The organism is Kribbella monticola (assembly GCF_003261635.1).
GTDB classification, from domain to species: domain Bacteria; phylum Actinomycetota; class Actinomycetes; order Propionibacteriales; family Kribbellaceae; genus Kribbella; species Kribbella monticola.
The window spans coordinates 225,925-283,595 of record NZ_QFXK01000010.1 but is presented as its reverse complement, the minus strand read 5'-3'; the positions used below and the strand labels follow the sequence as shown (position 1 = coordinate 283,595).

47 protein-coding genes, 1 tRNA gene and 1 pseudogene (2 of these 49 only partly in view) are annotated in these 57,671 nt (G+C 66.1%); 16 read left to right on the top strand and 33 right to left on the bottom strand.

Annotation, left to right across the window (positions count from 1 at the left end):
* From DIZ26_RS07315 to DIZ26_RS07285, 7 genes are all read right to left on the bottom strand, one after another.
* A protein-coding gene (locus DIZ26_RS07315; RefSeq protein ID WP_232828175.1) for an ABC transporter ATP-binding protein crosses the window boundary here: on the bottom strand, positions 1–407 show its beginning. The gene continues 739 nt to the left of window position 1, outside the view; only the first 407 of its 1,146 coding nucleotides appear in the window; its start codon is at positions 405–407; its stop codon lies beyond the left edge, outside the window.
* Between the two features lie 76 nt (positions 408–483).
* On the bottom strand, positions 484–1,515 hold the full coding sequence (locus tag DIZ26_RS07310; protein ID WP_112238918.1) for an ABC transporter ATP-binding protein: 1,032 nt from the start codon (positions 1,513–1,515) through the stop codon (positions 484–486).
* Positions 1,512–2,525 carry an ABC transporter permease gene (locus DIZ26_RS07305; RefSeq protein WP_112238917.1) on the bottom strand — a complete coding sequence of 338 codons (1,014 nt, stop codon included), beginning with the start codon at positions 2,523–2,525 and terminating at the stop codon, positions 1,512–1,514. Before DIZ26_RS07305 ends, DIZ26_RS07310 begins: the two co-directional genes overlap by 4 nt.
* An 89-nt stretch (positions 2,526–2,614) precedes the next feature.
* On the bottom strand, positions 2,615–4,375 hold the full coding sequence (locus DIZ26_RS07300) for an ABC transporter substrate-binding protein (protein ID WP_112238916.1): 1,761 nt from the start codon (positions 4,373–4,375) through the stop codon (positions 2,615–2,617).
* A gap of 59 nt (positions 4,376–4,434) precedes the next feature.
* Positions 4,435–5,433: an ABC transporter permease gene (locus DIZ26_RS07295; RefSeq protein WP_232828174.1), complete on the bottom strand. Its 999-nt coding sequence runs from the start codon at positions 5,431–5,433 to the stop codon at positions 4,435–4,437.
* 214 nt (positions 5,434–5,647) lie between these two features.
* Complete coding sequence (locus tag DIZ26_RS07290; RefSeq protein WP_232828173.1) at positions 5,648–7,219, bottom strand: ABC transporter substrate-binding protein; 1,572 nt, start codon at positions 7,217–7,219, stop codon at positions 5,648–5,650.
* 158 nt (positions 7,220–7,377) lie between these two features.
* Complete coding sequence (locus DIZ26_RS07285) at positions 7,378–8,028, bottom strand: HAD family hydrolase (protein ID WP_112238914.1); 651 nt, start codon at positions 8,026–8,028, stop codon at positions 7,378–7,380.
* Between the two features lie 226 nt (positions 8,029–8,254).
* Between DIZ26_RS07285 and DIZ26_RS07280 the strand changes: the two genes are divergently transcribed.
* Positions 8,255–9,100 (top strand): PAC2 family protein, encoded by an 846-nt coding sequence (locus DIZ26_RS07280; protein ID WP_112238913.1) that lies wholly within the window; start codon positions 8,255–8,257, stop codon positions 9,098–9,100.
* A 287-nt stretch (positions 9,101–9,387) separates the two neighbouring features.
* On the opposite strand, the gene mshC is transcribed toward DIZ26_RS07280, so the two are convergent.
* On the bottom strand, positions 9,388–10,608 hold the full coding sequence (gene mshC, locus DIZ26_RS07275) for a cysteine--1-D-myo-inosityl 2-amino-2-deoxy-alpha-D-glucopyranoside ligase (protein ID WP_112238912.1): 1,221 nt from the start codon (positions 10,606–10,608) through the stop codon (positions 9,388–9,390).
* 100 nt (positions 10,609–10,708) lie between these two features.
* Between mshC and DIZ26_RS07270 the strand changes: the two genes are divergently transcribed.
* Complete coding sequence (locus DIZ26_RS07270; RefSeq protein ID WP_157979633.1) at positions 10,709–11,428, top strand: DUF6882 domain-containing protein; 720 nt, start codon at positions 10,709–10,711, stop codon at positions 11,426–11,428.
* Positions 11,429–11,470: 42 nt separating this feature from the next.
* Here DIZ26_RS07270 and DIZ26_RS07265 read toward each other — a convergent pair whose 3' ends face one another.
* The 3 genes from DIZ26_RS07265 to DIZ26_RS07255 are packed head-to-tail and all read right to left on the bottom strand — an operon-like array spanning position 11,471 to position 13,573.
* Entirely contained in the window at positions 11,471–12,262 is a 792-nt protein-coding gene (locus DIZ26_RS07265; protein ID WP_112238910.1) for an SCO1664 family protein, read from the bottom strand.
* A complete protein-coding gene (locus DIZ26_RS07260) occupies positions 12,259–12,831 on the bottom strand; it encodes a DUF3090 domain-containing protein (protein ID WP_112238909.1) in 573 nt (190 codons plus the stop codon). The genes DIZ26_RS07265 and DIZ26_RS07260 overlap by 4 nt, the downstream gene beginning before the upstream one ends.
* 13 nt (positions 12,832–12,844) lie before the next feature.
* A complete protein-coding gene (locus tag DIZ26_RS07255) occupies positions 12,845–13,573 on the bottom strand; it encodes a histidine phosphatase family protein (protein WP_112238908.1) in 729 nt (242 codons plus the stop codon).
* Between the two features lie 48 nt (positions 13,574–13,621).
* On the opposite strand from DIZ26_RS07255, the gene corA reads away from it, so the two are divergent.
* On the top strand, positions 13,622–14,596 hold the full coding sequence (gene corA / locus DIZ26_RS07250) for a magnesium/cobalt transporter CorA (RefSeq protein ID WP_112238907.1): 975 nt from the start codon (positions 13,622–13,624) through the stop codon (positions 14,594–14,596).
* A gap of 6 nt (positions 14,597–14,602) precedes the next feature.
* Here the strand turns inward: corA and DIZ26_RS07245 are convergent, their stop codons facing one another.
* Positions 14,603–15,430 (bottom strand): undecaprenyl-diphosphate phosphatase, encoded by an 828-nt coding sequence (locus DIZ26_RS07245; RefSeq protein WP_112238906.1) that lies wholly within the window; start codon positions 15,428–15,430, stop codon positions 14,603–14,605.
* A 6-nt stretch (positions 15,431–15,436) separates the two neighbouring features.
* Positions 15,437–16,495 (bottom strand): LLM class F420-dependent oxidoreductase, encoded by a 1,059-nt coding sequence (locus DIZ26_RS07240; protein ID WP_112238905.1) that lies wholly within the window; start codon positions 16,493–16,495, stop codon positions 15,437–15,439.
* Between the two features lie 51 nt (positions 16,496–16,546).
* On the opposite strand from DIZ26_RS07240, the gene DIZ26_RS07235 reads away from it, so the two are divergent.
* Positions 16,547–17,488, top strand: coding sequence for an aldo/keto reductase (locus tag DIZ26_RS07235; RefSeq protein ID WP_112238904.1), 942 nt, complete (start codon positions 16,547–16,549; stop codon positions 17,486–17,488).
* A gap of 28 nt (positions 17,489–17,516) precedes the next feature.
* Positions 17,517–17,702 carry a DUF5703 family protein gene (locus tag DIZ26_RS07230; protein WP_077014804.1) on the top strand — a complete coding sequence of 62 codons (186 nt, stop codon included), beginning with the start codon at positions 17,517–17,519 and terminating at the stop codon, positions 17,700–17,702.
* Here DIZ26_RS07230 and DIZ26_RS07225 read toward each other — a convergent pair.
* Genes DIZ26_RS07225 through DIZ26_RS07210 form a run of 4 tightly spaced genes read right to left on the bottom strand, consistent with a single transcriptional unit; the run spans position 17,699 to position 21,194 of the window.
* Positions 17,699–18,733 (bottom strand): LuxR C-terminal-related transcriptional regulator, encoded by a 1,035-nt coding sequence (locus DIZ26_RS07225; RefSeq protein WP_112238903.1) that lies wholly within the window; start codon positions 18,731–18,733, stop codon positions 17,699–17,701. The two genes, DIZ26_RS07230 and DIZ26_RS07225, sit on opposite strands and share 4 nt — an antisense overlap.
* Before the next feature lie 10 nt (positions 18,734–18,743).
* Positions 18,744–19,178, bottom strand: a complete 435-nt coding sequence (locus DIZ26_RS07220; RefSeq protein ID WP_198675964.1) for an ester cyclase — start codon at positions 19,176–19,178, stop codon at positions 18,744–18,746.
* A gap of 56 nt (positions 19,179–19,234) precedes the next feature.
* Entirely contained in the window at positions 19,235–19,969 is a 735-nt protein-coding gene (locus tag DIZ26_RS07215; protein ID WP_112238901.1) for an N-acetyltransferase, read from the bottom strand.
* Positions 19,935–21,194: an MFS transporter gene (locus DIZ26_RS07210; protein WP_232828172.1), complete on the bottom strand. Its 1,260-nt coding sequence runs from the start codon at positions 21,192–21,194 to the stop codon at positions 19,935–19,937. The genes DIZ26_RS07215 and DIZ26_RS07210 overlap by 35 nt, the downstream gene beginning before the upstream one ends.
* A 72-nt stretch (positions 21,195–21,266) precedes the next feature.
* On the opposite strand from DIZ26_RS07210, the gene DIZ26_RS07205 reads away from it, so the two are divergent.
* Both DIZ26_RS07205 and DIZ26_RS07200 read left to right on the top strand, forming a co-directional pair.
* The gene (locus DIZ26_RS07205) at positions 21,267–22,130 is read left to right on the top strand and encodes a LysR family transcriptional regulator (RefSeq protein WP_112238900.1); all 864 of its coding nucleotides are present in this window, start codon (positions 21,267–21,269) and stop codon (positions 22,128–22,130) included.
* Positions 22,131–22,148: 18 nt separating this feature from the next.
* Positions 22,149–22,733, top strand: coding sequence for a hypothetical protein (locus DIZ26_RS07200; protein ID WP_157979632.1), 585 nt, complete (start codon positions 22,149–22,151; stop codon positions 22,731–22,733).
* 84 nt (positions 22,734–22,817) lie between these two features.
* Here DIZ26_RS07200 and DIZ26_RS07195 read toward each other — a convergent pair whose 3' ends face one another.
* Both DIZ26_RS07195 and DIZ26_RS07190 read right to left on the bottom strand, forming a co-directional pair.
* Positions 22,818–24,146 carry a M20/M25/M40 family metallo-hydrolase gene (locus DIZ26_RS07195; RefSeq protein WP_112238898.1) on the bottom strand — a complete coding sequence of 443 codons (1,329 nt, stop codon included), beginning with the start codon at positions 24,144–24,146 and terminating at the stop codon, positions 22,818–22,820.
* A gap of 26 nt (positions 24,147–24,172) precedes the next feature.
* Positions 24,173–24,661: a VOC family protein gene (locus DIZ26_RS07190; RefSeq protein ID WP_112239118.1), complete on the bottom strand. Its 489-nt coding sequence runs from the start codon at positions 24,659–24,661 to the stop codon at positions 24,173–24,175.
* 163 nt (positions 24,662–24,824) lie between these two features.
* Here DIZ26_RS07190 and DIZ26_RS07185 point away from each other — a divergent pair.
* A tRNA-Leu gene (locus DIZ26_RS07185) sits at positions 24,825–24,913 on the top strand.
* Here DIZ26_RS07185 and DIZ26_RS07180 read toward each other — a convergent pair.
* The 3 genes from DIZ26_RS07180 to DIZ26_RS07170 form a co-directional block, all read right to left on the bottom strand.
* Complete coding sequence (locus tag DIZ26_RS07180; RefSeq protein WP_198675962.1) at positions 24,892–26,661, bottom strand: recombinase family protein; 1,770 nt, start codon at positions 26,659–26,661, stop codon at positions 24,892–24,894. The two genes, DIZ26_RS07185 and DIZ26_RS07180, sit on opposite strands and share 22 nt — an antisense overlap.
* Positions 26,662–27,334: 673 nt before the next feature.
* The gene (locus DIZ26_RS38570) at positions 27,335–27,463 is read right to left on the bottom strand and encodes a hypothetical protein (protein WP_269815375.1); all 129 of its coding nucleotides are present in this window, start codon (positions 27,461–27,463) and stop codon (positions 27,335–27,337) included.
* Positions 27,464–27,644: 181 nt separating this feature from the next.
* Complete coding sequence (locus DIZ26_RS07170; RefSeq protein ID WP_157979631.1) at positions 27,645–27,956, bottom strand: hypothetical protein; 312 nt, start codon at positions 27,954–27,956, stop codon at positions 27,645–27,647.
* A gap of 51 nt (positions 27,957–28,007) precedes the next feature.
* Here DIZ26_RS07170 and DIZ26_RS07165 point away from each other — a divergent pair, with 51 nt between their 5' ends.
* Positions 28,008–28,361, top strand: a complete 354-nt coding sequence (locus DIZ26_RS07165; protein ID WP_198675961.1) for an alpha/beta fold hydrolase — start codon at positions 28,008–28,010, stop codon at positions 28,359–28,361.
* A 404-nt stretch (positions 28,362–28,765) separates the two neighbouring features.
* Here the strand turns inward: DIZ26_RS07165 and DIZ26_RS07160 are convergent, their stop codons facing one another.
* Positions 28,766–30,097, bottom strand: a complete 1,332-nt coding sequence (locus tag DIZ26_RS07160; protein WP_112238895.1) for a hypothetical protein — start codon at positions 30,095–30,097, stop codon at positions 28,766–28,768.
* A 74-nt stretch (positions 30,098–30,171) separates the two neighbouring features.
* Positions 30,172–31,395: a ricin-type beta-trefoil lectin domain protein gene (locus DIZ26_RS07155; RefSeq protein WP_112238894.1), complete on the bottom strand. Its 1,224-nt coding sequence runs from the start codon at positions 31,393–31,395 to the stop codon at positions 30,172–30,174.
* 200 nt (positions 31,396–31,595) lie between these two features.
* Between DIZ26_RS07155 and DIZ26_RS38790 the strand changes: the two are divergent.
* Both DIZ26_RS38790 and DIZ26_RS07150 read left to right on the top strand, forming a co-directional pair.
* Positions 31,596–31,841 (top strand): annotated as a pseudogene (locus DIZ26_RS38790) (helix-turn-helix domain-containing protein); the annotation flags it as partial.
* A 246-nt stretch (positions 31,842–32,087) separates the two neighbouring features.
* Positions 32,088–32,468: a hypothetical protein gene (locus DIZ26_RS07150; RefSeq protein WP_112238893.1), complete on the top strand. Its 381-nt coding sequence runs from the start codon at positions 32,088–32,090 to the stop codon at positions 32,466–32,468.
* A gap of 381 nt (positions 32,469–32,849) precedes the next feature.
* On the opposite strand, the gene DIZ26_RS38785 is transcribed toward DIZ26_RS07150, so the two are convergent.
* Entirely contained in the window at positions 32,850–33,548 is a 699-nt protein-coding gene (locus DIZ26_RS38785) for a sigma factor-like helix-turn-helix DNA-binding protein (RefSeq protein ID WP_112238892.1), read from the bottom strand.
* A 152-nt stretch (positions 33,549–33,700) separates the two neighbouring features.
* Between DIZ26_RS38785 and DIZ26_RS07140 the strand changes: the two genes are divergently transcribed.
* Positions 33,701–34,480: a hypothetical protein gene (locus tag DIZ26_RS07140; RefSeq protein ID WP_157979629.1), complete on the top strand. Its 780-nt coding sequence runs from the start codon at positions 33,701–33,703 to the stop codon at positions 34,478–34,480.
* Here the strand turns inward: DIZ26_RS07140 and DIZ26_RS07135 are convergent.
* Complete coding sequence (locus DIZ26_RS07135; protein WP_112238890.1) at positions 34,477–35,529, bottom strand: zinc metalloprotease; 1,053 nt, start codon at positions 35,527–35,529, stop codon at positions 34,477–34,479. The two genes, DIZ26_RS07140 and DIZ26_RS07135, sit on opposite strands and share 4 nt — an antisense overlap.
* 83 nt (positions 35,530–35,612) lie before the next feature.
* Between DIZ26_RS07135 and DIZ26_RS07130 the strand changes: the two genes are divergently transcribed.
* The 3 genes from DIZ26_RS07130 to DIZ26_RS37795 all read left to right on the top strand — a co-directional run bounded on the left by DIZ26_RS07130 (position 35,613) and on the right by DIZ26_RS37795 (position 45,760).
* Positions 35,613–37,850 (top strand): CHAT domain-containing protein, encoded by a 2,238-nt coding sequence (locus DIZ26_RS07130; protein ID WP_112238889.1) that lies wholly within the window; start codon positions 35,613–35,615, stop codon positions 37,848–37,850.
* On the top strand, positions 37,847–44,380 hold the full coding sequence (locus DIZ26_RS07125; RefSeq protein WP_112238888.1) for an ATP-binding protein: 6,534 nt from the start codon (positions 37,847–37,849) through the stop codon (positions 44,378–44,380). Before DIZ26_RS07130 ends, DIZ26_RS07125 begins: the two co-directional genes overlap by 4 nt.
* A gap of 1,062 nt (positions 44,381–45,442) precedes the next feature.
* Positions 45,443–45,760 carry a hypothetical protein gene (locus DIZ26_RS37795; RefSeq protein WP_198675960.1) on the top strand — a complete coding sequence of 106 codons (318 nt, stop codon included), beginning with the start codon at positions 45,443–45,445 and terminating at the stop codon, positions 45,758–45,760.
* A 152-nt stretch (positions 45,761–45,912) separates the two neighbouring features.
* Here DIZ26_RS37795 and DIZ26_RS07110 read toward each other — a convergent pair whose 3' ends face one another.
* The 3 genes from DIZ26_RS07110 to DIZ26_RS07095 form a co-directional block, all read right to left on the bottom strand.
* Complete coding sequence (locus DIZ26_RS07110) at positions 45,913–49,653, bottom strand: hypothetical protein (protein ID WP_112238887.1); 3,741 nt, start codon at positions 49,651–49,653, stop codon at positions 45,913–45,915.
* Positions 49,654–51,582: 1,929 nt separating this feature from the next.
* Positions 51,583–52,146: an HAD-IIIA family hydrolase gene (locus tag DIZ26_RS07100; RefSeq protein WP_157979628.1), complete on the bottom strand. Its 564-nt coding sequence runs from the start codon at positions 52,144–52,146 to the stop codon at positions 51,583–51,585.
* Positions 52,147–52,199: 53 nt separating this feature from the next.
* Complete coding sequence (locus tag DIZ26_RS07095; RefSeq protein ID WP_198675959.1) at positions 52,200–52,793, bottom strand: SIS domain-containing protein; 594 nt, start codon at positions 52,791–52,793, stop codon at positions 52,200–52,202.
* Positions 52,794–52,880: 87 nt separating this feature from the next.
* Here DIZ26_RS07095 and DIZ26_RS07090 point away from each other — a divergent pair, with 87 nt between their 5' ends.
* Positions 52,881–53,999, top strand: a complete 1,119-nt coding sequence (locus DIZ26_RS07090) for a DegT/DnrJ/EryC1/StrS family aminotransferase (protein WP_112238883.1) — start codon at positions 52,881–52,883, stop codon at positions 53,997–53,999.
* A gap of 29 nt (positions 54,000–54,028) precedes the next feature.
* Here DIZ26_RS07090 and DIZ26_RS07085 read toward each other — a convergent pair whose 3' ends face one another.
* The 4 genes in view from DIZ26_RS07085 to DIZ26_RS07070 are tightly spaced (at most 10 nt apart) and all read right to left on the bottom strand, a layout consistent with a single transcriptional unit that may run on beyond the window.
* Positions 54,029–54,781, bottom strand: a complete 753-nt coding sequence (locus DIZ26_RS07085) for a nucleotidyltransferase family protein (RefSeq protein WP_112238882.1) — start codon at positions 54,779–54,781, stop codon at positions 54,029–54,031.
* On the bottom strand, positions 54,765–55,886 hold the full coding sequence (locus tag DIZ26_RS07080) for an NAD-dependent epimerase/dehydratase family protein (protein WP_112238881.1): 1,122 nt from the start codon (positions 55,884–55,886) through the stop codon (positions 54,765–54,767). The genes DIZ26_RS07085 and DIZ26_RS07080 overlap by 17 nt, the downstream gene beginning before the upstream one ends.
* A gap of 10 nt (positions 55,887–55,896) precedes the next feature.
* Complete coding sequence (locus DIZ26_RS07075; protein ID WP_157979627.1) at positions 55,897–57,051, bottom strand: glycosyltransferase; 1,155 nt, start codon at positions 57,049–57,051, stop codon at positions 55,897–55,899.
* A 3-nt stretch (positions 57,052–57,054) separates the two neighbouring features.
* Positions 57,055–57,671: the 3' portion of an NAD(P)/FAD-dependent oxidoreductase gene (locus DIZ26_RS07070; RefSeq protein WP_157979626.1), read on the bottom strand. 307 nt of this gene lie beyond the right edge of the window; the window shows 617 of its 924 coding nt (coding positions 308–924); its start codon lies off the right edge, out of view; the stop codon is at positions 57,055–57,057.

Here is a 57,671-nt window from a genome sequence, read left to right as displayed (position 1 = left end):
AGCTTGAACGGCGCACCGACGATCTTGCCGACCGTGTGCCGCGGGTTCAGCGAGCCGTACGGGTCCTGGAAGATCATCTGCACGTCTTTGCGCAGCGGTCGCATCCGGCCGTCGGAGAGGTGGCTGATGTCGCGACCCTCGAAGACGATCGTGCCGTCGGTCGGCTCCAGCAGCCGGGTCAGCAACCGGCCGGTGGTCGTCTTGCCACAGCCCGACTCCCCCACCAGCGACAATGTCTCGCCCCTGGTGACGGTGAAGTCCAGCCCGTCCACCGCCTGTACCGCGCCGGTCTGGCGCTGCAGCAGTCCCTGCCGGATCGGGAAGTGCTTCTTCAGACCCTTCACCGCGAGCAGCTCCTCGCCGAGCGGCGGGGTCGCGGTGCCCGATTCGATGTCAGTAGTGGTCACAGTTGCACTCCGTCGTTCCCGGATTCGGCGGTGATGGCTCGGGCCTGCCCAGCGGCGGCTTGCGGGGCGGCGGCCGTCACAGCTTCGGCTTGATGTCGGTCTCCCAAGCATGCTTCCGCTGCTCGGGCGACAGGTGGCAGGCAACCCGGTGACCGTCGCCGATATCCAGCAGCTGCGGCACCTCGGTCTCGCTGGCGCCGCCGTTCAGGCGCGCGTAGTTGCAGCGCGGGTGGAAGGCGCAGCCCGGCGGCACGTTGATGAGGCTCGGCGGCGTGCCCTTGATCGGCATCAGCCGCTCGGTCCGCTCCTGGTCGATCCGCGGCATCGAGCCGAGCAGGCCCCAGGTGTAGGGGTGCTGCGGGCGGTCGAAGATGTCCTCGGCCGAGCCGTACTCGATCGCGCGGCCGGCGTACATCACCTGGATGTCGTCGGCCAGTTCGGCGACCACGCCGAGGTCGTGGGTGATGATGATGACCGCGGAGTTGAACTCGTTCTGCAGGTCCCGGATCAGGTCCAGGATCTGCGCCTGCACGGTCACGTCGAGCGCGGTGGTCGGCTCGTCGGCGATCAGCAGGTCCGGGTCGCAGGACAGCGCCATCGCGATCATCGCGCGCTGCCGCATCCCGCCGGAGAACTCGTGCGGATAGGCGTCGACGCGCTTGTCCGGCTGCGGGATGCCGACCCGGTCGAGCATCTCGATCGCGTGCTTGCGGGCGACCGCCTTGGTCACCTTGTTGTGCACCCGGTAGGCCTCGATGATCTGGGTGCCCACCGTGTAGTACGGGTGCATCGCCGACAGCGGGTCCTGGAAGATCATCGCCATCCGCTTGCCGCGCAGCAGCCGGACCTCTTCGCGGCTCGAGCTGATCAGGTCCTGCCCGTCCAGCAGCACCTCGCCGCTGATCCGCGCCGTACCGGCTTTGTGCAGGCCCATGATCGACAGGCTGGTGACGCTCTTGCCGGAGCCGGACTCGCCCACGATCCCCAGCGTCTTGCCGCGGTCCAGGCTGAAGGTCAGGCCGTCGACGGACTTGACGATGCCGTCGTCGGTCGGGAAGTGCACCCGCAGGTCGCGGACCTGCAGGAAGGCGTCGTTGTTCTCGGTCACTGGAGCCGCACTCTCGGGTCGACGACGGCGTACAGCATGTCGACGACCAGGTTGGAGATCACGATGAAGAAGGCCGCGAGCAGGGTGACGCCCATGATCTTCGGCATGTCCTGGTCAGAGATGCCGGTGACCGCGTACTTGCCGAGGCCGTTCAGGCTGAACACCTTTTCGGTCAGGATCGCGCCGCCGAGCAGCAGGCCGAGGTCCAGACCGAAGATCGTCAGGATCGGCGTGAGCGCGGCCCGCAGGCCGTGCCGTACCACGACGACGTTCTCCTTCAGACCCTTCGCCCGGGCGGTCCGGATGTAGTCCTCGTTCATCGTCTCGAGCATGCCGGCCCGGGTCAGCCGCGCGTACTGCGCGGAGAACAGGAACGCGAGCGTGATCCACGGCAGCAGCAGCGACTGGGCCCACTCGAGCGGATTCTGGGTGATCGGCACATAGCTTCCGCCACCCTTGAACCAGCCGAGTTTGTAACTGAGATAGGTCAGCGACATCAGGCCGGTCCAGAAGATCGGCATCGAGACACCGGCGAGCGCCATCGTCATCGCTGCCCGGTCGAACAGCGATCCTCTGCGCAAGGCGGACAGCACGCCGATGGAGACACCGCCGATCAGCCAGAGAATCGATGCGCCGGCTGCCAGCGAGAGGGTGACCGGGGCTCTGTCGAGCAGATCCGGCCAGACCGGCTGCCGAGTGATGAACGAGTACCCCAGGCAGGGCGCCGGGCAGTGCTCGATCTCGGTGCCCATGTTGTAGCTCTCACCGACGAAGATGCCCTTCGCCCAGTGCCCGTACTGCACCACGATCGGGTCGTAGAAACCGAGGTTCTGCGCCGTCAGTTTGACGGTCTCCGCGGTCGCCGTCCGGCCGACGTACCTGGTCGCGAGAGTCTCCGGCGTCGCGCCGGCCAGTCTCGGAACCAGGTAGAAGATCGAGAACGTGATGGCGCTCACGACGAACAGCAGACCGACCGCAGCGATCAGCCGCCTGATGATGTATGTGATCACAGACCTCGGCGTCGGTGGCCGGTCCGGAAGAGACTCCCGGACCGGCCACCAAGTGCCTTCACCTACCTAATCTGAAGAAGACGGACGTGTTACGGCTTGCTCAGCGACAGGTAGTCGTACATACCGAACTGCGTGTTGACGAAGACGTTCGACAGGTTCTTGCCCCGGAGCAACAGGCTCTTGGCGTAGACGCCCGGGTAGATGACCGCCTGCTCCATCACCTTCTGGTCGATCTCGGCCCACATCGCCTCGCGCTTGGCGGTGTCGAGCTCACCCTGCGCCTGGTCGAGCAGCTTGTCGACCTCGGGGATCCGCACGCTGGTGTTCGACGAACCACCGGTCTCGCGGATGACCCGGGAGTCGGTGATCTGGGACAGGAAGCCGTAGCCGTCGTTCCAGTCCGCACCCCAGCCGTTGACGACCAGGCCGAGGCCGTTCTTCGCCACGTACGGCGGGTTGCCGGCGTAGGTGGAGAAGTAGTCCTTCTTCGGGAAGCCTTTCGGGGTGACCTTGATGCCGATCTTGGCCAGCTGCTGCTGGAACGCCTCGGCGGTCGCCTTCTCCTTCGGCCGCTCGTTGCGGTAGGAGATGTTGGTCGAGAAGCCGTTCGGCTGACCGCACTTGGTCAGCGACTCCTTGGCCTTGGTCAGGTCACCCTTGCCGTCCTGCGTCGGGTACAGGTCGAACTGCTTGTAGCCCGGGATGACCGGCGGCAGGATCGTCGTCGCCAGCGCGCCACCGGCGAACTCGCCGCCGTACGCGGTCTGGTACGACGTACGATCCATCGCGTACTCGATCGCCTTGCGGCACTCGATGTTGTCGAACGGCTTCACCGTCGGGTTGATCGAGGTGTACCAGAGCCGGGCCAGCGTCGGGTTGTCGGCACGGGCCTTCAGGGCCGGGTCGCCCAGCACCCGGCTCTGGGTCGCCGCGGTGACACCGGTACCTGCGAGGGCGACGTCCACGTCACCGGAGATCAGCCGGTTGTCGATGTCTTCGGCGTCGACGTTCATCTGCATGTCGTAGCCGTCGGCCAGCGCCTTGCGGTTCGGGTCCGTCGCCTGGTCCCAGTTCGGGTTGCGCTTGAGCACGTAGCTCTTGCCGTCGGCGTACGAGGCGAACATGTACGGGCCGGACGAGATGACGTGCTGCTTCTGCTTCGCGCCCTGGTCCTTCGCCTCCGGCACCGGCGCCGACTGCGGCGTCATGGCGAGGTAGTCGAAGCCCGCGAACGGCGCCTTCAGGTGGAACACGATGGTGTTGTCGTCCGGCGTCGAGATCGCCGAGTCCGTGTTCATGCCCTTCGACTTGTACGGGCCCTTCCAGCCGGCCGGCCAGTTCAGCATCGAGTCGAAGTACGCCGGGCCGTCGGGGAAGACGGTCTTGTCGGTCGACCGCGAGACGCCGTACTTGACGTCCTTGGAGGTGATCGGCGTGCCGTCCTCGAACTTCAGGCCCTTGCGGATCTTGTAGGTCCAGGTCTTGCCGCCGTCGCTCGGCGTGCCGAGACCCTCGGCCAGGTCACCCACCAGCTTGTTGCTGGCGTCGCCCGGCGCGACCGTGAACATGGTCAGCGAGCGGGCGTACAGGCGCACCATGTTCCACTGGGTGGCGTAGTAGGTGTCGCCGGTGTCCACCGAGTCGGGGGCGCTCTCGTCGGCGAACTTGACGATGCCGCCCTTCTTGTCGGAGGCGTTGAACACCTTCGTCATCGCTGCGTTGAACTCAGCCTTCGCGGTGTCACCGCCCGACGAGCCGCCGCTGTTGTTGCTGCTGCCCCCACAGGCAGACAGCGACAGAGCGAGCACCACGGTGGCGGCGACCGCTGTCTTGATTCGTCTGGTGTTCATCGTTTCCGATCCACCCCTTCTTCTCAGGAGCTAGGTCAAACGGGGACTTCTTGGTGAAACTAGTGGGCCTTCGGGTCCAGGGCGTCGCGCAGACCGTCACCGAACAGGTTGAAGGCCAGAACCGTGATGAAGATGGCCAGGCCGGGCCACAACATGAAGTGCGGCATCGTGTAGAAGTTCACGGCGTCGGAGAGCATGCCACCCCACGACGCCGTCGGCGGGCGGATACCGACGCCCAGGAAGCTCAACGCGGCCTCGAACAGGATGTTCGTCGGGATCAGCAGCGTCGCGTAGACCAGGATCGGGCCGATCAGGTTCGGCAGGATCTCGGTGAACAGGATGTACGGCCGCTTGGCGCCGAGACTGCGGGCCGCGTCGACGTACTCGCGTTCGCGCAGCGACAGCGTCTGGCCGCGGATGATCCGGCCGATGTACGGCCAGTTGAAGAAGCCGACGATGAAGATCAGCAGGCAGATCCGCAGCGTGTTGCCCTTCAGCCCGAACGCCTCGTCCGGCATCACGCCGGCCAGCGCGATCGCGAAGACCAGCAGCGGGAAGGCGAGGAAGATGTCCATCAAGCGGCTGATCACGGCGTCGACCCAGCCACCGAAGAAGCCGGCGATGATGCCCATCGTGGTGCCGATCGCCACCGACAGCAAGGTGGCGAAGAAGGCGATCAGCAGCGAGATCCGCGAGCCGTAGATGACCCGGCTGAAGATGTCCCGGCCGTTCACCGGCTCCAGGCCCATCAGGTGGTGCCAGCTGATGCCACCGAAGGTGCCGATCGGGGCCAGCGTGCCGGTCTTGGTGTCGATCAGGTTCTGGTGGAACTCGTTCGGCGGATCGCCGAACAGCTTCACGATCAGCGGCGCGAAAACGGCCATCAGGATCAGCAGCACGATCACGACCGCGCCGACCATCGCGACCTTGTCGCGCTTGAGCCTGGTCCAGGAGATCCGCCACAGCGAACGGCCCTCGATCCGGGTGGTACCGGCCAAGATGGCTTCCGGATCTCCCGCCGCCGCTCCCCCGGGCTCGACCTCGAGTGGTGTGGTCACGCGATAGCTACCCCTGTCCGAAGTGTTGGTCGTCAGCCACGCGTAGCGGCTGCCGCCTAAACCTGCCGCCATAACCGTCCGGAGTCAAACGCCGGAATGGGTGCGTTGCCCGATCGTGATGACTAGGAAATCGTCCCGTATCGTGGACATCTCGCAGTAAAGCATGGTGTTACACCGGTAGTCGCCACCGGCTCGCGCAGTGTCACAACCGAGGTCACTTCCGCAGCGGCGAGAAGTACACGAACGACAGCGGATTCAGGCTCGCGCCGACGTTCTCGACGTCCTTCCCGGCCGCGACCGTGAGCCGCCCCTGCCAGGTCGGCAACGCCGGTACGTCGTGCGCGAGGACCCGCTGCAGGTTCTCCAGTAACTCTTCGCGGTCGAGGTTGTTCTGTTCCGCGATCTCTTGATCCATCAGCTTGTTGGCGTTCTGTGACCGGTAGGCGTTCTGGAACACGGCGCCTTCCCGCACGATCGGCACCAGATAGTCGTCGCTGTCCGGGTACTCCGGCGTCCAGCCGGCGTGGTACAGGTCGAACGCTCCGGTTTTCACCAGCTGCTGGTACTGCGGCCACTCGACGCCTCGCAGGTTCACCTTGAACAAGCCCGAAGCCTCCAACTGCCGCTTCAGCTCCAGCGCCTCAGCTCTGGCGCCGGGGCCGTAGTGACTCGGAGTCCAGCCGAGAGTCAGGGTGACCACGCCGGTCAGGCCGCCCTCGCGCAGGATGCTGGTGGCCGCCGCCTTGTTCGGCTCCTTGTACTCCGCCTTGAACGCCTCGACATGACCGCCGAACCCCGGCGGCACCACGGAGTACAAAGGCGTGACGTGATCGGCGTACGCCTTCTTGACCAGCGCCGGGCGATCCACGAGCTGCGCGACGGCCCGGCGTACGGCGGGTCTGCGGGCGACCGGCGACTTGAAGTTGAAGGAGAAGAACCGGGTCTCCGCGGACTCCGCCTCGACCACCTGAACCTTGTCGCCTGAGCGCAGCTTGTCCAAGTCGGTCGGGCCGAAGCCGTGCAGCGCCAGGTCCGCCTTGCCGGTGGTCACCGCCTGGGTGAGCGCTGCCGAGTCCGGCACGAGGTTGAGCTCGACGCCGTCGTTCAAGGCTCCGCGGGCACCGCGATAGCCGGTGAACTTGGCCAGCACTGCCTGACGGCCAACCTTGTACGACGTCAGTTGGTACGGCCCGCTGCCCATCGCCTTGTCGTTGAGCAGCTTCGAGGCCGGGTAGTACTCCTCGTCGACGATCGATGCGGCGGTCGTCGTGAGCAGGTACGGCAGGCGCGCGTCGGGCTTCTTCAGGTTGAACACGGCGGTCAGCTCGTCGGGAGTCGTCACCGACGCGACCGAACTGAACAAGGCGGCGGGGCCGCCCGGCGTCTTCAGCCGGACCATCCGGTCGAAGCTGAACTTCACGTCCGAGGACGTCAGCTCGTGCCCGTTCGGGAAGGTGAGGCCCTTCTTGAGACTGCAGGTGTAGATCGTCGGAGCGTCGTACTGGCAGTCGGCCGCGTCCGGGACCGGGGTCGGCTTGTCGGGGGTGATGGTCAGCAGGGTCTGGTAGAGATTCGCCTGCAGGGTCCGCGAGCCGATCTCGTACGGACCGGCGGGGTCCAGCGAAGTGACGGTGTCGGCGGTCACGACCTTGAGGATCATGTCCTTCGGCGCCGGTGTGCTGCTGCCCTGGCCGGCCGGATGATCGGTCTTCCCGCACCCGGTGAGTACCACGGCCAGCGATCCCACCAGTACGCCGGCGACCGCCCGGCGCTTCACCGCTTTCACCAATTCCACCCTCTCGACTTCGCGACCCGGCCCATGTGCCGGCCACCGCCGCGGCTGCCCCCGGAGGGCCTGGAAACGCTACCTCCCGGCCATCCCTAGCACCAAGACGGTACTGCGGCGCAGGCCCACCACGACCTGCCGGGGTTCGCGCTCGCCGCTCACGCCAGGAGTTCGCGGAGATCCTGCGGAGTGAACTGTTCGAGTGAATCGGCGACCAGGCGACGCGGCGCCGCCGGGATCGTCACCCATTGCGGTACGGCGAGCACGAAGGCGCCGGCCGCCGTACCGGCTGCTGTTCCGCCCGGCGAATCCTCGATCACGAGGCAGTCGGCCGGGTCGACCTTGAGCTCGGCAGCCGCGGTGAGGTACGGCTCGGGATGCGGTTTGCCGTTGCTCACCTCGTCGCCGGCCACGATCACGTCGAACAGGTCGGGCGGCAGATGCGACAGCACGGCGTCGATCATCACGCGGTACGACGCGGTGACCAGCGCGCACGGGATGCCGTCGCCCTTGAGCGCCGTCAGCAGCTCGAGCGCACCCGGCCGGAACACGACCTCTTCTTTCAAGGCGGCGACGACCTCGCCGTACATCCGCTCGGCGAGTTCCTCCGGCTCGATCGCGCCGGCCGGAATGCGCGACATCCACACGTCCACGGCGTGGCTCAGGTCGCTGCCGACCAGCGCGACGCAGTCCTCGACGGTCCAGGTCGCGCCGAGTGCGGTCAGCAGCTCGATCTGCACCCGCGCCCAGACCGGCTCCGAATCCACCAGCGTGCCGTCCATGTCCCAGAGCACCGCTCGCAGTGTCATGACCCAAGTTTCCCTTGCCCCTGTCGCTCCTCGCACGCGGGGTCCGCCTTGCGACGGGCGACGCGCTGTCCGTCGTACCGGGTGACGCTTGGGACCGGCGTACGGGCGACACTTCCGCTGCGGGTGAAAGCAGCCGCGCGGGGTGGGTGATGGACGTAGGCTGGCACCCTGCTCCCGGCCGGGCCGGGAGTCATCAGGAGACGACTAGGACAAGGGGGTGGCGGGAGTGGTAGATCTCGCGAACCTGAGGGACCCGGTCGTGATCGCCGCGTTCGAGGGTTGGAACGATGCCGCCGAGGCGGCCACCGGCGCAGTCGACCATCTCATCGACGAGTGGGACGCCGAACTCGTCACCGCGATCGACCCGGAGGACTACTACGACTTCCAGGTCAACCGGCCGCAGGTCGGGTTCGACTCCGACGGCGTCCGCCGGCTCACCTGGCCGACCACCCGGGTCTTCCTCGCCCGCCCGACCGACACCGGCCGCGACGTCCTGCTGATCCGCGGCATCGAGCCGAACATGCGCTGGCGCGGTTTCTGCCGCGAACTCCTCGAGCTCGTCGACGACTCCAACGCCCAACTCGTGGTCGTCCTCGGCGCGCTGCTCGCCGACGCCCCGCACACCCGGCCGATCCCGGTCAGCGCCTCGTCGTCCGACCCCGAACTGACGGCGTCGTGGAGCCTGGAGCCGTCGACGTACGAAGGTCCCACCGGCATCACCGGCGTCTTCGCCGACCTGTGCGGCACCCTCGGCGTACCGGCGGTCTCCATCTGGTCCGCGATCCCGCACTACATCGCCGGCACCCCTTGCCCGAAGGCGTCGCTCGCCCTCCTCGGCAAGATCGAGGCCCTCCTCGACCTGCCGATCCCCGAAGGCGAACTGCCCGAACTGGCCCGCGCCTGGCAACGCGGCGCCGACGAACTCAGCGAAGAAGACCCCGAGGTCGCCGAGTACGTCCAGTCCCTCGAGGAACAACGCGAAACGACGGACCTCCCCGAAGCCTCCGGCGACGCCATAGCCGCCGAATTCGAACGCTACCTACGCCGGAGAAACACAGACCGCCCGGAGTAGCCGGTACGCCGAACAGCCGCCGGCTTCGCGGCTCCTGCCGTCGCCCGCTCGACCCACCCACCGCCAGCACACCGCTTCTCCTTCGCGGCTGACGTACGCCGGATCGCAGGGACCGGCTCGTGTACCGACGGACAGGAGGTATCAGGGCGGCAACCCCGGTAGCCACCGTCGGGCTGGCAGCAACTGCAGCGTTTGCCGGACACGTCCTGTCGGTCGGTACGGTCAGAGCACGGAGAGGTCCCGTTCGCTCACGGAGCCTCACCTGCCGAGCCGCGCCCCGGATACGCCTACAGCTTGATGCCTAGTAGCGCGTCGACGGCGTTTGCCACGAGGGCGGGTGCCTCGGCGTCGTCGCCGTTGGTTTCGGCCCACTGGTCGACGGCTGCCAGGGCGGACAAGGTGTCGAGGTCGTTGGTGAGGGCGGCTCGTACGGCGTCGACTGCTGCCGCGCCATCCGCTCCAGCACCGCGGGAGATCGCGCCTCGCCAGACATCCAAACGCTCCTGCGCGGCGAGCAGATCCGCGGAGGTCCAGAACCAGTCCGTCCGGTAGTGATGCGCAAGCAACACCAAACGGATCGCCATCGGGTCGACGCCGGCCGCGCGCTCTCGCGAGACAAGAACGAGGTTGCCCTTCGACTTCGACATCTTCTCGCCGTCGAGGCCGACCATCGCCTGGTGCACATAGGCGCGCGCGAACGGATGCTCCCCTGTCGCCACCTGCGCCCCGCTGGCCGACATCTCGTGGTGCGGGAAGATCAGGTCCGACCCACCGCCCTGTACGTCGAACGTCATCCCCAGGTGCTTCAGCGCGATCGCCGAGCACTCCACGTGCCACCCCGGCCGACCCCGCCCGAAAGGCGAATCCCAAGCCGGTTCCCCCGGTCGCTCGGCCCGCCAGAGCAAGCTGTCGAGCGGATCCCGCTTCCCTTCACGCTCCGGGTCGCCGCCACGCTCGGCGAACAGCGCCCGCATCGTCTCCACGTCGTACCCCGAGACCCCACCGAAACGAGGGTCGGCCTTCACCGCGAAGTACAGGTCGTCGTCGACGGAGTACACGGCACCCGCGCGCTGCAGGTCCTCGATCGCGCCGGTGACGAGGTCGATCGACTCGACCACGCCGATGTAGTCCTGCGGCGGGATCACCTGGAGGGCGGTCATGTCTTCGCGGAAGAGTTGGATCTCGCGCTCGGCCAGCTCGGTCCATGCCACGCCGGTCGCGGTGGCTCGCTCGAGCAGCGGGTCGTCGACGTCGGTGATGTTCTGCGTGTAGTGCACGTCGTACCCGGCGTCTCGCCAGAGCCGGTTGATCAGGTCGAATGTGACGTACGTCGCAGCGTGCCCCATGTGCGTCGCGTCGTACGGCGTGATGCCGCACACGTACATCCGCGCGGGCCCGTCGGCGGGCGGCGGCACCTCGACCAGGCCGCCCGAAGCGGTGTCGTAGAGGCGAAGACGCCGGGCCGGCCCCGGTACGACCGGGATTTCTGGTTTCGTCCACGCCTGCATGGGACGGAGCCTATCCAGTCAGCGAATTCGCGCCACGATCCGGTTCCGATCCCCGGATCGGTGAGCGGGCGAACCCGATCATCGGCTAACCTCCGCCGCGATGAACATGTCCGGGGATTTCAGCGCAGCGTTCCAGAAGTTCGGCGCGACCGTGGCAGCCGCCGCGATCCAGCAGCAGGACCTCTTCAACGCCACGCTGGGCCCGAGCGACCGCTGGGCCGACCTCGAAGCCAGGACGCTGACCGGCGCGGACGGCGTACTGGACGGCGTCTCGCTCCTCGGCAGCTTCTCGCACGTCACCGGCACGTGGTTGTGGGGCTGGGCGAACCCGAGCTTCGAGCAGACCGACCGGGCGATCGCGCCGACGCTGCGGATCCGGGAGTTCGGTACGCAGTACGGGATCATCGAGTTCACCACCGGCGAGCTGGATCTGAGCAAGTTCCCGGCGCCACACCAAGCAGCGACCACCCTGGCCATCGCGGCCGGCGTCGTACTCGGCGGCCACGGCACCTGGTCGACCGCGATCAACGACGGCCAAGGTGCCGTCTACCTGCACGTCGACGACGGCAAACTGCCCACCGCCGGCTTCGACCCGATCGCCACGCCACGCCTGCTGCTGGCCGCGGTCGGCGCGTTCCCGGCCGACCACCGCCGCGTCGTCCGCGGCTACTTCAAACACTTCAAGATCCAGTACGCCGACACGCCGGCCGCCATGACCGGGCAGGCCCCTGACGGCAGCACCATCACGGTCACCTTCGACAGCCACGGCCGACTCGAACGCACAACCGTCGAGCCCGCCGACGACCCTGCAGCGGACTAGCAGCCAGACCAGCAGCGGAGCAAAAGACAGCCCAGCAGCGGGCTAGAACGCCGGCCAGGGAATCGCCGGCCAGTCGTCGCTCGGCAAGGGGAACATCCCCGTCTTCAGCAACGTCGCACACCGCTCCCGGGTCGCCGTCAGCTCGACGGCCGTGATCAGCTCGATCAACTCCTGCCCGAGCTTCCCCGCGAGCTGATCAGCCAGCTTGCGCACGTCCTCCAGCAACTCGTCCGGCACCGGCTCGCCGGCCCAGCCCCACAACACCGTCCGCAGCTTGTCGTCGGCATTGAACGTGACGCCGTGGTCCACCCCGAACACCCGTCCGTCACCCGGATCGAGCACGTGCCCGCCCTTGCGATCGGCATTGTTGACGATGGCATCGAATACGGCCATCCGCCGCAACGGATCGACCTCCGCATGCACGAGCGTGACCGGGTTGTGCCGGCCGTCGAGCGCGTCCAGTACGCCGACCCAGCCCTTCGGCACGCGCCCTTGCGGGACGATGTCGACCAGCTCGGTCTCCCCCGGTGCGCGCTCCACCTCGTCGATCCACAGCTGGACCATGCCCTCGCCGAGCGGCCCGTCGCGCAGCAGAGTCGGCGGCACCACGGACCAGCCGAGCGCCTCGGACACGACGTACGCCGCGTACTCGCGCTGGGCCAGCGTGCCGTCCGGGAAGTCCCACAGCGGCCGCTCGCCCTGGACCGGTTTGTAGACCACCGTCGCCGAGTCGCCGCCGAGGCTCACCGAGCCCTGGAAGGTGCCGTTGGAAGCGGCCACCAACCGTCCGTGCAGGGACAGTTCCCCGCTGCGGAGCAGGTCGAGATCGATCATTCCGGAACGTGCCTGCGGTAGCCGTTGGCGCGCGGGCAGATGTGTCCCTCCGGGTCGATCGGCCGCCCGCAGAACGGGCAGGTCGGACGACCCGAGGCCACCAGTGCAACCGCCCGCCGGGCGAACGCACGGGCCTGCTCCTCGCTGATCCGGACGATGAACACCTCGGCGTCGTCGGACTCCAGCGCCGCCGCGACCGGGTCCGCCTCCTCCTCCGCCGGGTCGGCGGCGACCACGGCGAACACCTCGATCACGACCTTCTCGGCGTCGGCTTCCCAGGCCAGCGTCATCGTGCCGGCCCGGAACTCCTCCTCGATCGGCTGCTCGAGCGGGTCGGTGTCGTCGGCCCCGACCGGTGTGACCGGATCGCGGTCGAACCGCCGGGCCACCTCGTCCAGCATCACGTCGAGCCGCTCCGCGAGCGCCATCACCTGTTCCTTCTCACAGGCCACCGACGTCATCCGGGAACCCGCCCGGGCCTGCAGGAAGAACGTCCGGGCACCGGGTTCACCGACGGTGCCGGCGACGAACCGGTCCGGATCGTCATACGAATGCACTACGCGCGCCATTCCCAAACCCTATCTACCGGCCGCCGACCACGGCGTCCGAGGACTGTACTGCGGACTTTCCGGTACTCCGGCCCTTCGTACCGCGGCCCTTCTTCGGCGCCTCCGGCTTCGGCACCAGCGAGGCGAGTTCGCTGCCGGTGTCGTTCAGCCGGACCAGGAACGGCCGGGTCGGGGTGTAGGTGATGATCGTCGCCGAGGCGGTGTCGACCACGATCCGCTGAAACGTGTCCAGGTGCTGGCCGAGCGCGTCGGCCACGATCGACTTGATCACGTCACCGTGCGAGACAGCCACCCAGATCGCGCCCGGGCCGTGGCTGGCGCCGACCGCCGCATCGTGCGTCCGGACGGCGTCGACCGCCCGCTGCTGCATACCGCGCATGGATTCACCGTTCGGAAAGGTGACCGCGGACGGGTGCTGCTGCACCACCGCCCAGAGCGGATCCTTCGCCAGGTCGGAGATCTTCTTCCCCGTCCAGTCGCCGTACCCGCACTCGGTCAGCCGCCGATCCGTTGCCGGACGCAACCCGTCGTGGTGCTTCGCGATCGCGGTCGCGGTCTGCTTGCAGCGGTCCAGTGGCGAGGTGACGATCGCGGCCAGCGGCAAGGCGGCGAGCCGCTCGGCGACCGCGGCGGCCTGCTGCAGCCCGGTTTCGTCCAGTTTCACCCCTGGGGTCCGCCCGGCCAGCACGCCGGAGGTGTTGGCACTGCTGCGGCCGTGCCGGACCAGAATCACCGTGGGCATAGCCGCACGCTATCCGGTCGGGACAAACTTCGGTGCCAGAATGGCCGGGTGATCGTCGACTGCGGGGTGTACGCCGACGGGGTACGCCGGGACCTCGCCAAGGAGCCGGAGATCGTCGCGGAGGCGATCGACGGCGACGACGGCTGCTTCGGCTGGATCGGCCTGTACGAGCCGTCCGAAGCCGAGATGACGCGGGTCCAGCACCTCTTCGGCCTGCACGACCTCGCCGTCGAGGACGCCATGAAGGCCCACCAGCGCCCGAAGGTCGAGCAGTACGGCGACTCGATCGTGGTAGTCCTGCGCACGCTCTGGTACGCCGAGACCGGTGACGCGGTCGAGACCGGCCAGGTGAGCGTCTTCGTCGGCAGGCGGTACGTGGTCACCGTCCGGCACGGCGAAGGCGCCCCGCTGACCACCGCCCGGGCCGAACTCGAGGAGCGCGCCTCGGTCCTCGGCCACGGCCCCGCCGCGGTGCTCTGGGCGATCTGCGACTCGATCGTCGACGGGTACGAGGAGGTCGCGAGCGCGGTCGAGGTGGACGTCGACGAGATCGAGTCCTCGGTCTTCTCCCCCGAACGCACCAGCGACGCCGAGCGGATCTACACCCTCAAACGCGAGGTGCTGGAGATGCTGCGCGCGATCGGGCCGCTGCGCGAGCCGATGAAGTCGTTCGCGCACGCCGCCGTACCGCTGATCAGCCGCGAGGCAGCGCCGTTCTTCCGCGACGTGGCCGATCACGTCGTCCGGGTCGCCGACCAGACCGAGGCGCTCGACACCTTGCTGAGCTCGGCCCTCAACGCCCACCTGGCCCGCGTCTCGGTCCAGCAGAACGACGACATGCGCCGCATCTCCGCCTGGGTCGCCATCGCCGCAGCCCCGACGGCGATCGCCGGCATCTACGGCATGAACTTCCGCCACATGCCCGAACTCACCTGGCACTACGGCTACTACGGCGTACTCGTCCTGATGGTCCTCATCTGCACCACCATGTACGCCGCCTTCCGCCGCGCCGGCTGGCTCTGACCCGTACTACGTAGCCGTGATCGTGCTGGTCATCAGCAGGATCAGGATCACGATGCCGAGCAGCACCCGGTAGAACGCGAAGACCTCAGTGCTGTGCTTGGCCACGAACCGGATCAGCCACGCCACCGACGCATAACCGACGATGAAGCTGACGATCGTGCCGACCAGCACCGCCGCGATACCCACGTCACCACTGAGCGCGTCCTTGAGTTCGAAGACCGCGGCACCGACCAAGGCCGGAATGCCGAGCAGGAACGCCATCCGCGTCGCCGCGACCCGGTCGAGCCCACGGAACAGACCCGCGGCGATCGTCGCCCCGGAACGAGAAACACCCGGGATCAGCGCGAGGCACTGGATCGCACCCATCACGATCGAGTCGATCAGCGTGATCTTCTCCAGCGGCCGCGCTTTGCTGCTCAGCCGCTCGGCCGCGACCATCACGAACGACCAGGCGATCAGCGAGCCGGCGACCCACCACAGGCTGCGCAGTGGCCCCGAGATGATGTCCTTGGCCAGGAACCCGACCACACAGATCGGCAGCGAGCCGACGATCACGAACCAGCCCATCCGGTGGTCGAACTCACCCCGGTGCTCGGGGTTGCGCAGCCCGCGGAACCACGCGACGGCGTACCGGCTGATGTCCTTCCACAGGAACAACACGACGGCCGCGATCGCGCCGAACTGGATCACCGCGGTGAACGCGGTGACCGCCGGGTCGTCGATCTTCAGGCCCAGCATCTTCGAGGCGATGGTCAGGTGGCCCGTACTGGAAACGGGCAGGAATTCGGTGAGCCCCTCGACGATGCCGAGGATGATGGCGTCCCAGATGGACATGGGGTGTCAGTCACCGATCCCGGCGTGGTCGAGGGCTTCGGCGACGGTGCGGATGGTGGCGATCCGCTCTTCGACCGTCGACTCGAACGGGGTGAGCGCGACCGTCGTCACGCCCGCTTCGGCGTACGCCGTGAGCTTGTCGGCGATCCGCTCCTTCCGCCCGAGTAGCGAGACGGAGTCGATGAACTGCTGCGGTACGGCGGCCATCGCCTCGCGGTGCTTCTTGGCCAGGAAGAGGTCCTGGACCTCCTTGGCCTCGTCGGCGTAGCCCATCCGGACCGCGAGCGCGTTGTAGAAGTTCTGCTCCCGGCTGCCCATCCCGCCGATGTAGAGGGCGGTGTAGCCGCGGATCGGGTCGGCGCAGGCGGCGAGGTCGTCGCCGACCACGACCGGGACCGACGCCACGACGTCGAAGTCCGCCAGTCCGAGGCCGGCCTGGCGGGTCTCGCGACCCGCCTTGATGTGGTTCAACTGCTCTCCCAGGTACGAGGGGTCGTTGAGGATGCCGAGCCAGCCGTCGGCGATCTCGCCGGCCAGTTCGAGGTTCTTCGGGCCGACCGCGGCCAGGTAGACCGGGACGTGGTCGCGGACCGGCCGGATCGACAGCTTGAGCGCCTTGCCCGGTCCGCCGGGCAGCGGCAACGTGAAGTGCTTGCCCTCGAACGCGACGGTCTCGCGGCGGAGGGCGGAGTTCACGATCGCAACATACTCACGCGTCCTGAGCAGCGGCTGAGCGAACGGCACACCGTGCCACCCCTCGGACACCTGCGGCCCGGAAACGCCCAGGCCGAGCCGGAACCGGCCGCCGGACAGCCGGTCGAGGGTCGCCGCGGTCATCGCGGTCATGGCCGGCGTACGGGCCGGGATCTGGAAGACGGCCGCGCCGACGTCGATGGTCGAGGTCTGGGCGGCGATCCAGGTCAGCAGCGTCGCCGCGTCCGAGCCGTACGCCTCCGCGGCCCAGGTGACCGAGAATCCGAGCGCTTCGGCCTCCTTCACCAGCCTGAGATGATCCAGATGATCGTCGCCGCCGAGGACGAAGCCGATGTTGAGTCCGAGTCGCATGACAGGCGAGCCTAACGAGCCGTTGTCGGCGGCCCGCAATAGGCTCGGCACATGCAGCAGCGCTATCTAGGTCACAGTGGCCTCGCCGTGAGCAGGCTGGGCCTGGGCACCATGTCCTGGGGCCGTGATACCGACGAGCACGAAGCTCGTGAGCAGTTGGCCGCCTTCGTCGCTGCGGGCGGCACCCTGATCGACACCGCCGCGGCGTACGGCGACGGTGACAGCGAGCGGCTGATCGGCTCGTTGCTGGGCGACGTCGTCGAGCGCGACGACCTGGTGATCGCCACCAAGGCCGGTTTCTCGGTACGCCGTGGCGAGCGGATCACCGATACCTCTCGTGGCGCCCTGCTCCGCGATCTGGAGGGTTCGCTGCGGCGGCTCAACGTCGACCACATCGACCTGTGGCAGCTGCACACCTGGTCCGACGACGTGCCGCTCGAGGAGACCTTGTCCGCGCTGGACCACGCGGTGAACTCCGGCAAGGTCCGGTACGTCGGAGTGTCGAACTACGCCGGCTGGAAGTCCGCTCGCGCGGTCACCTGGCAGCAGGCGTGGCCCGGTCGCGCAGTGCCGGTCTCGAACCAGGTGGAGTACTCGCTGCTCGCCCGGGACGCGGAGGCGGATGCGATTCGCGCGGCCGGCGGCCTCGGCATCGGCGTACTGGCGTGGTCGCCGCTTGGGCGGGGTGTGTTGACTGGGAAGTACCGGACCGGCATCCCGGCGGACTCGCGGGCGGCGTCTCAGCATCTGTCCAGATTCGTCGACCCCTACCTCGACGGCCGAGGTTCGGGCATCGTTGAGGCGGTGGCCCGCGCAGCCGACGGGCTCGGCTGGAGTCCGCTCGAGGTGGCGCTCACCTGGGTGCGGGACCGGCCGGGCGTGACGGCCGCGATCGTCGGGGCGCGGACGGCGATGCAGCTCAAGTCGGTGCTGGGAGTGGAGGAGCTGACCTTGCCGCCGGCCATCGCGGCGGCGCTGGAAGACGTTTCGTGAGGTCGTTGGTGAAGGTGCGGAGGTGTGGATGGCCGAATACGAGCTGCAACAGTTCGAGGTGTCCAGGACGGAGTCACGCGGCGCGGTACGCCGCCTGCTGACCGAGCACGCCGAGTACGGCGGCTGGGAACTGGCCCGCCTCCGCCGCTACCCCGACGGCACCCGCCGAGTCTGGCTCCGCCGCCGCATCATCAAGGTGATGCGCACCCTCTAACGCTCCCCCAGGAGCGCCGCGACCAACTCGCGCCGACTTCCGACGCCGACCTTGTCGTACGCCGCGCGCACGTGCTCCTGGACGGTGTGCGACGACAGATGCAGTTCCTCGACGATCTGCCGGGTGGAGCGACCTCGTAGTACGAGTGCGGTCACGCGCTGCTGAGCCGGCGTGAGGGCGTGTACGTCGAGCAGCAGCGAGCCGAGCTGAGCTGACGTCGCCGGCTCGATGACCACGGCGAGCTGCTCCTGACCACCTCGCAACGTCGAGGCGTGAACCGCGAGCCAGGTACCGGAACGGGTCCTCAGCCTCACGGCCTCCGCTGCCACGCCGGTCGGCAACTCGTTCAACCGCTGCAACCGCACCGCCGCCGCCCGCACGGGAACCGGCAACCCGCCCTCCCCACCCAGCTCGGCCAGCCAGTGTTCGGCCTCGGCGCTGATCGAGACCACGGTGAGATCCGCGTCCAGGATGATCACCCCAGGCCTCACCGAACTGCTCGGCTGCTCCTGACCGATCAGCAGACTCCGGCGTAAGCCCTCCGCCAGGTGCGGTCCGAGCCGCCTCACCACCGCGAGGTCCCCCTCGCTGAAGCCGTACTCCGACGTCTCCCGATGCAGGCAGATGACACCCCAACATCGGCCGCCCGAAACCAGCGCGGCGCGCAACTCGTCCCCCAGCCCCAACGGCGTCATCACCTCGGACGACCGGGAACTGGCCGATCTGTCGCCGCGCGTCGCGTGGTCCAGGGAACCGACCGGATCCGCGGCGTCAGCTAGTGCGGCGAACTTGTTGACGTCGGCCCGGCCGAACTCATTGGCCAGGAACTGTCCCGTCACCGCCCGGAGCGGATCCTCCGCGGTCGCGGAGGTGAACAGCAGGGTGGCCGGATCCACCGTGGCGAAGAAGGCCGCGTCGACGGTCAGGATGCCGCGCAGCCGACCGAGCACCTCGGTCCGCAACTCGTCGGTCCCCAGGCCCGCATAGCACCGCCGGATCAACACCTCCAGCCGGTCCGCCACCACGGCCATGGCTTCGATGCTACGCCTCCGCCGACCCGAGTTGCCGGCGGAAACCGAGATCGTCCAACCGCCCCCAGCGCTCGACGATGCGGCCGTCGCGCAGGCGGAAGATGTTGATGCCCGGAAGGCTCATGGTGCGTCCGGTCGGAGCCACCCCCATCAGCTCACCGCGGTGCGTACCGCTGGCCGTGAACCGCTCGACGACGAGGTCGCCCTCGGCGATCAGCTGGTGCAGGTCGCTGTGCCAGTCGGGGAACGCGGCCCGCAACATGGCCGAGGCCGCGCCCATGCCGTACCGGTCCGCCGAGGCACCGAACGGCGGGTCGTGGTTGATGAAGTCCTCGGAGAGGTAGGTCTCGACCGCGCCGAGATCCCCCTCGGTGAACAGATCGTCGATGAAGTCCCGGACGGTGATCTTGTTCTGCTCTGTCTGTGTCATGTCTGTCTGTGTCATGCCACCGATGGTCAGGTGGGCAGCCACGCCTCGGTACCCCACTTAGTTGGGGTATTTCACAGGTCGTGCTGGACCCAGACGTTCGGTTCGACGTACACGGCGTGGTCGTGCTCGACGCTGCAGTGCACCGGGACGAGCGCCTTCGGCACGATCACCTCGCCGGTCCGGTCGAACGGCAGTCCGGTCCACTCGCGCCACTGGTCGAGCGATCCGCTCATCACCATCGAGGTCGGCGCCACCTCGAGGATCCTGCCGCCCGCCTTCACATGCACCCGCAACCACGGATCCACTGGCAGCCCGTCGTCGCGGAACTGCTGGATGTACTCCGTCATCGGCTGCCTGGCATCCTCCTTGCCGTTCGGCCGGACCGGCGCGTAGAGCGTCTTGTGGCCCTTGGCCTTAACGCTCGTGCGCATCGCCGCGAGCATCTCGTGCGAGAGCCCGCGGCCGAGGTGACTCGGCCTGATGTTGATCTCGAGCGCACTGGAGACAGTCGGCGTACGGCCCCGCCGATGATCACTGACACCCCACTGCAGCACCCTGTCCCACCCACCTGCCGGAAGCTCGGTGCGATCCTCGTCCGGGAACACGAACGGAATGCTCCGCCCGTGCGCGATCAGCTCACCATCCTCCGTCGCCACCAGACACTGCTCGGGAAAGAACTCGAGCACCCGACCGAACAGCGAACCCGCGACCGGGTCCTGCAACATGAACTCCGGCCACCCGCCCTCGAACGCATACACGTCCTCCAGCAACTCAGGCCGCTCGGCAAGGGTCGTGATCGTGATCATGCCCCGCAGTCTCCCAGGGAGCGCTCTCCCCCGCAGCTCCCTTTCTCCCGCTGCCCACCGGTTTTCCAGCCCTACTCACCACCAGTACGCCGATCGCGACCGCGCTTGTCAGCAGTCCGGACCCGACCAGCGTCGGCTCAGCCCCGACCGCCGCGATCACGGGTCCTCCGATCAGCAAACCGGCCGAACTGCTCGCATTCACCACCACGGCCTGGCCGGCCAGCAACGCCCGGCGCTCAGCCCCGGCCGATGACCTGGTGATCAGAATCGAGACAGCCGCAATCCCCAGCACGACGGTCGTCCCCGACAGCGCACCGAAGGCAGCGATCGCGCCGGGCGTCGTCCACACGCCCATCCCGACCCAGCACAAACCCATGCAGGCCCAGGCGATCGCGGCCAGCGGTACCGGCGAGACGCGACGGACGACGGCCAGCGAGACCAAGGTGCCGAGCAACGCGCCCACGCCGTACCCCGACATGCCGGCCGCCAGGTACACCCCGGGCCGCCCCTTCTCGGCGCCGATCACCGACAACCCCAGCGTGAAGGAGAACCACGTCAGGCAGCCGGTACCTCGCGCGATCCAGCCGTACAGCACCTCGCTCCGCCCGCCCAGACTGCCCCGGATCGACGGCAGCTCAGCGCTGTCCAGAGAGCGCTCTCCAACGACTCTGACCGCAAGCAGCCCCGCCGACAACACAGCCGCGGCCTCGATCCACAGCAACTCGTCCATCAGCCCGACCGCGACGGCAGCCGCACCGATCGACGGGCCGACCACCATCCCCACTCGCCGGATCCCGTCCTGCCAGGTCAGCAACAGGACGGCCTTGTCCCGTCCCCATCGATCCCCTGTATCGGCCAGCAACGCACTACGCCCGGGAGTAGCCAGCGCATCCCCAGACCCCAACAGCAACCCACTCACAACCAGTACTCCGGCAGACAACACCCCGAGCGACGCCGCACCAGGAACCATCGCCAACGCCAACGCCTGTACCGCGGCAACCACCGCGAGCCGCCGCCCGGAATCGACCCACTGCCGCGCCCGCCGAGCCCACCACGGCGACAGCAACACCGGTACGCCGGCCGCGCCACCGGCCAACCCGGTAGCGGCCACCGAACCCGTCTCCTGCAACACCACCAACGGCAACGCCACCTGCGCAATCCGGAAGGCCAGATCGGCGAAACCGCTTCCCAGCAACAGAAAAAGCGCATCCCGTTGAGCTCTCACCCTTCAATCGTCGGCCCGGCCGCCGCTCGGCGGTAGCTGGCGGCAACTATCGGCAGGTCATAGCCTGTCCCTATGGCCTCATCACCTTCGGTCGATGATCTCCGGCTGGTTCTGACCATCGTCGGCACGGGCTCACTCGGTACGGCGGCGCGCGAACTGCGCATCTCCCAGCCGTCGGCATCCCAGCGCTTGGCCCGGCTGGAGCGCGCTTGCGACACCCAGTTGTTCACACGCGACACCCGCGGCGCCCGGCCAACTGCCGCCGGTCGCGAACTGGCCCGCCGCGCCGAACACATCCTCGGTCACCTCGACGAGGTGTACCCGGCCACCCGCGCCGCCTCGGCCGGCGACCGGCTCGTCGTCGGCACCTTCGTGAGCCTTGCCCCGATCCTCTTCCCGGTGCTCGACGCCGAACTCCCCGACGTCACCATCGACCAACAGGTCGACCACGGGCAGCACCTGGCGCAACTAGTTGCCGAGGGCACCATGGCCGCCGCCTTCATCGCCATCGCCGACCAGATGGTCCTCCCTCGCGGTACCACCGCCCGTACCGTCGGTCGCGACGAACTCGTCCTCTTCGTCCCGGTCGACGTTCCCCTGCCCGGCAAGGGGCGCCAGCCGCTGAGAGAGCGCGATCTCCCGTTCTCGACGTACGACCGAAGCGGCGACGCGATCCGCGCGCGCCTGATCGCACTGGGCGCCACAGCCCGTCGCGGTGTCACCCTGGGCACCACCGTCGCCATGGCCCGTCGCCGGTCCCAGTTGGCTCTGGTACCCCGCAGCGCCCTGTCCCACGAGCTCCGCCCCGGCGAACAGCTCGTCCCGGCCCCGTTCCGGCATCGCCTCACGCTGAGCATGGTCACCGCGACCACCGCACCGCCCGCCCTGGTCCGCCTACTCCCCCGCCTCCGCGAGGCTCTCCACCTAACCCGCTGACCAGCTAGCGTTTGGGCCGTGAGTAGCTACTCAGGCCCGCCGGGACCGCCGCCCGCCCAGCCTCCCCAGCAGCCTCCCCGGCCGAAGCGAACCCTCATACGGCTCGCCATCGTGTCCTTCGTGCTCGGCCTCGCGGTGAGCTCGATCTTCATCTGGCGCCTGGTACAGAACATCCCCGGCGAGCCCGCCGCGATTGCCGACGGCCCCGTCCGGCTGCAGCGAGACGGCCTGACCGTCTTCGCCTCATCCCCCGTGCCGACGAACTTCTGCACAGCAAAGGACGAGCACGGCGCCGACATCCCCCTGCAAGCCCCGAAGCGATCCGAGAAGTGGCCCGCCGCGACCCACACGTACTACGTCGTCGCGCACTCAACGGCCAAGATCCCGCCCCAGACCGTGACGGTCACCTGCACGGATGCGACCCAGCGGACGTACTACGTCGGCCAGCGCCACACCATGGGCACCTACCTGACTCCGGCTCTCACCGCCGTCGGCACTTTCGCGCTCTTCTTCATCATCGGCATCGCGCTCATCATCGCCGACACCATGAAGCGGAAGCGCACAACCCAGCCCCACCCCTACCCGCCGCGCCCCACGACGTAGCCGCAGCCCGCCACCTCCCCGACCTCAGGCGGCGGCGGGCTCGCAGTACGGGACTCAGGCCTCGGCGAAGAAGCAGTACCAGACTCAGGCCTCGGCGAAGAAGCGGTCGAGAACTCGGGAGCCGAACTCGAGTGAGCTGGTCGGGACGCGCTCGTCGATCCCGTGGAACATCCCCATGAAGTCGAGGTCCGGCGGCAGCTGCAGCGGTACGAAACCGAAGCAGCGAACGCCCAGCCGGCTCCACGACTTCGCATCGGTACCGCCCGACATCAGCAGCGGCGCCGTCCGGCTCTGCGGGTCCTCGGCCGCCAGGCATGCCTTCATCGCCTCGACCAGCCCGCCGCTGAACTCCGTCTCCAGCGCGATGTCCTCGATCACCGTCTCGCGCTGCACCTTGTCGCCCAGCAGCTCATCGATCGTGGCGAAGAACTCGTCCTCGTACCCCGGGAGGAACCGCCCGTCGACATGCGCCTCCGCGTCGCCCGGGATCACGTTCACCTTATAGCCGGCGTTCAGCATCGTCGGGTTCGCCGTGTTCCGGATCGTCGCGCCGAACATCCGGCTGAAGCTGCCGAGCTTGGCCAGCGTCGTGGTCATGTCCTCCGGATCGAGCTCGGTCCCGAGCACGTCCTCCAACGACTTGAGGAATTCCTTGACCGTCGGCGTGAGCCGCAACGGCCACTGGTGGTTGCCGATCCGGGTGACCGCCTCGACGAGGTTCGTCACCGCGTTGTCGTTGTTCACCATCGACCCGTGACCCGCCGTACCGCGAGCCTTCAGGCGCATCCAGTTCATGCCCTTCTCGGCGGTCTCGATCAGGTACAGCCGCAGATCGTCCTTCACCGTCAGCGAGAACCCGCCGACCTCGCCGATCCCTTCGGTGCAGTCGGCAACGGTCTCCGGGTGATTGTTGATCAGCCACTGCGCGCCGTACAGGCCGCCGGCCTCCTCGTCGGCCGTGAACACCAGCCTGACCGGCCGCCGCGGCTTCACCCCGGCCCGCTGCCGGGCCCGGACCACCGACAGCACCATCGCATCGAAGTCCTTCATGTCGACGGCCCCGCGCCCCCACACGCACCCGTCGAAGATCTCACCGGCGAACGGATCGACCTTCCAGTCCTTCGGATCAGCCGGTACGACGTCCAGGTGCCCATGCACGAGCAACGGATCCGCCGACTGATCTTCACCCTCCCAATGCGCCACGAGCGTCGCGCGCCCCGGCTCCGACTCGTAGATCGTCGACTCGATCCCGACCTCGTCGAGCTTGGCCGCCACGTACTCCGCGGCGTCGCGCTCCCCGTTGCTCTTGCCGTTGCCGTAGTTCGTCGTGTCGAACCGGATCAGCTCGGAACACAGATCCACCACCTCGGCGTCGGGCACGTACGGACGGTCGCTGGGAGTCGGCATAGTCATACCGCCATCCTCGCGCACCGCCCCGGTCAGAGCACGCTGAGCCCGTACATCTCCCCCAACGGATCCGAGATCAACTCGATCCGCGCACCATCGGGGTCCCGGAAGTAGATCGACGTACCGCTCTCTTCCAGATACTCCACCCCCGCCGCATCCAGATTCCCCTTCAACCGCTCCCAGTTGTCCGGCTCGACCGAGATCGCGAGATGGTGCAGCCCACCGAGCACTTCGGCGTACGGCCCGAGTTCGAGCCCCGGGAAGTCGAAGAACGCCAGCAGGTTCCCGTTCCCGATGTCGAAGAAGAAGTGGTTCGACCCCTCGTAGTCCCGGTTCCCCACGATCTCGGTCAACGGAAACTCCAACACCCCTTGGTAGAACCTGATCGTCCGCTCCACGTCGGCACACAACAACGCCGTGTGATGCAACCCCCGCGCCGACGAGGACCGCCCACCCTCCAGATACTCCCCCCGAATCCGCTCCCGCTCAGCCTCGATAGCTGCCAGATCAACCTCTCCCACGACCCCCACCCCTCTCCCGTCAACCACCGCCAACCCCTGTCCTTCAACATCAAACCACCGTCCCCCGCCGCCCACGACCGCCCCACCAACCCCGATGTGAATTCCCCCCATGTTCTTTGCTACTGTTCTCCGGTCAGCACCGCTCCGGCGGCGCAGACCACTCGTCCGGGTGGCGGAATAGGCAGACGCGCTAGCTTGAGGTGCTAGTGCCCTTTACGGGGCGTGGGGGTTCAAGTCCCCCCTCGGACACCAACCTTATGCACACGCGGGACAGGGCTGATGGACACGTCGGCGGCCCGTATCAGGTGGTCGTAAACGACCGCGACTCGTAGACCTTGATAAAGCTCCACTAGACGGTCACGAGTCGCCTCCCTGAGAGCCTCCGCCATATCGCCCAGCCCCAACACGGCTTCGCGGTAGTCGTCGGCACTCAGCCGCTGCGCCGGCTCCAGCGCATTCAGCCCAGCCTCGGCCGCCCGCTTCTCCATCACGGCCGCGTTGAACTGAGCGGTCAGCTCGCTCGGATCCCAGCCGGCCTCCATAGCGCGCTGAAGCCGCGCCATCGCAGACTCCGCGGCCTCGATCCGCTCCCGCAACCTGGTCTCAGCCTCCTCAGTCGTATCTGGGCCTTCTTGAGCACCGGCCATGAGAGCAACGGTTTCATCAAGATTGTCCGGACTGAACAGCCGGGAGACCCAGCCGTTGACCGCATCAGCGAGCCGGTCTTCACGCAGGTACACCGTCGGCGGATGGTCCATGGCACTCCTCGATCCCGGTACCAACGTCCGGGCCGCACACCGATAGAAGATCGCGTGCTTACGCCGAGCCCCTTCCATCTTCCGCCCACAGCAAGCGCATCGGATCGCGCCGCGAAACAGATAGTCAGCCTTCGGACCGACCTTCGTGCGCTCCTGCGACGCCCGCGGAACCCGCCCCGGTCCCCGCCGAGCCCGCATCTCCAACTGAACACTCGTGAAGTCCTCAACCGACACGATCGCCGGATGCGCAGGCTCCCGAGATCGAACAACCTTCGACTGCGCCGACCGCCGAAACCGCACCACATGCCCGGCCGCAACGTCATCCGGATCAAGCAGCTCCTCAACCTTGTGAGACCGCCCATAGATCGCGTACCCGGTGTAGCGCGGATTCTCGAGGATCGTCTTCACCGTCGTGAACTGCCAACCATCGCCACTCCGATGCCGGTTCTGCTCAGGCGTATGCGCCGACGGACACAACACCCCCTCGACATTGAGCGTCGCCGCAATCGCCTTGATCCCCAGACCCTCGAGATACATCCCAAAGATCCTCTGCACCACCGGCGCCGCGACCTCATCAACCGCAAGGACCCGCAGCCGGTACCCCTCCTGAGCCTTCCGCGGATTCGGATGGGGCCCCGCGTCGACCACCACATACCCGTACGGCGCCCGCCCACCCTGGTGCTTCCCATCAATCAGCACCTGCGCAGCCATCGCCGCCCTCACCCGCCGCTGCACATGCTGCCGCTCACTCTTCGACAACCCGCCGGTGATCGTCATCGCCATGTCATGCACCGTGTTCTCAGGGTCGAACCGACCACCAAGGCTCGGGATCCACAATGACGCCCCAAACCGATCGAACTTCGGCCACGTCAAACTGAACTGATTCCCAAACCAACACCGCGTCGCCTCCCCCACCACCAGCCCGTCCCAGCCGCGGTTCGGATCCTTCAGCGCCCCCAGAATCAGGCTCGCCTGCTCCCGACGCTCCCACGGCAACGACCGCGACTGCCCAATATCGAAGTACTCAGCAACGATCTCCCCACCCAACGGCTCAACAAATCGTTGAGCCTCCCCCATCTGCCACGCCTTTGAAGTCCTCGGATCCTGGTTGTCCTCCGTCGAGCACCGCCCGTAAAACGCCAGCCTGCCGATCCCACGACCTTCCGCGGGTGCAGCGGCCAATGCCTCCATCCCAAGCAACTCATCAAGAGCCGCCCACTGATCCTGCTGCTCGGCACTCAAGACGCTCGCCCCTCCGACTGGCAGCCGGGACCCTCACCGGCCCGCTTCCGTGCCACTTCTACAACAATCCTGCCCAGCACGCGAGCGGCCTGTGGATAGAGCACGGGCAACACTTCCGGGACCCGCACCCGCAGCTCCGGATCATCGGCCGACACCTCATCGCTCCGCCTCGACGTCGGTTCGCTTCCCATGCTCGATCAACGTCCGGAAATACGGGCTTTCAGCAACAGCTGATCCCCCTGCCACCGGTGACGACCTCCCTGGCTGGTCGCCTCACAGCAAGACTTGCCATCGCTTCTCATCGAAGTTCGGCTTCCATTTGAAGTCGGCCACTGGACCATGGATTCAAAGATGTCGAGGATCTTCCCGGTACGGGCGAGGGCAGATCGGCTTCCGCCCCCATCCGCCCTCTGACCTGCACGTTTGTCCGCATCCGTTCTCAACCCTAAACACCGTTTGCCGAGTCCCACGCAACAGAGACGGAGCAGAATCGATGTACCCGATGCGCAAGCAGCACGGAGACGCCTCGCGCAGGACTAGGAAACGCGTCTACTGCGGCCTGTTCGGGGCCCGCCAACCTGCGGACCGCTATCGGGAAGGCACCGACACGGCCAACGAAGCAGTCGACCGCGTCAGCCCCACAGGCTGACATACGATCTGTTATCGGCAACCTCTAATCGAGAGCTCGGCGGAGGGCAGCAGCGTGCTCCGCAGTGAGTACGAACTGGATGTGATCGCCTTCCTGGGGCGCTCGCATGTGCGGGCCGACGAAGGCGTCAATGAGGTACTCGCCGTCAGACATGCGGCTGAGGCTAAGAATTCCTGACACAACGGCAGGGTCACCATTGATGCTGGTCACCGGCCACGCGTTCTCGATGACAACAAGCTCTTCAGAGGCCATGGCGCGAAGCTAGCGGACCTCTAGCGCCAATGCCCATAGGAACTATCATCGGCGTGGCAACCCGCCCTGATCGGCGGCTCGATCACTCACGGGCTTTGATCGCCTGGAGGTACTGGATGCCGCCTTGGTTGACCGCGTCGGTCGCAAGGTCTCGGACCTGATCGAGGAAGTCGGACTCGCCGACGTCAGTCCGGACACTTGCCATCACCGGGGCGTAGCGATGCAAAGGTATCGAACCTCCGTCGTACGGGTATCCGACGTTGTCGATGGTTTCGATGATGAGCGGCTCGTCACCCGTCCACTCGACTCCCATCTTCACCTCGTAGTCGCGCGTGCCGTGGTGCTCGGCCGAACTGCGAAGGAGTGCCATCAGCGACGCCGTGAAGCGCTCCATTCGGTCGGAGCGCAGTCGACTTGCCGGTGCGAATTCGTCGCGCATCATGAGGTGGCCGCCGACATCTCAGCAGCACGCAGCTCATCGTTCTGGCCCGGGCTCGAAGCGCTCGCTCTCACCCTGGCGTACGACGCAGCGTGCCTCGGGAACGGACGGCCACCGGTCGACCGCCTGGGCCGCATCACACAACCGGTCCTCGTGGCGACCGGCGGACGACCCGACCCACACCTCGAAGGTCTGGCGCCCGGCTTCTTCGACGACGCCGCCGCGATCACAGCAGCCCTACCCAACGCCGTGCGCCGAATCATCGACGGCGAAACCCACATCGCCGACCCACAGTCGTTCGCGACCGTCCTCGAACAGTTCTTCACCTCAAGCCGAGACTTCCGCCAGCCGTCGCTGTAGCTGCTGCGCCCTTAGTCGCCATGCCGACCGCGACTTGAGTGGTTCACGGAAGGTAGCCAGTTACCTGCTGCGCACGCTGAGGAACTGCTGAATCTTGGCGAGTCCACCTACCGGCATTCGCCGACATCGGCGCTACCCCGTCTACCTCCCACGATCACTTGTCCAACGTGCGCAGGCCGAGTGGCGGGCGTAGCGCTTGGAGCGCGGGTTGCTAGAAGCACGTCGCTTCTTCCGACGCGGTTCGCCGACCAGCTGCACCGACCGGTGCCCGATTCCGCGGTGGCCTCGTTGCCTGCTCTGTGGTGACCTGGTGTCTGGGGATGACTTAACCGCGTCTGAGCCGCCGAAGGCTGTGGTTCCGGGCGCGTCGTCTGCATCCGGAACCACAGTCTTCGCGGATCTGATCAGAAGTCGGCCGCGCCCGTCGGGTTGCCGATGAATGGGGCGTCACCGTAGGCGTAGTGCTGACCGGTCTTGCTCACCATGACGTAGCCGCTGCCCGGTGTGTGGCTGATGTCGCTGATCTCGCTTGAGATACCAGCGGGTGAGCCACCCTTGTATTGCGCGTCGCCGTACGCGTAGACCTGGCCGGCCTTCGAGACCAGGACGTAGCCGAGCCCCGTCGGTGTAGGTGACATGGCCACGATCGCACGGCTGAAGCCGGTGGGGCTTCCTCCGTAGTACGTGGCATCGCCGTATGCGTAAACCTGACCCAGCGAGGTCAGTAGCCAATAGCCGTGGCCGGACGGGGTCATCTCGATGTCTACGAACGGCGCGCCGTACCCGGTGGGGCTTCCGCCGTAGTAGCCGGCATCACCGTAGGCATACACCTGGCCGCTGGCGCTCACCATGGCGTACCCCTGGCCGGACGGTGTGGCTGCCAGTGCAACGAGGTCGCCAGTGTGGCCGGAGCCGCCACCACCTAGATAGGGCGCGTTGCCGTAGGCGTAGATGTTGCCTGTCTGCGACAGCAGCCAGTATCCGTTGTCGCCTGTGGTGACCTTGGCGTCGGTGATGTGGTCGGCGCCAAGGGCCGGTGAGCCGCCCAGATAGCGCGAGTTCCAGGCGTACACCTGTCCGAGGCGACTGACGTCCATGTACGCCGCGGAGCCGATCATCCGAGTGCCACCGCCATTGTCCACGGTTTCGACCTGCGGGCTCGAGGTGATGCGGTTGTAGCGCCAAGAGGTGTAGCCGTTGAGCCAGGAACCGCTGGAGTCGGTGACGGTGCCGCGGGCGGTATTGGCCTCATGCCAGACCGTGAAGGTCGTGTGCGACGAATCCTTCCAGCCGGCGAACAGCACCATGTGCGAGGTCCCGTCGGGAGAGATCAGCGCGTCGCCCGGCTGCAGATCGGCCCGACTGGCCAGCTTCGTTGCATACGAGGGGAACTGGCTGACGACGAGGGACGTGGACAGTCCCCAGGCCATGGAGACGTACCCCGAGCAGTCCTGGCGGTACGACTTACCTGCGTACTCGGCATCGGTGTAGCACGAGCCCTGGTTGTACGGAACGTGCCTGGTGAGCCAGGTATTCGCGCGGGCCATGACGTGATCCCGGGTGATGGACGGTAGCCCGACCCCTGAACAGGAAAGAGCGCTGGCAGGTGCGGCGGTGACGACCTGGCTGATCGTCACGGGGACGGCGGTCAACAGGGCGGTCACGACTACAGCCGCGATTCGGCGAGCGGCACCTTGCGGTGCGCGCTGCAAGGTGTTCGAGCGGAAGGAACGCATAACTGCTCCAGGTTTCGTATTCACTAAGGCATTGTTTGCAACATCGTCGGTTTCATTTCAGACCGCATGGACTCCTACTTCGGCACGTAGGCGGCCACCCAGTCGATTTGTACGTTGCCCGCGTCGGTGTCGGCCGGCGGTCCGCCCGCCGTACGGGTCTCGGTTTGAAGCACCCAGTGCATGTGCGTGTTCGGAATGAACGCCGGGTTGGTAGAGGTACCGATGACCGCGCCGTCGAGGATGAACCTCACCGCTTGGGGTGTCCATTCGGTGATCGCGGTGTGCCAGGTACCGTACGCGGCCTGGGTCGGGTACTTGTCCTGGTCCAGCGGGCTCCCTCTGTGATGCATGAAGGCCTCGACGTGGCCGGTGAGATCGCCTTCCGGGAAGTCGATCTCGCCGTCGGCCCATTGCTCGCTGTCCGGCCAGAGCAGCCAGGCTGTCTTGTATCCGGCGACAGGATCAGCGCGGAACCTGACGGCGTACCGGCCGTACAGAAGACCGCCACCTGAACCGGTCGCGCCCTGGATCTTCGGCACCGGCGCCGAGACCATGTGGATGCCGTTCTCGGTGTGGAGGTACAGGTTCATCAGTCCGCCGGACTGAGTGATGACCTTGGATGGGTAGTAGGTGCCGTTCTTGCTGGTGTCCTTCCATCCGTCCGGATAGGCGCCCCACTTGGCGGAAACCGCGGCAGGGAACTGACCTAGGGGCACGGTGGTGGCGAAATTGTCGGTGAAGACCTGACGCCAGCCCGGCAGGTCTCCGATCGGCATGGATTGGCCTGAGGAGTCGCTGGGATTTGGCACACTCCACAACTGGGCAGGGCCGGCGTCGCAGGTGTAGACCCAAATGGGATTGCCGTCCGCAGTGCCGCTGTTTTTGGAAGCCAGACACAGCCCGGAGTTCGGATTGACGACGGTTCCGTTTGATCTGATGGTCCAGAGTTGGGCCGGTCCACGATCGCAGGCATAAAGCCAGACGGGTGTGGTCGCGGTGGTGCCCGCGCCTTTGACCGCCAGGCAGTAGTTCCCAGCCCGGATCGTGCCGTCTCCCGGCAAGCTCCATTGCTGACTGGACTGACCGTTGCAACTCCAGAGCACGATGGGATTGCCGTTGACCAGACGTCCACCACTGTTGTCGAGGCACTTGCCCCCGATGCCCTGGACAGGTCCGGTCAAGGTCGTGATCGCCGTCGCCGGATCTGAACCGACGAGGGTTGCGAGGAGGAGTACAGGCGCCAGGATGAAGCTCAGCGAGATACCTCTGTTTCGCCGTCGCCGCTCTCTGTTGGTCATGCGTCACCTTCCTGGTCGAACTGAACCGGAAGCCGGGGTCCTCTGACCTGGATCAACCGGCGATAGGCCAATCTCGCCGGTCCGATCTCAGGTAATGAAGGGGTTGCGCCACGCCCGGAAACGTTCCAGCCCGTCGCGAGCGGCGATCATCGGGCAAACTGGAACGTTCAGGGAGGCGCCGATGAGATCCAAGGCCGGTCATGTCTGATCCCGAGTCCCGACGTCGCCAGCCGGGTCCGCTCGGAGCCCTCCCCCTTGATCTCCCACCCGAGCGTCTGGCACTCGCTGCGGAACTTCGGCGAGGGCGCGACCTGGCGAACGCGAACCTCCAGGACCTCGCTCACTCGATGTACTCGTCAAAGGCCTCAATCAGCAGATGGCTCAGCGGACGAAGCCTTCCAACCCGGGAGCAGGCTCGCGATTGGGCCGAGCGCTGCGGAACCGACCCGGAGATCATGCTCGAACTGTGGGAACGGGCGAACGCCCCCGCCGGTCCCTCTGGAGCCACGGCGGTGAGCCGGGCCGATGCAGGAGCGGCTGAAGGCGCGGCCGGTGGCGAGGACGCAATTCCCATTTCTCGCCAGGTTCGTCGCAGGCAGCACCGACGTAGCTGGCTAGCGGCCTCGACGGGGCTGGTGTTGCTCTTCGGCGGTGCGCTGGCGATTGTGCTACCAGCTGCGAGCAGGTGCCGAATGGATCATCCGGTGGCGCTGCACGTCCCCGTCAAGAGTGGCCGGAATATGGGCATCACGGCCAAGGCGGACTGTGGTTTCGCCGGCAAGCGCACCTACATTCTCATTGAGGAGTTGCCGGAGGTCGATCCCAAGAATCCGCACCCCGTGTACTTTGCGAAGGTGCAGCTTCCCCGGCTGAAGACCGACGAGACAACTTCGCATCAGCTCCTTCTGGAGGAGCCGGTAGGGACCAAGGCCAAGTTCTACGTGATCAGCGTCGACGCCGGTGGCGCGCAAGCCATGGAGCAGAACAAGGTAGCCGACGAAGGACTCCTGCAGCTCCCCAGCGGAACGCGACAGGAGTCGGACACGATCTGGCATGTCAAGGAATGGGAATAGCCAGCAGCACACGGCGGGTCTTTTTGGTCGCCCTGTGGGTTCGATTCCAGCTTCGACGAATGCCGTGATCAACAATCATTCCTCACCGCGAGCTGCACCGAGCGACCCGTACAACCCGTCGACTGGCGCTGGGCCAAACTCACTACTTCTACCGGACTTCCAGCTTCCTCCGGCGAGCGCGATAGGCAGCTTGCCTGCAGGCGCCTGAGCAATAGGTCGCTGGGCGGCCGGTCCACTCTGGCGGCACCGTAGAGATGCAAGCACCGCAGATGCGTTGTGTGGGTCGAGCCGGCTCGCGCCACCCATGCCGGTGGCAGAAGAGCAGCAGCCCGGGATCCGTGTCGGGCGCACTCTGCCCGGTCTTCTCGTAGAAGCGTCGAATCACACGGTCCTGGATATGCGCAGGATTTGAAGGCCGTCCTCCAGCAGCGAGTCGCGGACGGCTTGGGAGAAGGCCGGATGGCAAAGCGTAGCGAGTGCTTTTCGCTCGATCTCAAGTATTCGCTCACGTGTTACTCCGAAAGGTTCAGCGATCTCGGCCGCCGTTCTCGGCTGTTGATCGAAAAGTCCAACCCGAAGGGCCAGAACCTTGCCCGGGCCCCGTTGCGGGGCCTGGGCGCTTGCGCCAGCCGCGGCTGTTTTGACTGTTGCGGCTCGAGCTGAGCCGCGATCCTCGGTCACCGGAGACAGCTGGAGGGCTGTCCATGCGCTCGCTAGTTGCTCGAGGCGTCGCCGGCGCACGGTCCACAGTTGGGTGCAGGCACCACTCCGCACCCACGGCTCGCTGGCCTCCTTCCCCACCTTCGCACCACCCCTTATCTCACTGCGGTCCGCCGCTCCGGATTTGCTGAATAGCCGGCAGGGAATGCCCAGCCGAAACACTTTCCAACATTTGCACTCGGCGACGGCCCGGAAATCCACTGTCTCCTTCCGGTCACGGATGTCGACACGGTCGTGATGCAGACATACACTCGCCGTGGGGGTGGGGAAGTGCTGACAGATCGCATAGATCTGCCTGGCAGAAAGCCGGCGAGGTTGACCGCAGGCATGGGGGTGTGCCACGCGGTCGCGATGCACCATGGCCTGAAACGGCAACGGCTCGCGAAGCGATCGCCGGCTGCCGCGACCGCAAATGGTTTCCGCTTTCTCCTCGAACTTCGCCGGAATTCTTCCAGCAGGATCGGGTTTCGGCCATTCCCTAGCGGTGCACGTCAACGGCGAGGAGAACAGTGATGTCAACTATCGAGGACTTGTATACGTCCACCATGCTGAAACAGACCGGCTACCTGGCCACCTGGCTGCCGGGGACGGGCCTGAAGCTCGGACTGATCGGCGAATTGCAGGGCAAGACTTTCGTCCCGAAGTCGTCGATCAAGACCCTCGGTGTTGAGTTCAAGAAGGCCAAGGATCCCGCCGCGACAAAGTCGATGCAGTTCAAGTCGTCCGACGAGATCCAGGTCGACACCAAGCTGTCCGGGAGCGTCTCGACCCAGGTCCCTTCGCTCCCGAAGGCCAAGGCCGGCGCGGCCGTCTCCTTTGGCCGGGACGCGGGCGTCGTGTTCTCAGCCCGCGGCGTCGTTGGATCGCGGATCGAAGACATCATCGCCCTCGAAGACGCGATCTGGGATCTCTGGGACCGCTACCTGTGGGATCCGGACTGGGTCGTGATCGTCGAACTCGTCACGACCGAGCGGGCGACCGTGCTCGTCTCCCAGGGCGGCTATGCCAAGGTCGAACTAGAGGCATCGGCCGACGCGGCCGTCGGGCCGGTCGATCTTGGTGACCTGTCGGCGGACATGACGGTGGTGTCCTCGCACGGCATGCACACCCAACTAGTCGGCGACGAAGGCCTGACACCGCTGTTCCGGGCCGTCCGGGTCAAGAAGGGTTGGTTCGGCGGCGGCAAGGTCGTCGGCATCCACGACGCGGCGGAGGCGTTCGCGCCTGGAGTCGTCCCGCGACGGGGCGCGGAACGCCCGGAAGGCTCGTTCATCGAGGACGCGACGGACTAGCGACCGCTGACATGCTGGAAGGCGAGTGCATAGGCACCGGTACCGTTCGGCCGCCGGTGCCGTACCTCGACCCGGTAACTCCCCGGCATCAGGGGCAGCTCGACGCGCGAGTTGCCGCCAGGACCGCCGTCCTCGACGTCGGCGAGGGCAGCGACCGCGCCGCCGGGCCCGTATACCCGCAACCCGAGGTCAGTAAAGCCCGACGTACCGAGGACGTAGTCCCCTGGCTCATGAACCTCGAACACGAAGAGTCCGACTTCGCCAGGCCGATCGATGATCGCTTCGACGGGTTCACCATCGCACTCCAGCAAAAGCGCCGCCGGATCCGTGAGGGGATAGTGCTGACCGATAAAACTGCGGTCGAGGTCGGACAGCGCCACGTTCCAGTCGACGCTGTACTTGCCGCCGGTCAGCGCTCCCGGGATTGGATAGATCATGATCGAGGCCGGATCGAACTCCGTGGACCGGGTCTGGCTAACGGAGTACTTCTTGATCACGTTGAGGTCGACCTGCTCCGGCGTCCAGGTGTTCGGCGGGCGCGCGTAATACTGGTAGACCGCGCGCAGGTCCCAGGGTATGCCTGCCTTCGGGCTCGAATGCTCGTGCACGCACCCGAGCGTATGACCGAATTCGTGCAGGACGACCCGCCTGTACAGATCGTCAGGACTCTTGCTGGTCAGCCGGCCGAGATTCATCGTGGCCGCGTCGGCCCGTACGCCGAGCGCCTCCGTGCCGATCAACGACCATGCCGCACCGGGATCGAATGCGATGCGTACTTCGGCCACGTGCGGATCGTCAACCACCTCGAAGGTGATCCGCGCGTGCCGGGTCCACTCCTGGGCGATCGTCGCCACCTTCGCCCAGACCGCCGGATCGCCGCCGAGGAAGCCGAGCCGCAGGACGCGTCCGGCGCTCCACATCCGACCGGTTTCGATCGCCATCCGGCGCGCGTCACGGCGCCGGCCACTGGCGTCGTACTCCTCCGGGGCGTTAGCCGGGCGCTCGGCGACCGACTGCTCGGCGACCCGCAACAAGGCGTTCTCGGCCACTACTCGATCGATGCATGTACGAAGTCGGGCCATAGCGGTCAGCGTCGCACCACGGCTCCTCGTTGTACAAGGACGGACGGCTGATGGCACTGCGCTTCATCGTGACGGTGAGCCGGGACTGGGACATCGCGGTGACCTGCCCCGACCTCGCGGACTGGAAGCCCCAGACCGACGGGCCGGCCGCCCTCGGTCGCCTCGACGACGGTCGAGGCGGATACATTCCCGCACCACGCTTCGTACTTCACCAACCTGACACCGATCACCGGACACTCGCCCCCGCGGCGGACGCCGCCGACCTGATGGCCCTGTACGACGCAGTCCGAACCCGGAGGGCCACTCCGGCCGAGCTCGCGACCTTCGGCCATTACCTGTTCGACGTACTGCTCGACAACGACCGTTGGGCCGAGCTCCTGCAGCTCACGGAACAGCACCGGGAGCTGGAACTCGCGCTGGCGCTTCCGCCCGAGGACATGTTTCTCGGACGACTCAATTGGGAGCTGCTGCGGTCGGACGCGGGGTTCATCGCGGCCGGTGCGCACGGCGTACGGGTTGCCATCACCAGGCTGGTCGTGCCGCACCACCCGACCGTCCCCCAACAGCTTGACGTACCGCCGCGCGCGCTGTTCGTGATCGGTACGTCGCTGCTCGACCGCGACATCCGCCCGGCGGCCGAGCTGCACACCCTCCTCAAACTCGCCCGGGACGGTCGCGCGATGCGGTACCGGGTGTTGGAAAGGGCCAAACCTAGCGCGATCCGGAAGGCGATCAAGGACTTCCAACCGGAGATCGTCCATTACATCGCCCACGGCGGCGTCGATCCGGAGACCGGCCGGGTCTATCTGGAGCTGAACACGGACGACGACGATGCTGAGCCCAAGCGGTACGCCGAACAGATCCTCAGCGACCTGCGACAGGCGGACAAGCCGGCCACGATCGTCGTGCTGAGTGCTTGCCTGACCGGTGGCGCACCGGGGGCCGAACGGCTGTTCGGCGTCCACGAGGCCGCGCCGCTGGCTGCCGCGCTGGTCGATGGCGGTATCCCGATCGTGGTCGGCATGGCCGGCCAGGTCGCCGACATCACCAGCCGGCTGTTCGCAAGGACCTTTGGCGAGTCCCTGATGCACGGCAGGCCGTTGGTGATGGCGACGGCCGACGCCCGCGCGACCGCGTTCGCCGACCCCGCGGATCCGATGTCGACCATCGATTGGGCGTTGCCCGCAGTTTTCGTCTCCAGTTTGGTGCCTACCGGCTTCCGCCCCCTCGACGGCGAGGCGACGGCTGCTTTGTGGCGCCAGATCGAGGGCTGGATCCGGGCGTACGACGGCGGCCACAAGCCGGTCTTCTGCGGCCGGGAGGCCTTCCTTCCGATGTTCCACAACCTCTTCGGCCCTGACGCGACCAAGTTCGGGTTGGCCGTCTACACGGCGGGCGAGAACACCAGCGGTACTGGCCGGACCCGACTCCTGCGCGAGCTCGCCGCACACGCACTGCGGGACGGCCATCTGCCGATCCTCATCTCCCTGGAACGTAAGACTCCGCTGACTCCGGACGAACTCGGGCGCGCGTTCGTCCGCGAACTGTCTCGCGTCAGGGTCGACGTTCTGGAGATCGGCGAGGCTTACAGTTCTCAGCTGCGGTTGCTGAACACCGTCGGTCGCGACGGGCTCCACCGCGATGTGGCCGGCGCCCTGGACGGCGACACTGTGACGGTCCGGGCAGTAGGTCGGGCGCTGCGAATCGATCTGGCCGAGCTGCGTAAGGACGCGCGGACGCAACTCCCGTACTTTGCGAAGTCGGCGGGCCAGGTCGTCGTGCTCCTGGACGACATCGATCGGTTCGCGGAGATGGTCGACGATGTCCTCGGCGACCACGGCCTCTTTACCGTACACGGACTCGGGACTGCGGCCGATCCGGTCCCGGTGGTGCTCACCTGGACACTCGGACGTACTGGCGATCCGTGGCTGAACCGACTGGTGCCAGGTCAGCAGGCGCAGCCCTTGCTGGAGGTCGCCGAGCTGCGCCCGTTCACCGCCGGTGACGCCGAGGATCTGCTGGCCTATCAGACCGTTCTGCTCAATCCGTTCCAGCCGGCGACCGCGCCGCAGACCAACGTGCTCACTCAGGCGTGGGTCTTCAATGCGAGGACGAGCGGCGATGCGCTCGGGCGCTGCTACGCAGACCTGCGCCGTACGGTCAACGGCATCCCGCGGAACTTCCACCTGGAGGATTTCGAAGCCTGGGCCAGGGTGGCGGCCGACGACGGCGTTCTCGTGGTCGCCCGCGACGAAGACAGGATGGCAAAGATGGTGGGCGGACGATGAGCGCCGAGCGGTCGGTCCAGGACCGTCAGCGTCACATCGCTCAGGAGATCGCTGGCGAGCGCCGTACCGCGCTCGATCAGCTGGGGCGGGAGGCCGTCCTGTGGCTCGCGGTGGTGCCGTCCTGGACGCGAACGTTGGCCCGTGCCTGCGACTTTCCCTCCCCGGATATCGACCAGTTCATCGACGCGGCACAGGCGGCCGGGCTCTGCCGGATCAGCCGGGCGACCCGCAGCGACGAGTGGCAGGAACTGCGGCTGCTCGTTGCCTTAGTCCCCTACCTGTCACCGGAACTGACCGCGAGGGCGCTCGAGCTCGCGCTAGCCACCAGCGATTCGGCGGTCCGGGCCGGAGCATTGGTCGATCTCGCCCCGCGCCTGGACACCGACCAGCTGCGCCGGGCAGTCGAGGCGGCTGCAGCCGGCCACGCACTGGGCGAGCTGAGCGCGACTGCCTTGGCGGGATTGCTTCCTTGGGTCTCGGCGTCCGAACGCGAACGACTGCTACCGATGGCGATGGCGGCGGCCGCGCAGATGACGCGAGTGGACCGTAGGCCTCAGTTGATGGGCCAGCTCGCGCGGCTGGCGAACGGCGACCAAGACTTTGTCGCTGCCACGGTCGAAGCCGCGCGGGTCGTTGAGGATCCGTATGATCGGGCGACCGCCTTGGTCGCCATCGCCGACCTTCTAGATGATCCCGCGGACGTGCTGCCGCAGATCGACGACGTCAAGGATCAGGCAGAGCGAGCTGGCCTGCGCGTCGACCTTGCACCCGCTCTGACCGACCCCATTGCCACTGTTCAGCTCGCGGCCGCTGAAGCCCGCGAATGCGCCGACCCTGGTGAGCGCAGCAGACTGCTTCTTGCAGTGACCAAGGCATTGGCCGACAGGGATCTAGGAGCAGCTGCCAACGCGGCTCAGGCGATCGAGGACGACCCCACCCGGGCGCTTGCCTTCGGACATCTCGCGGTCGTTGGCACCAGACCATTGGTTGCCATTGTCATCACGAAGAAGGGTGAGCCACACAGGTCCATTTCGTTGCTCGACCGAGTACGAGGGTTCGCCGCTGCGATAGGCGATCCCGTACTCCGGGCGACGGTTCTCGCGTCGATCGTCGACGATGTCGCAGACCGCCGCGGCCCAGCTCTGTCTGAGCTTGTCCAGCAGGCAATCGCGGCCGCGGACCAACTCCCCGACGACTCCGAGCTGACTCGGCCACTGGGCATCCTTGCCCCGGCACTCGATCGGGCCGGTTTCCCGGCCGAGTCTGCGACAATGGCCGAACGTGGACTTCGGGCCGCTGAGCGGATCGTCGACCCATATCGTCGAGTTCAGGCCGGTCTGATCTTCACCCGCCACTTGTCCGAAGACCGGGCCGCTCCGGTTCTGCAGCAGTACGTGCGTGAGGTCCAGTCAGTCGACGACCTCGCAGTACGGACCGCTTTGCTTGTTCGGCTGCTGCCGCAGCTGTCCGAGTCGCAGGCCACAGACCTGGTCCAGGTGTCGGCAACTGTTGTCCGTGAGCGTGGCAGTGCCGACGCTTTCTGGATGCCGGAATCCGCCCGCGCGGATCTGCTCGGTCGGTTAGACGGCGTACAAGGGTCTTCTGAGTCCGAACTGCATAGCTTGGTCGCCACGGTCGCCGGGAAGGTCCTCGCGGTACCGGAGGATCAGCGGGCGACCGGCGCGATCCGCCGCTGGGCAGCGCTTGCGAGCCAGATCGGCAAACCCGGCGCGGCAGCAGGAGTAGGTAGGTTCCTCGACCGGCAGGTCAGTCGCGCGCTGGATGTCCAGGACCTTCCCAGTGCGGTCGAGTGGACGGATGCCGCGTCCTTGCTGGCATCGACGCTCGGCAACGAGCTGGAAGGATCCGTGCGCTACGCGCGACGCCGGATGGAGCTCGTCTATCGCCAGCGCCAGGAAGCGCGCAACACCACTCCGCTGCTCGAGCGGGTAGAGCAACTCGCCGCTTTCCAAGAGCTGCTCGACGGCGACGGCGACACCTGGGCCCTGCATTTCCTCGGTTCCGGCGGGGTGGGCAAGTCCACGCTGATCAGCCATCTCGCCCGCAATCCCGAGGTCTACGCGATGGCGGTCGGCCGCGTCGACTTCGACTACCTAACGCCAGACTATCCATTGGAACGCCCAGGGCAGCTACTCCTCGAACTGATGGCAGAGCTTCAGTTGTACGCGACTGAGGAACACCAGGAGAATATCGTCGCCGCGTTCCACAGCCACGTCCTGACCCTGCATAGCCGCTGGGCCTCGATGAATCCAGGCGATCGGCCGCCCAGGCCGATCGAAGACCCCGACTTCTTCGCCCTGCTGCAGAGCTTCTGCTCGTACCTCATCCTGTTGCAGCGCCGGGTGGTGATCTTCCTCGACACCTGCGAGGAGCTCGCCCGATGGCAGCCGGGCGACGCCTTCATGCCCCACGTCGAGGCGACGTTCACGTTAATGGAGCAGCTACGAACGATGCTGGCCGAGGCCGGGGTGGACCTGCGCGTCGTCTTCGCCGGGCGACGTCCGCTTGCCGCCGGCAACGGACCGGGCGAGGGCCGGCCGGTCTGGGCCGTCCGGCGCCGCGAAAGTGGACGCCGTCTACCCATCCGCCCGTTCCTGCGGCTGCACGAGGTGCAGGGATTCACAAGCGCCGAGGCCATCCGGTATTTGCGGGAGGTCCGTCTGCTGACCGTCTCCGAGGAACTGCTGGTCGAGATCCTGGCCCGCAGCCAGGACACCCGCAAGCGCATCATTAAGTGGCCGAAGACGCCAACGACGCCGGCCGAGCGCCGCTATCTGCCGTTCGACCTCGCCTTGTACGCCGATTGGGCGCTCGCCGACACCGGTCTGACCGCCGACATCATCAGGCGTGGTGAGGTGGATCCCTACATCGACCGCCGGATCGTCGGCCGGATCAAGTCTGCCGATGCCCGGAGCCTAGTGCCTGCTCTCGCGCTGCTCCGCCGTGCAGATGCCACCCTCCTGGAACGAGTCTACGAAGGAAGATCGGACGACTTCCGTCCTGCGTTCGAATCACTGGCCGACCAAGAATGGATCCGACGGCAGTCCAAGCCGGACTCCCCCTCGGTGGTCGAACTGCAGGTCGAGCCGAGACTGCGCGAACGGCTGCTGACGTACTACGAGAACCTCAGCCGCGTCGCTGCCCTGAACCACGCCCGGGATCTTCTCCTCGAAGAGCTCCAGAACCGCCTGGCCCGACGGAACCTCAGCCAACTCCCACCACTGCTGGTGGACGACGCCGTCCAGATGCTCGACGACTACGCCGCGACGGACCAGCTCCACGCCCTCGTGCTAGATGCTGCAGGCAAACAGCGCTGGGACTGGATCGACGCCCTGGTCCGCCAACTCCTCGGCGACGACGGCCTGATCGGCCGCCGCAAGGACCACCCAGCCCGCGCAGTCGTCGAAGCAGCCCACGCCTCCTGGCTGCTCCACGCCGGCCACACCACCGAGGCCGTGCCCTTCTGGCACGCAATACTCAGGTCCGCCGATAGCGACCCGAGCGAAGCCAGACGACAATGGCTCCGCCAGCGGGCGACCCTCGGCCTGTTCGCGGCTGGCGAGGACATCGCTCCAGAAGTAGTCCTCGACCTGCTGACGGACTTCGACTCCGCCGCGGCTGATCGCGGCGAGCCCGAGGCACTCCAACTGATAGCTTCCTACTGCGCAGCCCTCCAAGTACTAGCGGATCGGCATGACCATTCCGCCGTCGAGCCAGCGCTGCTCTGGTGTCTCAGCGTCTCCCAACTCAACATCTCACCTGTACTGAAGGCTTATGCGCTCTGCCTGGCATCCCGTTGGCAGCTCAGCGTCGAGCCGAAGGACCGTGTCTACCTGACCGGCATGGCAACCTCGGCTGCGTCAGCGCTGGAAACAACAACCGAGCAGGCTTGGCTCGACCTTGTGCTGCCGGCATCGTTGCGTGACCGGACCCGCCTTGAGCTGTTCATCCTGCTTCAACGGCCAGACGTGACAGGTCAGCCGACCTTGTTCCATACCTGGGCGGTCGAAGCCACCCGGACGATCGAAGGCGACCGACTCCGCTCGCGTTTGCTTGAAGCGCAGATCGCGCGCACCCCCGTAGATCAGGAGGTCCTTGAACAGTATGAGAACTGGGACCAGTACCTCGGCGAACAGACGCCCATGTGTGCGGCCCACCACAACACATCCCCTCTCTTCGTCACCATTGCTCACGGACTGCTGGTAAACGGCCGCTTCGAAGCTGGTCTACGAATCCTTGAAACGCGACTGCAAGCCGCATCCACCACAGACCTGGTGACGGCCCGTGCGGCGGAACTCGGCATCCTGAACGTGGTGCGCCGGATGCGGCTACCGACCCACCGCTCCCTGGTCAACCATCACGCGCGCTCGGACGATCCCGAGCTCCGAGCGGCGGCACTCGCAGTACTGGCTCTTGACCGGCCACCAGCCGCGATGCTGGAGGTGGCTCCCGATATCTGGCGTTATCAGTCGCGATTCGAACCGGGAAGCTGGAAACGGCTGCGGGCACTTGGTGAGTCGGCCGGGTGGCAGCAAGAGCGAGATCGACCAACGGCCGAGCGGCTCGACCGCTTGGAATGGCGCTCATTAAACGGTGCTGATCGCCGGTTCGACCAGATCGTGCGTGACCTGCGCGAGGTCGAGGATCCGCACGATGTCGTGCGGCTCAGCGCCTTCGATGTCGCGACTAAAAGGCGGCTACCCGACCTCGCGCCGACAGTCGGAAAGCGCCGGCTCGGCGAGATCGCGTTCGAAGAGGGCGAACTGCTGGCCCTCCGGCTACCCCACGAAGGCGGAGGACTGCTCGCCCTTGCCTCCGACCTATTGGCCGAGGCGGGAGATGAGCTCGGAGCGCGGTTGGCGAGTCTGCGCGGCGCGATCGCCCGCGCTCATACCACGTCAGGCCGGCACTTGCCGAGCGTCAATCGCGCCGAGCTCGAAGCGGTCACGCGTAAGCTGGACCAGTTCCCGGCCACCGGCTCCGGTACCCCGACCCCGTCGCGAACGGGCTGGGCGCTACGCCGGAGCGCCGCGGCTGCGTGGGCCGCGAACGGCACGGCCCCTCGGGCAAGAAGTTCGGATCCGGTCGAACTGCGCTTGGCCGGACTTGATCGGCCGCGGGCCGAACCTTCTCGATGGCCCGACCGGCTCAACGTCACCGTCGGCATCCCTGTCGCGGTCGGAATTTTCGGTCTGCTGGCTGGGCTCGTGAAGTTGCTCGTCAACTCGACCGGCACGGAGTTGTCGCTGCTCGCCTCCATCGGCATCGTGATCGGCGCTGTGTCCATCCTCGCCTCCATAGGCGCCGCTTGCTTGCGAACCTTGCGCCAGGGACTACGCGGCATCGTCGGAACGCGATCCGACGTACGGATTCAGATCCGGCCCGGCGACCCCGTCCCGGCGAGAACCGCCTGGCCGGCCGGCGTCCACGCCACGATGCGACTGCGGATCCGCCAGTCGGCGCTCGCCAAGAACGTCTCGATCGTCCAGGGACTCGCCCTGTTCATCGACTTCTACTCAGCCCTGTTCAGCCGGCGAACAGCCCGAATTCTGGAGGCCCAGACCTCAGTGGAGAAGCTTGAGGCCTGGCAGACGCCCCGGCTCGCCACCTATCCGCTCGGTCTCACAGACCTGCCGTCGGAAATCGTCGATCCGCTGAAGCACGCGCGAGCCTCGAGCACGAATGCAGTGCTGCGGGTCTATCTGGACGTCCCGCCGGAACTTGCGGGCCTTCCATGGGAGGCGGTCCTGGCTTCAGCGACGGCTGACAGGCAACGTCCAGCGCCGACGACTGCACTGCAGGTGAGTCGCATGTCGGGAGCGCTGGCCGACGTACCGGCGCCTCCCCACCATAGCGGCAAGGTCGAGATCCAGGCGCCGTCCGCATGGACCCGTGGACTGAACGACCTGTGGGCGGCGCGAAGTCTCGTCGAACCGGCTTGGCCGCACTCGACGTCTGCTCCGCGATCCGGCGGCCGTGCCGCGATCGTCCATGCCATTGGGCGACCGGTGACCTTGCGGTCCGGGTACCAACTCCAGGTTTCCGAGAAACCGGCTGTTCGGCTTGATGTCGAGACCTTGACCGCCGGCGAGGACACGGCCCTCGTAGTACTGCAGGCACCGCCGTATCTGCTCCAGAGCCGGACCGCCACCGATCGGGAGGAGATGGCCCGGTTGAAGCTGTTGGCCCATGCCGTCTTCGCCAGCGGCACCTGGGCTGTCGTCGTCGTTCCCACCCTGCCGCCACAGCTCGCCACCACCGTCGGCCAGGAGTTCGCCAAGGCAATGGAAGCTACCACAGGCCGGTTCGCCAGGTCCGTCGCGGACGTCCTGCGGCGGCTGGGTGAACGCGAGGATCCACTCGCGCGGCGGCTACGGCACGCCCAGGTCGAGGCGCAGAAGCTCATCCGGGACTGGCCCGATTGGGCTACCGATGCCGACCGTCAATTGGGCGAGGAACTCGCCAATGACCTCTGCCTGTATATCCGCGATCGGGGACCGCTTGGCTAGCCAAGCAGGATTATGCAAGGAGCCCGCATTATGCCCTACACTCCTTGCCGGTCCGTTGGTTGCCTCGAACAACCAACGAAACGCAAAGAAAGCAGCTCATGCGAGTCGCAATAGTCACCGGAGCGAGCTCCGGCATCGCTAGCAGCGCAGCCGTCGAGATCACCCGTCGCGGCGTCCGCGTCATCCCTCCCAGATTTGGCCCCGGATCCTCGATATCCAGTGTCGTGTGATGGTTTCCGGCTCCACCACCGCGTCGACGGCCGATCAGCGGCTGAGCCAGCGACAGGTAGTTGCGCTTCTCACCTGCCCTTCCGGCCAGCTCGCCCGGTCAACACCGCCGGCTCAGAGGAAGCCGAAGTGCCTGAACACCATCGACGAACAGCGCGAGATCAAGGGCAGTCCCGAAGGCTCGCTCCCGACTCGCACGCCCGCCTGGCACCGTGACGATCACGCGGTCCGTCTCGCTGTACCTCCGCAGCATTCGCGCTTGTGCTGTCGACATGGGCGAGCGGCCCGCCCGAACCAGCGTCGCGAACCCGAACCCCCGCCTCTGCAAGTGATCCGTCAGCAACGACCAACCATCAGGCGCATAACCGACCTTCACCCAAACCCAGGCGTCGCGACCTTCTCCAACCCTGCTCCCGAAGAAAGTCCACCGGCCAACCACCCGTTGCCCGCCCAGCCCACGCCGAACGAACCGGCCAGCCTCAACACCCTCTACGGGTTGCAGATGGCCGGGCCGAGCGACGGACGCGCCCTGATCCGCAGCCTCCCTCGTGGGCCGTTGGCCACCTTCCGCGCCTGTCGAGGTGGCCGATCGTCTACCTGAGCATTGTCGCCAAGGCCTGTCCGGTTCGCTTGTGTCCGTCTACCTGAACCACGGCGCCACAGCCGCCGCAAAGACTCGATGCTCCTCCGCGAGTGAGGGCGCGGTCCCGCAACGTAGGCGAGCAGCGCGAGCCCGAACACCCGCGTAGGCGGCCGCCACTCTTGGCGTCAGTTGGCGGTAGACGTGTCTGACAGGTATCGACACGCCCCGTCCATGTCAGCAGGTACTAGGCCATGGATTCGATTTCAGCATGTGTTGCCATCGTGTGTGGAGAGGAGCGCCTGCGGTTACCGCGGCCGTCCTTCGCAGCGGTGGAGGCGCGAGGTGGTCTCGGTCGCGACGAGTACTGGATGCTCGGCCTCGACGAATGGCGCATGCGTGTAGGCGTGAGTTGGACCGGCGACGAGGACGCACTCGTTGGGGCAGTCGAGGTGCACACCGGCGCCCCCGCCGCAGGCACCACCGCCACCTACGTGAAGGCCACCCTCCTGGAGATAGCCCCAGCCCTCTCCACCCTCACCGGCGAACCACACCCACTAGCCAACCGTTGACCCAATCGTCCAAGCCGCAAGGCCCGGCCTCGAGCACGACGGCCTCTGCTTTGGCTCAACAAACCCTCGGAGCCAGCGACGCTCCGCGGCCATGTGATGAGGACGCCCAACGTGCGTCCACTTTCATGAGGACTCCAAGTCGGGCTTGGTCGCTACTCATCAGCCAGCTTCTCTAGGGCCGTCTCGATCCGAACGGCGGTATCCGGATCGAGACCCGGGACCTGTGTCTGCACCAGCAGATGCGCGGCGAAGCCATAGTCCGCCATCTCGTGTATTACCCGCTCTGCGGCTGACGGGCGGCAGGCAGCTCCATAGTAGAGGGCAAGCTGGAACAACAGTTCACTGTCGCCCGTAGATGCGGCCTCTCGTGCGAGGTCGCGCGCCGCCTGCTCCTGCCCGAACTTCGCAAGAAGGGGGACCAGAAGGCGTTTCGCCTCCTCCACACCTCGTTCTACCTGATCTCTGAGAAATTGGACCTTTCCCGAGCCATCACCTGCTGATTCGCGTCTATCGACAGCGGCCGTCAACGCTCCGGGCACCCCCAGGTCAACCAACCTGAGTAGCACGGACTCGCTTCCAGCAATGCTTTTCGCAGAGTCGCGCCACGCCACGAGATCCCACAAAATCTGTACTCGGGTGTCCCCCACAGCTGCCATCGCCAACGCCTCCGCGGCAAGGCCATCCCCTGACTCCTGGCGTTGGCGGACCAGTCGGGCCAACGGAGCCGCGTAGCCCAACCCGGAGGCCTTGACCGCAAGCTCATCAGCAGCGGTGGATTGACCGGACAGCTCCCTGCGCTCGATAAGCAGTTCCAAAGCAGCTAGATCATTTCGGTCTGCCAGCTCCACCAGCAGCCGATCGGCACCATCGAGGTCACCCGAGGAAATACGGCTGAGCGCTATGTCCCACAGCGCCTGGAAGGGATGCGGCTCATCGGCCAGATCCCACTGTCTCCCCCTATGGGCAGGCGTACTCCTGTTGGCTTGGTCGGCAGCACTCAAGGCAAACTGCTCAGCTGCAGCCTCATCTGCCGCTTCATGACGTCGGCGCGCAAGGTAGGTCAACGCGAAGACATCACGCCGTTCAATTGCTCCGATAGCCAGCTTTTCGGCGTCTGCGGGATCGCCCATCGCGTCTCGGCGACGTATAAGCGCGCGGAGGGCCTTGAGATCCCCGCTCTCTACAAGCCTGCGAAGTAGGGCCTCGTCCATCGTTCGATCCCGGACCGCATCGATACGTTTGGTGATTTCACCTATCGCCCAAACATCACCCAGATCGGCAGCTCGCTTCAACAGCTGCTGTGCGTGGCGATGCCGTCCTGCCTGCACTCGATGGTCATACAACTCGCGCAGAGCTAGTCCACCCTCCGATGAACCGTCCAGCGCCCAGAACTCTGCAGCATCAGATTGCCCGTCCGCCTCGTAGCACTTCACCAGTTCCCACCTGGCACGCCGCCCCCCAGCTCTAATAGCCGCTTGTCCGACCTTCCTTGCTTCGTCGATCCGCCCGGCTCGCTCCCAGCGCCGCGCCAGTTCTCGCAGGGCAGAATCATCGCCATCTTGGTCGGCTGCCTCTAGTGCGATCTCGTACGCCGCAACAGAATCACCCGCATCCTCTCTCAGCATCGAGAGGAACCAGAGTGCGCCGGCATACCCGTTGACCGCGGCTTCCCCTGCGAGCTCCTCAGCTAGTTCTCTGCGGCCTGTGGCGTCCCGGCGCCTGGCCAAATACCAAAGGGCGCCGGCGTCGCCGTACCCCGCGGCCTCACGCGCGAACTTCAGACCGCCAGATTCGTCCCCACTGTCGTCACAGAACTCCGCCAACTCGACGAGCGCGGCAGGATATCCGCGCGCCGCGGCGTAACGCGCGTCCCGCTCCGCCGCACCAAGGTCTCCGGCTGTCATTCGACGTCGCGCCAGTTCGAGCGTCGCAAAGACGTTGTCCACGGCAGCTGCCCGGACTAGCAATTGCTCTGCACCAGCGGCATCCCCTGCTCTGTCACGAAGGTCGGCGAGTCGTACAAGCGCGTAACCATCTTCGGCAGCGGCCGCTTTGCTCAACGTCGCCGCTCCAGCGCGGTGGTCGCCAGCGTCAAGTTGGCGATCTGCCAACTCATGGTAAGCAGGCATGTAGCCCGCTTCTGCAGCCTCACGCAGGAATTGCTTGCCGGAGTCGAAGTCCCCCTCGCTCTCGCGCCCTTGCACAAGCTTTCGGAGCCGATCGGCGTATCGGCTGGCCTGCGGCCAAGGCAGGATGAGCTTGGCGGCAGCGTGGTGAGCCGACCTGGTTCCGCGAAGGATCAGGAGATCCAACGATCGTTGATCTCCAAGGTTCGCCGCCTCCCGAAGCATCAACTCACCCGAGTGAAGGTCGCCTGTGGAGTCGTGGTAATGGGCAAGTTGCCTGAAGGCTGAGAAGTCGCCGAGGTCACCGGCTATTTCATAGAGGCCACGGGCGCGAGCCTTCCTGCCGCGTTGCTCAGCAGAGATCCCGAGCTGGATAAGGACGGCAGCATCGCATTCTGACCGAAGAGCAGCGTTCCAGAAACTGGCCGGCGGATAGTGGCTTGCCCGCTCCCGTCGAACGTGTTGTTCGACGTAGTCGGACAGACGGAGACCCGACCTCCGGTCATCGTGATCAGGCAACGGACGCACCGGAGAAAGAATTCCAGGCGCCCCACGCCATGACTCGACGAGATAGGCGATGGCCTCGTCGAACCACCCTGTCCCAGGATCGGTCAGATTCCAGACGTCGGGGTCCAGATATCCGGGCGCGGCGGAGCGAAGAAAGCTCTCCGGGGGCAGGAGCCAGTTTCCCAGCCTTCGCGCATCCACCGCCGCCTGGACAATCGCCTTCGCGTGTTCGGATGGCGCCCCTTCGTACCGACTGACCTGCTCCACACCCCCGGCCAGATGCTGCGTGACTCTGCTCCCCTGAGTCACGGCAAACCTGAGGCGAGGATCGTTCGCGATCGTTTCTGCGCTTCGCTCCAAATCATCGTCATCGAAGCTAGACGGGATGACCTGCTTCCGGGCCAGTCCGAGCAACCGGCTGGCGGCATTATGACCTGCCATCAGCTTGTTCCAATAGACTGGCCACATCGAGCCCAGGACGACTATCGGCTGCCCACCGGTTCCCCGGATCAACTCCTGCAGACGAGCGGCAACCTCTTCGCCCGCGTCCGACGAGCCAAGATACAACTGAGCTTCGTTCAGCCAAATGACAGTCCTTCCCTCGACCTGACTCATATCAAGAGCCTCAATGACTGCTCTTGGCCGCTGTGGACTCAGCGGATGCCACATCCGCCAGTCGGGCAGAACGTCGCGGATAGCCTCCCAGCAGGCTCGGGTCTTGCCGGTGGATGACCCCCCGACCAGCATGATCACCCGACTCTGCGACTTCGCACCCTCAAGCTCTGCCCGAAGCCACTCGTCGTGTCTGCGGTAGAGGTAGGCGGGCAGAACAGATGCCCCGACTTCATCAGTTTCAATCGCTCGATGGACCTCGTACACCAGAGCGTCCTCGTCGGACAGATCCCTAATCAGCTGGCCGAGAGCCGGACCGCTGCGCGTGGCGGCCGCCTTCTTGGACTTCGCCTCAGCAATGGCCTCCCTACGAAGCGCCCTCCACGCGTCGCCACCGCGTAGTCTGTAGCCATCGCGAGACTGCTGACCGGCCAGGAACTCCAGATACTTGATGAGGCGATCCTGATCAGCGGGCCTGCTGGCATTTGCCGCTTTACCCCGTGACCAGTCACTCAATGTTGAGACACTCAGATGAATCGCTGGGTCCTGCCGCCTACCCCAGGCGACCAGCGACTCGAGCGTCGGTACCTGAGCCGCCTCCCAGAGATCTTTGAACGCCGTATCGAATCTTGAGATGTCGTCCCCCACTGCAGCCAGCTGCCGGCCATCCGGTCCGGATCCGACCGGAATACCCGGAACAGCACTCTGACCTCGGCAGATTTGCAGGTTAGCGGATCGACACCGCGCATGTCAGTTCGTCAAGGCCTTCAACTGTCTCCAGGAAGACTCCGAAAGGGGAGACAGGCAATGATGTTGACTATTCAGCGAATCTTGGGTGATGCATCCCTCCTGGCTGGGACCGCGGGTCTCGTCTACGTCGGGACGATCGCGCTTGCGGTGGCCATCACGTTGAGAACATCCGATCTAGGCCGACGCCGCACCGGCCTGCAGATCCTGGCCCTCCTTCTCCGCAGAACCCGATGACCGCCCCTTTTGCGACGGCGCTCCGAGGGCCTCGATCCGGCTATCCATGGGGTGTTGTGATCGGCCAACTCCGCCGAAGAGTCCACCCGGCCAGCCTCGTCCAATGCATTGACTGCAGCATGAGCATTCGGATCCCTGATCCGGTGCGACGAACTCCACCCGGTCCAGTTCGAGAGGGCCCAGTGCCTGTTCGATCGTGGCTGTCACGCTGCATCGCCTCGCCGAAGCGTGCAGTGCTCCTGGCATCACGACCGGGGGTGGGCTCCTGGTTTGCTGAGTAGGGAGCGGGGACCCTTGTTGGGCTCGATGAGACTACGACCTTCACTCCGCGGCTGTGCCCAGTTGAAGTCGCCCAGCAGATCAAGCCCGTGGCTAAACCGTAGCGTGAACATTACTCACGGTGAGTAAATCGCTGGTGCCATTTCGATGCGCCACGCCTCAGGTTCCTGGTACGACCGGCCGTTCGCCTATCAATCCCGCCGCACAGGCGTTGGCCGAGCGTCCGCCCGCTCCACGACGACCGATTTGTCGGCGGCTGGCCGTACGGTTCTTGCAGCGGCACGTCGTCGTCGGCAGCAGTAGCCGGCCAGTCGCCGCGTCGTTCCGGCCCCAACTCGACCGATCACGAGCGAGGACGCAGTGTTTTGGCCAACCTGGATCGCAGCGCTGGCCAGATCGCCGGTCGAGGCGTTCCTGGAGCAAGTCCGGTCAGCCACCATCTATCCGCCCTCCCCGGCGGCAAGGTCCAACCATGGCGGACATCGCTGTTTACAGCAACCGACTTTGCCCTCTAGCCGGCGAAAATCTGCCTCCGATGAGATGACTTGGTCGTCGGGGTGGTCTGAATTGGACTCAGTCTCCACCTGACCGTCTGCGTCTCGCTGTGAGTGCCTCTGCCCCTGGGTGGGTCAAGAACGCCCAGTCGCTGCCAGGCTCAGCGTTACGCCCATAGATCGGTCGACAGGTAGTTGAGGACAGTGTCCGGAATGATCACTGCGATCGTCCCTCCGGCGAATTCACCCCGGAGAAGTTGCAAAGCTGCAGCGGAGTTCGCGCCGGCGAAGACACCCTGACGCGCGGCCAGGAGGCGGCTCGTGCTTCGTTCTTCGTCATGGGTCACGTGGGCGTAACCGCCCCGAGCTGCACGCCCTGCAGGTGAACCAAGTCCAGATCAGCCGCGACACGGTTTCCACAGCGAAGCATTTGATGGCAGGCTAATGCTCCCTGAGAGCTCGGGTTACCGCTGGCCAGGCAACCGGCGAAGTCGACAAGGCATCGATTGCGTCGCCGGCCCGCTGCCACATCTCCTGACCAGTGGTCGAATAGTGCGCATCGACGTCACTGCGGTTGTCGAACTGGTTTGAGCGGCACGCTCCTCGGCGATCTGCGACCCTCGCCGACCCCAGATTCGTCGACATGCTCGTGGATTGCATCACCTCCCTGCTCCACGATGCCCTCGGCGATCGTTCCTCCGCCATACGATGGGCCGAATGGGACTCTCTCGCCGGTACAAGCAGGGCGGCCATCACCGCGGCCTACCCTCACCTATGGTCTCGACGCTTCCCGATCTCAACCCGAGATCGCTCGAAACTGTCAAAGTCTCGTCAGGTCTCGGCACAACCAGGCGACCGCTTCCGCGGTAGTTGCTGCGGCAGCACTCCAGACGGCGCTCGGCCGCAGCCGTCGATCATCTGAGTGAGGGTTCTCAACCATTATGGTCTTCCAGCCGAGCGCATTGCCGGCCAGGAGGTCGATGTCACTGTCGCCGATCACATAGCGCGGGACGCTGCTCTCCGGCGCCAGCAGCTTTGCGAGCGCCAACAACAGCCCTGGTTCAGGCTTGCGGCAAGAACATGCCGAACCATGTCCGGGGGCGTCGAGGCAGTAGGCAAACGCGTCTATCCGTGCGCTCCGCAGTTGGAGCAACTCGGCGACCCGACGATGGACGCTGATCAGATCGGTGAACCGGCACCGCCCCCGGGCCGCGGCCGGCTGATTCGAGGCGATACCGCAGGCCACTCCGAGGCGACCCAAGCTCTCGATCCCTTCCGCTGCACCAGGTATCAGGGCCACGTCAGCCGGGTGGTACGGCGACGCGAACCGATCGATCTGATCGTCCATGACCAACTGATTCACCACCCCGTCGCGGTCCAGCACACAGAGCGCCCGCGCCTTCCGGGCGGGCAATCCCTGCAGGTTCCTCAAGAGCATCACGCCTTCACCCGGTCCTCCCAGACCGGGATCGCGGTCCGCAGTAGCGGGTGGCCAGCCAGCAAGTGCCAGACCGCCGCCTGCAGGCTCTCCGAGATCGGTGTGAGAAAGCCATGTTGACCATTGCTCGCCACCAGGCACACATCGGCGTACCGGGCGGCATAGCCATCAGCTCTCCCGACGATGGCAAGGGTCCTCGCGTCGACCTCGTTGCCGTATTCGATCGCGCGAACCAGGTTGGGGCTCAGATTGTGGTCGAGACTCCCGCCGCCGACCGACAGGATCAGCAGGCCGTCCCGATCCGAAAGCCGGGAGACACGCAACCAGTCGACGTATGCCGCCGGCCAGCCGTCGTCGTTGACCCGGGCGGTGAGTTCAGCCACGTTGTCACTCGGCGAATAACACTCGAGGAAGCAGAGTTTGCGGAAATCGGCGGCTGCGTGGCTGGCATTCGCCGCGCTCCCCCCGGAGCCGAGGACAAAAACCCGTCCATCTTGGTCGCGAATACTCGCAAGCGCTTCTGCCATTCCATTGATAACGGCCCGGTCGAGGGCCCGGACCGAGGCAACGAAGCTGTCCAGGTAATCCTTCACGTATTGATCTGACGGCATGTTCTCGGCTGATCCTCTCCAGCGATATGCTGATGGCTCCGACGGAATTGTTCAGGAAGAGGGAGAAGAGTGCATCACCCAGTAGATCTGCGCATCCGGCTCGCCCGGCCCACAGCCGGCCAGGACGAACTGCTAGCGGTGCAGAATGTGCTCAGCACAGGCATTCTCAGCAACGGCCCGATGATCAAGCAGTTCGAGTCCGGTTTCGCCGCCCTGCACTCGGCCGCCCACGCGGTGGCGGTGGCCAATGGAACGATCGCACTGCAAGCGATACTCATGGCGCTCGACATCGGGCCTGGTGACGAGGTCATCGTCCCCTCCATGTCCTTCGTGTCGACGGCTACCTGCGTACTCCACGTGGGCGCCGAGGTGCGATTCGCCGATATTCGCCCCGATACGCTGAATCTCGACGTCGAGGACGTCGCCCGCAGAATCACCGCGCGAACCAAAGCGATCATCGTCGTGCACTACGGTGGCCAGCCGGCCGACCTGGTGGCGCTCGGCGACCTCGCGGACGGGGCAGGGCTCCACCTGATCGAGGACGCGGCGCAGGCCCACGGCGCCAGGCTGTTCAACCACCCGGTCGGCGCCTGGGGTGCAGCCGGGATGTTCAGTTTCTCACCCACGAAGAACATCACCACCGGTGAGGGCGGAATGATTGTCACCAATGACGGGAACCTCGCCGCCCGGGTTCGCGAGCTGCGCAATCACGGAGCAAGTCGCGAGTATTTCCACGAAAGTATCGGATACAATTGGCGGCTGACTGAACTCCAAGCTGCGATCGGCGTGGTTCAAATGCACCGTCTCGAGCCCATCATCAGCCAGAAGAAGCTGAACGCCGAGGTTCTCTCGGCCGCGTTGTCCGAACACCCTCGGATCAGCACGCCGGCGAATCTCTCCGGGACCGAACCATCCTTCAGTCAATACACCGTCCTGCTGGACGGAACCATTGATCGCGACGCGGTGATGAAGCACATGATCGGCGCCGGGATCGAGACGAAGCGCTATTACCCGGCCATCCATCTCATGCCGGTCTTCCGGGATCACGGACCGTACGACCTGCCCGCCACCGAGGACGTCGACCAGCGGATGATCTCGCTGCCTTTTCACGCCGGGCTCGGTCCGGACGCCCTTCAGGAGGTGGCCCGGACTCTCCGGTCGGCCGTGGATCTCGAAGCGGAGGGATGACCAGCCCGTCCGGCTAGCTCCGGACGTGGTCACGTTATCGCCCGGGTTCGGTTTCCGTCAGGGATGCCGGGCGTGAAGGTCTTCCGAGTGCGCTGCAGATCTATGGGCCGGTCGGACCACCACAGCCCTTCGGCCGCCGACAGTTCGTAGCCGGCCATCCGGACAGCGGGCCACCGCGCGAAGTGGGGCAGTACGTCGATCCCGAAATCGCACGGCGTGAAATCCGGTAGTAGCGCTATGGCGGCCGGATCCGCAAGATAGATTCCCGCGTTCACCAACTGCGGCCCACGAACAGCTGGATCCTTCTCCCGGAACGAAGTGACCAGGCCATCGTCCAGTTCCACGGTGCCGCTGTCGCGGCAATCTTCCCGCACGTGCGCCGCCACCGTGAACTGCGACTCCCGCGAGCGATGGACCGCCATCATCGCGTCGAGATCCACCCGACTCAGATTGTCCCCATACCAGATCAGCACGGGCTGGCCGGCGCCGGCCGCCAGCCGCCGGACGGTTCCTGCGGTGCCGAGCAACTCCGGCTCGAACTCGTAACGCAGCGACACCCCGAAGGCGGCGCCGGAGCCGAAATGTGTCTCGACCACTTCGGGCAGATGATGGGTGTTGATCGTGATGTCCTGGTAGCCGAACCCCGCCAGGTGAGCGACGATGTGCTCGAGGATCGGTTTGCCGCCGACCTCGAGCATGCACTTCGGTCGCCCCGGCTCGGCACCGTTGATCCGGCGCCCCAGACCCGCCGCCAGAACTATCGCCCTACCCGGCGCTGCCATCAGATCCCCTCAGGACGCCGGCCTTGCGCATCGCGGCATCAGCCGTCGCCAGTGCCCGGAGATCGAACTGCTGATCGCGAAGCCACTCGACGTACTCGTGAACGCTCGCCTCCACAGGAATCGTCGGTTCCCAGCCGAGCCGCTGCAGACGGGACAGATCGGAGACGGTATGCCGGGTGTCCCCGACCCGGAAAGAACCATTCAGGTCCGGTTCGCGATCGCTGCCCAGCTCGTTCAGCATTATGTGCGCGAATTCGAGCACGGAGACCGGCCGCCGGCCACCGACGTTGAAGACGCCGACCTCGGATTCGTGGTCAAGCAGGAGAACATTGGCGGCCGCGACATCGGCGACGTTGACGAAATCCCGGATCTGGCCACCGTCCTCGAAACACAGCGGTGACTGCCCAGCAATAATTCCGAGCGCAAAGCGTCGCGCGATACCCGAGTAGGCATTATGCGGAGAATTCCGGGGACCTTGCACATAGGTGTACCGCAGGCACGCGGTGGAAATACCGTAGCGCTGGCCGAGACCGCTCGCGAGATCCTCGATCGCCCGTTTCGACACAGCGTAGGCGGTGTGCGGACTGGCAACCGACTCGGCAATCGTCAGCGGCGTCAGATCACCCGAACAGATCGGGCATCTGCAGTCCCAGTCGCCGACCGCCAACCGTTCCACCGGCCGTGGCCCAGGGGTGACCTGGCCGTGCTCCTCGCACCGATAGCTGCCTTCACCCGCAACCGCCTGCGACGACGCCGCCACAATACGGCTGATCGGCAGTTGCTCGGTCACGATGAGCTCGAACAGCAACGCCATGCTCTCGGTGTTCACGTGGATGAAACTGTGAAAATCGGTTTGATAGTCCTGGTAAGCGGCGAGGTGAACGACCCGATCGACACCCGACAGTGCCGTGCGGAGATCGCCGCGATTCGCAACGTCCCCGACGATGAGCTGGGCGGACGGTGACAGCCACGGCGGCTTGCCGGACGGATGGACGCGGGCCTGAAGGTTGTCGAGGACGACCACATCTTCGCCTCGGTCCACCAACAGGTCGACCGTGTGGCTGCCGATGAAACCGGCCCCACCGGTGACAAGTACTCTGCCCATGCCGGATTCCTCAGCCGCCGATCAGACGCAACAAGGCGGCTGCGGTCTCCGCCGGGGACGGCATCTCCAGGATCTGCTGACTGATCAGCTCGGATTTCTGCACAAGGTCCTCTCGCATCAGCAACGACTCGATCAGCGCCGCGTCGAGCTCTACCCAGTTCGTCTCGATCCCGGCGCCGAGCTCCACCATCGCCCGCGCGTTCAGGTACTGGTCAGCGGCGCCGGGCACGATCAACTGCGGAACGGCAGCCGCGGCCGCGGCCAACATGCTTGCCTGGCCGCCGTGATGGATCACGGCGCGGCTGTTAGTGAGAAGGCGATCGACGGGAAGCCAGCCGAAGACCGAGACGTTGAGCGGGATCTCGGCCTGTGGGTCGTATTCGTGTCCGCCCAGGGCCAGCAGGAAGCTCGCGTCGATCTTCGCCAACTGCGTCAGCAGCTGGCGAACGATGTCGTCGAATCCCGGCGCGTGCGGCTGAACGGTGCCGAACGTCACGACCACGCGCGGCCGATCCGGTGCGATCATCACCCAGCCGGGCAATTGCATACCGCCGCTGTACGGTATGAACCTCATCTGGCGGGTCGCGGGGCGTTGCGGCAGGATGCAGCGCGGCATGACGTCGATGATCTCCAGGTCAGGCGGGATCCCTTCGGGAGCGTATTTCTCGTACACCTCCGGCAGGTGACTCTTGATCGCGGTTGCCAGGTCCGGTCCACCGGTGAAGCCGTCCATCTGTTCGACGACCGGAATCCCGAGCCGGGAACCCACCAGCGCGCCACATCCCTGGAGCGAGGTGTGGACGACGAGATCTGGGCGCCAGTTGTCGGCCAGGTGACACATCGCCGGAGCGACCGCTGCAGCCTGCTGCCCGAACAGACTGCCGGCCAGCCGATTGCCCTCGTCGAGGGTGGCGGTGCCTGCGCTCTGCCGCGCTTCGAACTCCCGCTGCCACTGCGAATGTGCCGCGAAGAGTGCGCGGAAGTCCGCTCTCGGTGCGACATTGACGGCCTGGAAACCCGCGTCGACGGCAACCTGGAGGCCGCCGCTCGAGGCGAAGAGCACATCGCAACCAGCGGCTGCGAAGGCCCGGGCGAGCGGAACCACTCCGAGGACATGGCTCGCGCTCGGCGCCGGAGTGAAGAGAATTCTGGCTGGACTCGTCATCATCTACTCCGGGTTCGTACCGCCGAAGGCATCACTGAAGGCGAGATCCAGATGAACGCTCGTGCCGGCCTGAAGCCCATCTCCAGCGGCGAGTACCACCATCGCGCTGGTCCGTCGTCCATCCACCTTCGCCATCTCGCCGACCGCGAAGACACCCGGCACGGTCGTGCGGTAACTCCGGTTCACCGGCACCAGGTGCTCTTCGTCGAGGATGCAGCCAAGCGTCACCGCGAGAGTGGAATGCTGCTCTTTGGCCGCCCGTACGAACACTGAACCGAACTCGCTCGGTCCCTCCGCAAGGTCAAGCGTGATCAGGCCGTCCGGGGACCTGGTGACGTCCTTGACCATGCTGTCCAGGTAGACGATTCCGACCGACCTGATCGCCTCGCCGGTCTCCGGAGAAAACGCAGCCGGTCCCTCGCCGATGATGACGATCTCGGCGGCGAGCGCGGACAGGGACAGAGCCGTGGTCGCTGCCTGGTGATCGTTGCCGATCACCGCGGCCCGCTGCCCGCGAGCATCCCAGCCGTGGCAGAAGGTACAGCCGTACACACCGCGACCCCAGAATTCGCCGTACCGGTGATCGGAGAAAACGTCGCGCAGGCCGGTGGCGAGAACAA

What these genes read in the sequence shown, in the direction of transcription:
- DIZ26_RS37795 (WP_198675960.1), top strand. Translation starts at nt 45,443, where the DNA reads ATGGATTCGATTTCAGCATGTGTTGCCATCGTGTGTGGAGAGGAGCGC.
- DIZ26_RS07230 (WP_077014804.1), top strand. Translation starts at nt 17,517, where the DNA reads ATGGCCGAATACGAGCTGCAACAGTTCGAGGTGTCCAGGACGGAGTCA.
- DIZ26_RS07075 (WP_157979627.1), bottom strand. Translation starts at nt 57,051, where the DNA reads ATGACGAGTCCAGCCAGAATTCTCTTCACTCCGGCGCCGAGCGCGAGC.
- DIZ26_RS07245 (WP_112238906.1), bottom strand. Translation starts at nt 15,430, where the DNA reads ATGTCCATCTGGGACGCCATCATCCTCGGCATCGTCGAGGGGCTCACC.
- DIZ26_RS07270 (WP_157979633.1), top strand. Translation starts at nt 10,709, where the DNA reads ATGAACATGTCCGGGGATTTCAGCGCAGCGTTCCAGAAGTTCGGCGCG.
- DIZ26_RS07255 (WP_112238908.1), bottom strand. Translation starts at nt 13,573, where the DNA reads ATGCCCACGGTGATTCTGGTCCGGCACGGCCGCAGCAGTGCCAACACC.
- DIZ26_RS07265 (WP_112238910.1), bottom strand. Translation starts at nt 12,262, where the DNA reads ATGATCGATCTCGACCTGCTCCGCAGCGGGGAACTGTCCCTGCACGGA.
- DIZ26_RS07085 (WP_112238882.1), bottom strand. Translation starts at nt 54,781, where the DNA reads ATGGCAGCGCCGGGTAGGGCGATAGTTCTGGCGGCGGGTCTGGGGCGC.
- DIZ26_RS07195 (WP_112238898.1), bottom strand. Translation starts at nt 24,146, where the DNA reads ATGACTATGCCGACTCCCAGCGACCGTCCGTACGTGCCCGACGCCGAG.
- DIZ26_RS07220 (WP_198675964.1), bottom strand. Translation starts at nt 19,178, where the DNA reads ATGACACAGACAGACATGACACAGACAGAGCAGAACAAGATCACCGTC.
- DIZ26_RS07225 (WP_112238903.1), bottom strand. Translation starts at nt 18,733, where the DNA reads ATGGCCGTGGTGGCGGACCGGCTGGAGGTGTTGATCCGGCGGTGCTAT.
- DIZ26_RS07125 (WP_112238888.1), top strand. Translation starts at nt 37,847, where the DNA reads ATGAGCGCCGAGCGGTCGGTCCAGGACCGTCAGCGTCACATCGCTCAG.
- DIZ26_RS07155 (WP_112238894.1), bottom strand. Translation starts at nt 31,395, where the DNA reads ATGACCAACAGAGAGCGGCGACGGCGAAACAGAGGTATCTCGCTGAGC.
- DIZ26_RS07160 (WP_112238895.1), bottom strand. Translation starts at nt 30,097, where the DNA reads ATGCGTTCCTTCCGCTCGAACACCTTGCAGCGCGCACCGCAAGGTGCC.
- DIZ26_RS38785 (WP_112238892.1), bottom strand. Translation starts at nt 33,548, where the DNA reads ATGGTGCATCGCGACCGCGTGGCACACCCCCATGCCTGCGGTCAACCT.
- DIZ26_RS07300 (WP_112238916.1), bottom strand. Translation starts at nt 4,375, where the DNA reads ATGAACACCAGACGAATCAAGACAGCGGTCGCCGCCACCGTGGTGCTC.
- DIZ26_RS07150 (WP_112238893.1), top strand. Translation starts at nt 32,088, where the DNA reads ATGGATCATCCGGTGGCGCTGCACGTCCCCGTCAAGAGTGGCCGGAAT.
- DIZ26_RS07215 (WP_112238901.1), bottom strand. Translation starts at nt 19,969, where the DNA reads ATGATCACGATCACGACCCTTGCCGAGCGGCCTGAGTTGCTGGAGGAC.
- DIZ26_RS07285 (WP_112238914.1), bottom strand. Translation starts at nt 8,028, where the DNA reads ATGACACTGCGAGCGGTGCTCTGGGACATGGACGGCACGCTGGTGGAT.
- DIZ26_RS38570 (WP_269815375.1), bottom strand. Translation starts at nt 27,463, where the DNA reads ATGTCTGACGGCGAGTACCTCATTGACGCCTTCGTCGGCCCGCACATG.
- DIZ26_RS07170 (WP_157979631.1), bottom strand. Translation starts at nt 27,956, where the DNA reads ATGGAGCGCTTCACGGCGTCGCTGATGGCACTCCTTCGCAGTTCGGCC.
- DIZ26_RS07205 (WP_112238900.1), top strand. Translation starts at nt 21,267, where the DNA reads ATGGCCTCATCACCTTCGGTCGATGATCTCCGGCTGGTTCTGACCATC.
- DIZ26_RS07130 (WP_112238889.1), top strand. Translation starts at nt 35,613, where the DNA reads ATGGCACTGCGCTTCATCGTGACGGTGAGCCGGGACTGGGACATCGCG.
- DIZ26_RS07260 (WP_112238909.1), bottom strand. Translation starts at nt 12,831, where the DNA reads ATGGCGCGCGTAGTGCATTCGTATGACGATCCGGACCGGTTCGTCGCC.
- DIZ26_RS07140 (WP_157979629.1), top strand. Translation starts at nt 33,701, where the DNA reads ATGTCAACTATCGAGGACTTGTATACGTCCACCATGCTGAAACAGACC.
- DIZ26_RS07080 (WP_112238881.1), bottom strand. Translation starts at nt 55,886, where the DNA reads ATGGGCAGAGTACTTGTCACCGGTGGGGCCGGTTTCATCGGCAGCCAC.
- mshC (WP_112238912.1), bottom strand. Translation starts at nt 10,608, where the DNA reads ATGCAGGCGTGGACGAAACCAGAAATCCCGGTCGTACCGGGGCCGGCC.
- DIZ26_RS07235 (WP_112238904.1), top strand. Translation starts at nt 16,547, where the DNA reads ATGCAGCAGCGCTATCTAGGTCACAGTGGCCTCGCCGTGAGCAGGCTG.
- DIZ26_RS07240 (WP_112238905.1), bottom strand. Translation starts at nt 16,495, where the DNA reads ATGCGACTCGGACTCAACATCGGCTTCGTCCTCGGCGGCGACGATCAT.